The 55637-nt window shown below is 70.7% G+C and carries 55 protein-coding genes and 2 tRNA genes (2 of these 57 cut by a window edge); 33 read left to right on the top strand and 24 right to left on the bottom strand.

The annotated features are described in order from the left end of the window. The 4 genes from ACWEOE_RS13910 to ACWEOE_RS13895 form a co-directional block, all read left to right on the top strand. Positions 1-271 carry the 3' end of a hypothetical protein gene (locus ACWEOE_RS13910; protein ID WP_452008149.1) on the top strand. It extends 371 nt beyond the left edge of the window, so the window shows 271 of its 642 coding nt (coding positions 372-642); its start codon lies beyond the left edge, outside the window; the stop codon is at positions 269-271. A 134-nt stretch (positions 272-405) separates the two neighbouring features. Further along, positions 406-819: an acyl-CoA thioesterase gene (locus ACWEOE_RS13905; RefSeq protein WP_452008146.1), complete on the top strand. Its 414-nt coding sequence runs from the start codon at positions 406-408 to the stop codon at positions 817-819. A gap of 172 nt (positions 820-991) precedes the next feature. After that, complete coding sequence (locus tag ACWEOE_RS13900) at positions 992-1258, top strand: hypothetical protein (RefSeq protein WP_452008143.1); 267 nt, start codon at positions 992-994, stop codon at positions 1256-1258. A 234-nt stretch (positions 1259-1492) separates the two neighbouring features. Continuing rightward, complete coding sequence (locus ACWEOE_RS13895) at positions 1493-1897, top strand: DUF6292 family protein (RefSeq protein ID WP_452008140.1); 405 nt, start codon at positions 1493-1495, stop codon at positions 1895-1897. On the opposite strand, the gene ACWEOE_RS13890 is transcribed toward ACWEOE_RS13895, so the two are convergent. Together ACWEOE_RS13890 and ACWEOE_RS13885 are read right to left on the bottom strand one after the other, a co-directional pair. Beyond that, a complete protein-coding gene (locus ACWEOE_RS13890; protein ID WP_452008138.1) occupies positions 1884-2780 on the bottom strand; it encodes an acyl-CoA desaturase in 897 nt (298 codons plus the stop codon). The genes ACWEOE_RS13895 and ACWEOE_RS13890 overlap by 14 nt on opposite strands. 416 nt (positions 2781-3196) lie before the next feature. Beyond that, a complete protein-coding gene (locus ACWEOE_RS13885; RefSeq protein WP_452008135.1) occupies positions 3197-3400 on the bottom strand; it encodes a cold-shock protein in 204 nt (67 codons plus the stop codon). 375 nt (positions 3401-3775) lie between these two features. Here ACWEOE_RS13885 and ACWEOE_RS13880 point away from each other — a divergent pair, with 375 nt between their 5' ends. After that, the gene (locus ACWEOE_RS13880) at positions 3776-3961 is read left to right on the top strand and encodes a hypothetical protein (protein WP_452008132.1); all 186 of its coding nucleotides are present in this window, start codon (positions 3776-3778) and stop codon (positions 3959-3961) included. Positions 3962-3979: 18 nt separating this feature from the next. On the opposite strand, the gene ACWEOE_RS13875 is transcribed toward ACWEOE_RS13880, so the two are convergent. The 3 genes from ACWEOE_RS13875 to ACWEOE_RS13865 are packed head-to-tail and all read right to left on the bottom strand — an operon-like array spanning position 3980 to position 6978. After that, on the bottom strand, positions 3980-5575 hold the full coding sequence (locus ACWEOE_RS13875) for a glycoside hydrolase family 13 protein (RefSeq protein WP_452008129.1): 1596 nt from the start codon (positions 5573-5575) through the stop codon (positions 3980-3982). Next, complete coding sequence (locus ACWEOE_RS13870; RefSeq protein WP_360608026.1) at positions 5575-5964, bottom strand: globin; 390 nt, start codon at positions 5962-5964, stop codon at positions 5575-5577. Before ACWEOE_RS13870 ends, ACWEOE_RS13875 begins: the two co-directional genes overlap by 1 nt. Positions 5965-5997: 33 nt before the next feature. Continuing rightward, complete coding sequence (locus ACWEOE_RS13865; RefSeq protein WP_452008125.1) at positions 5998-6978, bottom strand: mechanosensitive ion channel family protein; 981 nt, start codon at positions 6976-6978, stop codon at positions 5998-6000. Between the two features lie 398 nt (positions 6979-7376). On the opposite strand from ACWEOE_RS13865, the gene ACWEOE_RS13860 reads away from it, so the two are divergent. From ACWEOE_RS13860 to ACWEOE_RS13850, 3 genes are all read left to right on the top strand, one after another. Next, positions 7377-7829, top strand: coding sequence for an HNH endonuclease (locus ACWEOE_RS13860; RefSeq protein ID WP_326838017.1), 453 nt, complete (start codon positions 7377-7379; stop codon positions 7827-7829). Between the two features lie 808 nt (positions 7830-8637). Beyond that, entirely contained in the window at positions 8638-8892 is a 255-nt protein-coding gene (ctaJ, locus tag ACWEOE_RS13855) for an aa3-type cytochrome oxidase subunit CtaJ (RefSeq protein WP_452008122.1), read from the top strand. Then, positions 8879-9388: a DUF5130 family protein gene (locus tag ACWEOE_RS13850; protein ID WP_452008119.1), complete on the top strand. Its 510-nt coding sequence runs from the start codon at positions 8879-8881 to the stop codon at positions 9386-9388. Before ctaJ ends, ACWEOE_RS13850 begins: the two co-directional genes overlap by 14 nt. A gap of 97 nt (positions 9389-9485) precedes the next feature. On the opposite strand, the gene pepN is transcribed toward ACWEOE_RS13850, so the two are convergent. Then, positions 9486-12050, bottom strand: coding sequence for an aminopeptidase N (pepN, locus tag ACWEOE_RS13845; RefSeq protein ID WP_452008116.1), 2565 nt, complete (start codon positions 12048-12050; stop codon positions 9486-9488). A gap of 182 nt (positions 12051-12232) precedes the next feature. Here pepN and ACWEOE_RS13840 point away from each other — a divergent pair, with 182 nt between their 5' ends. Next, positions 12233-12853: a mycothiol-dependent nitroreductase Rv2466c family protein gene (locus ACWEOE_RS13840; protein WP_452008113.1), complete on the top strand. Its 621-nt coding sequence runs from the start codon at positions 12233-12235 to the stop codon at positions 12851-12853. 3 nt (positions 12854-12856) lie between these two features. On the opposite strand, the gene ACWEOE_RS13835 is transcribed toward ACWEOE_RS13840, so the two are convergent. Next, entirely contained in the window at positions 12857-13660 is an 804-nt protein-coding gene (locus ACWEOE_RS13835; RefSeq protein WP_452008110.1) for an MBL fold metallo-hydrolase, read from the bottom strand. Next, positions 13657-14403: a 2-phosphosulfolactate phosphatase gene (locus tag ACWEOE_RS13830; RefSeq protein WP_452008107.1), complete on the bottom strand. Its 747-nt coding sequence runs from the start codon at positions 14401-14403 to the stop codon at positions 13657-13659. Before ACWEOE_RS13830 ends, ACWEOE_RS13835 begins: the two co-directional genes overlap by 4 nt. A gap of 45 nt (positions 14404-14448) precedes the next feature. On the opposite strand from ACWEOE_RS13830, the gene ACWEOE_RS13825 reads away from it, so the two are divergent. Beyond that, a complete protein-coding gene (locus ACWEOE_RS13825) occupies positions 14449-14922 on the top strand; it encodes a ribose-5-phosphate isomerase (RefSeq protein ID WP_452008104.1) in 474 nt (157 codons plus the stop codon). After that, on the top strand, positions 14922-15731 hold the full coding sequence (locus ACWEOE_RS13820; RefSeq protein ID WP_452008101.1) for an Fpg/Nei family DNA glycosylase: 810 nt from the start codon (positions 14922-14924) through the stop codon (positions 15729-15731). Before ACWEOE_RS13825 ends, ACWEOE_RS13820 begins: the two co-directional genes overlap by 1 nt. A gap of 111 nt (positions 15732-15842) precedes the next feature. Here the strand turns inward: ACWEOE_RS13820 and ACWEOE_RS13815 are convergent, their stop codons facing one another. Next, complete coding sequence (locus tag ACWEOE_RS13815; RefSeq protein WP_452008098.1) at positions 15843-16658, bottom strand: hypothetical protein; 816 nt, start codon at positions 16656-16658, stop codon at positions 15843-15845. A gap of 142 nt (positions 16659-16800) precedes the next feature. Between ACWEOE_RS13815 and ACWEOE_RS13810 the strand changes: the two genes are divergently transcribed. Next, positions 16801-17682: an LLM class F420-dependent oxidoreductase gene (locus ACWEOE_RS13810; protein WP_452008095.1), complete on the top strand. Its 882-nt coding sequence runs from the start codon at positions 16801-16803 to the stop codon at positions 17680-17682. A 1-nt stretch (position 17683) separates the two neighbouring features. Beyond that, positions 17684-18124 carry a nuclear transport factor 2 family protein gene (locus tag ACWEOE_RS13805; protein ID WP_452008092.1) on the top strand — a complete coding sequence of 147 codons (441 nt, stop codon included), beginning with the start codon at positions 17684-17686 and terminating at the stop codon, positions 18122-18124. 57 nt (positions 18125-18181) lie between these two features. Here ACWEOE_RS13805 and ACWEOE_RS13800 read toward each other — a convergent pair whose 3' ends face one another. Then, on the bottom strand, positions 18182-18904 hold the full coding sequence (locus tag ACWEOE_RS13800; RefSeq protein ID WP_452008089.1) for a maleylpyruvate isomerase family mycothiol-dependent enzyme: 723 nt from the start codon (positions 18902-18904) through the stop codon (positions 18182-18184). 41 nt (positions 18905-18945) lie between these two features. Here ACWEOE_RS13800 and ACWEOE_RS13795 point away from each other — a divergent pair, with 41 nt between their 5' ends. From ACWEOE_RS13795 to ACWEOE_RS13785, 3 genes are all read left to right on the top strand, one after another. Next, the gene (locus ACWEOE_RS13795; protein WP_452008086.1) at positions 18946-19851 is read left to right on the top strand and encodes a MerR family transcriptional regulator; all 906 of its coding nucleotides are present in this window, start codon (positions 18946-18948) and stop codon (positions 19849-19851) included. 141 nt (positions 19852-19992) lie between these two features. Further along, a complete protein-coding gene (locus tag ACWEOE_RS13790; protein WP_452008083.1) occupies positions 19993-21177 on the top strand; it encodes an LLM class flavin-dependent oxidoreductase in 1185 nt (394 codons plus the stop codon). Positions 21178-21258: 81 nt separating this feature from the next. Continuing rightward, positions 21259-22815, top strand: a complete 1557-nt coding sequence (locus tag ACWEOE_RS13785; protein WP_452008232.1) for a cytochrome c biogenesis protein CcdA — start codon at positions 21259-21261, stop codon at positions 22813-22815. A gap of 18 nt (positions 22816-22833) precedes the next feature. Here the strand turns inward: ACWEOE_RS13785 and ACWEOE_RS13780 are convergent, their stop codons facing one another. Next, on the bottom strand, positions 22834-23349 hold the full coding sequence (locus tag ACWEOE_RS13780) for a nitroreductase family protein (RefSeq protein WP_452008080.1): 516 nt from the start codon (positions 23347-23349) through the stop codon (positions 22834-22836). A gap of 218 nt (positions 23350-23567) precedes the next feature. Between ACWEOE_RS13780 and ACWEOE_RS13775 the strand changes: the two genes are divergently transcribed. Continuing rightward, positions 23568-25271: an APC family permease gene (locus ACWEOE_RS13775; protein WP_452008077.1), complete on the top strand. Its 1704-nt coding sequence runs from the start codon at positions 23568-23570 to the stop codon at positions 25269-25271. Positions 25272-25363: 92 nt separating this feature from the next. Further along, on the top strand, positions 25364-25849 hold the full coding sequence (locus ACWEOE_RS13770; RefSeq protein ID WP_452008075.1) for a MarR family winged helix-turn-helix transcriptional regulator: 486 nt from the start codon (positions 25364-25366) through the stop codon (positions 25847-25849). Positions 25850-25968: 119 nt separating this feature from the next. Here ACWEOE_RS13770 and ACWEOE_RS13765 read toward each other — a convergent pair whose 3' ends face one another. Further along, the gene (locus ACWEOE_RS13765; RefSeq protein WP_452008072.1) at positions 25969-26586 is read right to left on the bottom strand and encodes a TetR/AcrR family transcriptional regulator; all 618 of its coding nucleotides are present in this window, start codon (positions 26584-26586) and stop codon (positions 25969-25971) included. A gap of 123 nt (positions 26587-26709) precedes the next feature. On the opposite strand from ACWEOE_RS13765, the gene ACWEOE_RS13760 reads away from it, so the two are divergent. Then, positions 26710-27372 carry a peroxiredoxin-like family protein gene (locus ACWEOE_RS13760; protein ID WP_452008069.1) on the top strand — a complete coding sequence of 221 codons (663 nt, stop codon included), beginning with the start codon at positions 26710-26712 and terminating at the stop codon, positions 27370-27372. Between the two features lie 82 nt (positions 27373-27454). Here the strand turns inward: ACWEOE_RS13760 and ACWEOE_RS13755 are convergent, their stop codons facing one another. Then, a complete protein-coding gene (locus ACWEOE_RS13755; RefSeq protein ID WP_452008066.1) occupies positions 27455-28048 on the bottom strand; it encodes a hypothetical protein in 594 nt (197 codons plus the stop codon). Between the two features lie 41 nt (positions 28049-28089). Here ACWEOE_RS13755 and ACWEOE_RS13750 point away from each other — a divergent pair, with 41 nt between their 5' ends. Both ACWEOE_RS13750 and ACWEOE_RS13745 read left to right on the top strand, forming a co-directional pair. Then, positions 28090-28227: a hypothetical protein gene (locus ACWEOE_RS13750; RefSeq protein ID WP_452008063.1), complete on the top strand. Its 138-nt coding sequence runs from the start codon at positions 28090-28092 to the stop codon at positions 28225-28227. A gap of 147 nt (positions 28228-28374) precedes the next feature. Beyond that, positions 28375-31218 carry an AfsR/SARP family transcriptional regulator gene (locus tag ACWEOE_RS13745; protein WP_452008060.1) on the top strand — a complete coding sequence of 948 codons (2844 nt, stop codon included), beginning with the start codon at positions 28375-28377 and terminating at the stop codon, positions 31216-31218. Between the two features lie 193 nt (positions 31219-31411). Here the strand turns inward: ACWEOE_RS13745 and ACWEOE_RS13740 are convergent, their stop codons facing one another. Further along, the gene (locus ACWEOE_RS13740) at positions 31412-32092 is read right to left on the bottom strand and encodes a GntR family transcriptional regulator (RefSeq protein WP_452008057.1); all 681 of its coding nucleotides are present in this window, start codon (positions 32090-32092) and stop codon (positions 31412-31414) included. Between the two features lie 382 nt (positions 32093-32474). Between ACWEOE_RS13740 and ACWEOE_RS13735 the strand changes: the two genes are divergently transcribed. Together ACWEOE_RS13735 and katG are read left to right on the top strand one after the other, a co-directional pair. Next, positions 32475-32903, top strand: a complete 429-nt coding sequence (locus ACWEOE_RS13735) for a Fur family transcriptional regulator (protein WP_452008054.1) — start codon at positions 32475-32477, stop codon at positions 32901-32903. Positions 32904-32925: 22 nt separating this feature from the next. Next, on the top strand, positions 32926-35196 hold the full coding sequence (gene katG, locus ACWEOE_RS13730) for a catalase/peroxidase HPI (RefSeq protein ID WP_452008051.1): 2271 nt from the start codon (positions 32926-32928) through the stop codon (positions 35194-35196). A 47-nt stretch (positions 35197-35243) separates the two neighbouring features. Here the strand turns inward: katG and ACWEOE_RS13725 are convergent, their stop codons facing one another. Together ACWEOE_RS13725 and ACWEOE_RS13720 are read right to left on the bottom strand one after the other, a co-directional pair. Further along, positions 35244-35672, bottom strand: a complete 429-nt coding sequence (locus ACWEOE_RS13725; RefSeq protein ID WP_452008048.1) for a DUF1653 domain-containing protein — start codon at positions 35670-35672, stop codon at positions 35244-35246. Beyond that, a complete protein-coding gene (locus ACWEOE_RS13720; RefSeq protein WP_452008045.1) occupies positions 35669-36940 on the bottom strand; it encodes a thioester reductase domain-containing protein in 1272 nt (423 codons plus the stop codon). Before ACWEOE_RS13720 ends, ACWEOE_RS13725 begins: the two co-directional genes overlap by 4 nt. A gap of 58 nt (positions 36941-36998) precedes the next feature. Here ACWEOE_RS13720 and ACWEOE_RS13715 point away from each other — a divergent pair, with 58 nt between their 5' ends. Then, positions 36999-37352 carry a tRNA-dependent cyclodipeptide synthase gene (locus tag ACWEOE_RS13715; RefSeq protein ID WP_452008042.1) on the top strand — a complete coding sequence of 118 codons (354 nt, stop codon included), beginning with the start codon at positions 36999-37001 and terminating at the stop codon, positions 37350-37352. Positions 37353-37397: 45 nt separating this feature from the next. Here ACWEOE_RS13715 and ACWEOE_RS13710 read toward each other — a convergent pair whose 3' ends face one another. The 3 genes from ACWEOE_RS13710 to ACWEOE_RS13700 all read right to left on the bottom strand — a co-directional run bounded on the left by ACWEOE_RS13710 (position 37398) and on the right by ACWEOE_RS13700 (position 41481). After that, positions 37398-38963 carry a hypothetical protein gene (locus tag ACWEOE_RS13710; RefSeq protein WP_452008039.1) on the bottom strand — a complete coding sequence of 522 codons (1566 nt, stop codon included), beginning with the start codon at positions 38961-38963 and terminating at the stop codon, positions 37398-37400. A 507-nt stretch (positions 38964-39470) separates the two neighbouring features. Further along, entirely contained in the window at positions 39471-40877 is a 1407-nt protein-coding gene (locus ACWEOE_RS13705; protein ID WP_452008036.1) for an amidase family protein, read from the bottom strand. Positions 40878-40941: 64 nt separating this feature from the next. Beyond that, a complete protein-coding gene (locus tag ACWEOE_RS13700; protein WP_452008034.1) occupies positions 40942-41481 on the bottom strand; it encodes a hypothetical protein in 540 nt (179 codons plus the stop codon). A gap of 104 nt (positions 41482-41585) precedes the next feature. On the opposite strand from ACWEOE_RS13700, the gene ACWEOE_RS13695 reads away from it, so the two are divergent. Next, positions 41586-42194, top strand: a complete 609-nt coding sequence (locus ACWEOE_RS13695; protein WP_452008031.1) for a TetR/AcrR family transcriptional regulator — start codon at positions 41586-41588, stop codon at positions 42192-42194. An 845-nt stretch (positions 42195-43039) separates the two neighbouring features. Here ACWEOE_RS13695 and ACWEOE_RS13690 read toward each other — a convergent pair. Beyond that, a tRNA-Pro gene (locus ACWEOE_RS13690) sits at positions 43040-43116 on the bottom strand. Between the two features lie 79 nt (positions 43117-43195). Here ACWEOE_RS13690 and ACWEOE_RS13685 point away from each other — a divergent pair. Then, positions 43196-43269 (top strand) — tRNA-Gly (locus tag ACWEOE_RS13685). Here the strand turns inward: ACWEOE_RS13685 and ACWEOE_RS13680 are convergent. Continuing rightward, positions 43221-47942 (bottom strand): HAMP domain-containing protein, encoded by a 4722-nt coding sequence (locus ACWEOE_RS13680; protein ID WP_452008229.1) that lies wholly within the window; start codon positions 47940-47942, stop codon positions 43221-43223. The genes ACWEOE_RS13685 and ACWEOE_RS13680 overlap by 49 nt on opposite strands. A 57-nt stretch (positions 47943-47999) precedes the next feature. Here ACWEOE_RS13680 and ACWEOE_RS13675 point away from each other — a divergent pair, with 57 nt between their 5' ends. From ACWEOE_RS13675 to ACWEOE_RS13650, 6 genes are all read left to right on the top strand, one after another. Continuing rightward, on the top strand, positions 48000-49637 hold the full coding sequence (locus ACWEOE_RS13675) for a PP2C family protein-serine/threonine phosphatase (protein WP_452008226.1): 1638 nt from the start codon (positions 48000-48002) through the stop codon (positions 49635-49637). A 56-nt stretch (positions 49638-49693) separates the two neighbouring features. Continuing rightward, the gene (locus tag ACWEOE_RS13670; RefSeq protein ID WP_452008028.1) at positions 49694-50254 is read left to right on the top strand and encodes a type 1 glutamine amidotransferase domain-containing protein; all 561 of its coding nucleotides are present in this window, start codon (positions 49694-49696) and stop codon (positions 50252-50254) included. Positions 50255-50348: 94 nt separating this feature from the next. Continuing rightward, complete coding sequence (locus ACWEOE_RS13665; protein WP_452008025.1) at positions 50349-50561, top strand: hypothetical protein; 213 nt, start codon at positions 50349-50351, stop codon at positions 50559-50561. A 70-nt stretch (positions 50562-50631) separates the two neighbouring features. Next, positions 50632-51720: a hypothetical protein gene (locus tag ACWEOE_RS13660; RefSeq protein WP_452008022.1), complete on the top strand. Its 1089-nt coding sequence runs from the start codon at positions 50632-50634 to the stop codon at positions 51718-51720. Positions 51721-51916: 196 nt separating this feature from the next. Then, entirely contained in the window at positions 51917-52678 is a 762-nt protein-coding gene (locus ACWEOE_RS13655) for an SAM-dependent methyltransferase (RefSeq protein WP_452008224.1), read from the top strand. After that, positions 52675-53091 (top strand): hypothetical protein, encoded by a 417-nt coding sequence (locus ACWEOE_RS13650; RefSeq protein WP_452008019.1) that lies wholly within the window; start codon positions 52675-52677, stop codon positions 53089-53091. The genes ACWEOE_RS13655 and ACWEOE_RS13650 overlap by 4 nt, the downstream gene beginning before the upstream one ends. Here the strand turns inward: ACWEOE_RS13650 and ACWEOE_RS13645 are convergent. The 3 genes from ACWEOE_RS13645 to ACWEOE_RS13635 all read right to left on the bottom strand — a co-directional run bounded on the left by ACWEOE_RS13645 (position 53058) and on the right by ACWEOE_RS13635 (position 55265). Continuing rightward, complete coding sequence (locus tag ACWEOE_RS13645; protein WP_452008016.1) at positions 53058-53555, bottom strand: GNAT family N-acetyltransferase; 498 nt, start codon at positions 53553-53555, stop codon at positions 53058-53060. The genes ACWEOE_RS13650 and ACWEOE_RS13645 overlap by 34 nt on opposite strands. A 77-nt stretch (positions 53556-53632) precedes the next feature. Beyond that, entirely contained in the window at positions 53633-54466 is an 834-nt protein-coding gene (locus ACWEOE_RS13640) for an aldo/keto reductase (protein WP_452008013.1), read from the bottom strand. 28 nt (positions 54467-54494) lie between these two features. Next, positions 54495-55265, bottom strand: a complete 771-nt coding sequence (locus ACWEOE_RS13635) for an SDR family NAD(P)-dependent oxidoreductase (RefSeq protein ID WP_452008011.1) — start codon at positions 55263-55265, stop codon at positions 54495-54497. Positions 55266-55419: 154 nt separating this feature from the next. On the opposite strand from ACWEOE_RS13635, the gene ACWEOE_RS13630 reads away from it, so the two are divergent. Beyond that, a protein-coding gene (locus ACWEOE_RS13630) for a MarR family winged helix-turn-helix transcriptional regulator (RefSeq protein ID WP_452008008.1) crosses the window boundary here: on the top strand, positions 55420-55637 show its beginning. 232 nt of this gene lie beyond the right edge of the window; only the first 218 of its 450 coding nucleotides appear in the window; its start codon is at positions 55420-55422; its stop codon lies off the right edge, out of view.

Below are 55637 nucleotides of genomic sequence, written 5' to 3'. Positions count from 1 at the left end.
CGGCGTCACCCTGGCCCGGGACAACGTGGGCCCGCACGGCACGCCGCCCGCGTCGCTGATGGACCAGGCCGTGCTCACGGTGACCGGTGGGGAGCTCGAGGTGAAGGTGCAGCTGCGCTGTCTGTTCGCCTTGTCCGGAATGGGGTTGTTCGACTCGTCGATCGACGGTGACGTGGTGCGGGTGACCGCCACCGATTCGTGGCTCCGGTTGGATGCCCGATATGGCGCGGTTCTGAGGAGAAGGCACGCACTGTTGCCCCTTCTCTTCTGATCTCTGCCCGATTCCGGGGTGGGTGTGGTGCTCGGCGGTGCTGATGGTCAATGTGAAACCATGATCGTTAGCATCGCTAATTATTTTCCGGACTCAGCAGTCATCACGTTGGTTCTTTGCCGGAGGGCCGCCCGATGAGTCACGTCACGCTGATCCGGCCGCGCTGGTCCGACATGGACTCCTTCGGGCACGTCAACCACGCCAAGATCGTCACGATGCTCGAAGAGGCGCGGATCGAGGTGTTCCCCGAGGCGGTGGAGCTCGGTCTCGTCGAGATGACCAAGGGCATCGTCGTCGCGAAGCTCGAGGTGCACTACCGCCGCCCGGTCGTCGTCGAGGCGGGCGCGCCGGTCCGGGTCGAGGTCACCCTGACCCAGCTGCGGGCCGCGAGCCTCACGCTCGCCTACCGCCTGCACACGGGACCGGCGGAGACGGACCCGGTGGCCGTCACGGCGGAAACGCTGATCGCACCGTTCGACACCGTCACCCATCGGCCCCGGCGGATCACGCCGGCCGAGAGCCAGTTCTTCACGAAGGTGTTCGGGTGAAAACGGGGCGGGGCAACCTTTTTCAGTGCCTCGCCCCCGTTCATCCTGTCTGTGCACTGTGTCCGGCGGGCCGCTGAAAAGAAGGCACGCGGTGTTGCCCCTTTTCATCTGAAGTTCTTGTGGTTTCCTTGCGCGCGTGGTGTTTCCGCGGGCGCGGTGCGATGGTGGGGGCATGACCGACCCCGACGGTGACCCGACGGCGGATTTCCTCGCCGACGTGCGTGCCGAGCAGACGCCGTGGCGCACCGACCGCCCGGCGGACGCCGTGCCCGAAGGCGTGGGGTACCAGATCGCCCACGGCCGGTTTTCGAAGGCCGCCCGCATCGTGGGTGAGGTCGCGCCGTACGCGCAGGCCGCGTTGTTCGCGGCATGGATCGCCACGTCGTTGGGCAATTCCGGCGACGGCTCGGGCGGGATGGACGGAGGTCAGAGCGGTTAGCCGGTCCCCGTGGACCGAAAGTCCGGGTAGAGTCGGTGCCGGATCAGCCGCCGATGTCCGATTCGGCGCGACTTCGAACACCGCACCGCCGGTTGAGCCGGCCGTGGTGCGCGCACGCGCCTGCAGAAGGCCGTTTCCGCCCGCCAGAGCCGATTGCCGACGGTGGAGGGGAGACCCATGCTCCTGTCCGGTTCCGATCGTCCGACAACCGAAGCCGTTCACGAAGACCCACTGGTGCTCAGACGGGCGCTGGTCGGCTACGTCCGCGCGGTGGCCGAAGCAGTGGGCGTCTCCGTGGAGGGGACGTCGTGCGAGGTTGCCGACACAGTCACGGCGTACGTGGCGCTGAGCCGTCGCTCGCCGCGCTACCCCGGCCGTGACCTGATGCTGCTCTGGAACTCGCGAACCGGCTGGACACTCTCCGTCGAGACGGCGCCGGCCGAGCCGCCGCTGGTCGTCTCGCTCCTGGGCGGCGACGTCGTTCCGGAGCCCGCGCTCGTGGCGCGGTTCGTCGCCGAGGTCGTCTCGGCTCCCGACAACGGCGCGTGGACCACGCCGCCCAGCCGTGCCGCCACCGATCGTGGCGCGCTGGCGGCCCGGCTGGAACGACGCGTCCGGCCGGTTGTCAGGCGGTCCTGAGCTTTCGCGCGAGCCGCTCCGGTCGGGGCCAGCGGACCTGCGAGACCCAGTTCAGCTTCTCGAACAGCCAGATGAGCCGCGCCGACGTGTCGAGCTGGCCCCGGCCCACGCCGTGCCGAGCGCCGGTCGGGTCGGCGTGGTGGGAGTTGTGCCACGACTCGCCGAAAGACAGGATCGCCAGCGGCCAGAAGTTCGCCGAGCGGTCCCGCGACACGAACGGGCGCTCACCGATCATGTGGCACAACGAGTTCACCGACCACGTCACGTGGTGCAGCGCCGCCACCCGCACGAGCCCGGCCCAGAAGAACGCTGTGAGCGCGCCCCACCAGCTCATCGTCGCGAGGCCGCCGATCAGCGCCGGCGCCAGCAGCGTCACCGCCGTGAGCACGGGGAACAGGCTGTCGACGCGGCGGATGTCCGGATCGTCCAGCAGATCCGGGGCGAAGCGCCGGGAATTGGTCTTGTCGCGGTCGAACAGCCAGCCCATGTGGGCGTGCCAGAACCCCTTCGCCAGCGCCGCCGGCGTGGTGCCGAAGCGCCACGGGGAGTGCGGGTCGCCGTCGCGGTCGGAGTAGGCGTGGTGGCGGCGGTGGTCGGCGACCCACGCGATCACGGGTCCCTGCATCGCCATGCTGCCGGCCACGGCGAGCGCGATCCGCAGGCCGCGGCGGGCGCGGAACGAACCGTGTGTGAAGTAGCGGTGGAAACCGATGGTGATCCCGAGGCCGCTGAGGTAGTAGAAGCCGACCGCAAGGCCGATGTCGAGCCAGCTCAGGCCCCAGCCCCAGGCCAAGGGCACGGCGGCGATCACCGCCAGCAGGGGGAGCACGGCGAAGAGCTTCACCAGGAACGCTTCGGTTCCCGTCTTGCGGCCCGCGAGCATGGGCTCGGGTGCGGGCCGGTCACGCAGGGCGGTGCCGGTCGAGGCGGAGGCTTCCGGGATGGAAGGGGGAAGAGTGACGCGGAGGGTGTCGATGCTGGAACACTCCTGTCGAGCTGGTCCGGTTGTTGCACTCTGCAGCAACCGAGGCCGGTTCGAGGGTGTGCCGGGCGGTTCGCTCGATTCGCGGAACCGCGCCGAATTGGAGGGAGCACACCGTCGTGCGGTCCGGCCCGGGGGCCGTCCACGACCTTTTCCCTCAACGAGCCGGTTGTCGGCAAAGTTCCCGCGGAGTTCGTGAAGCGTGTTCCCGGCTGTTCCTCGACAGTGTCTTCAGGCGGTGTTCTCACGCGGTCGTCCGGAAAAAGGCCGAGGGGCCGGTGCACGCGGCGCCGGCCCCTCGGGAAACCCTTGTGAAATCAGATAACCGTGACGGAAGTGGCCTGCGGCCCCTTCTGGCCCTGGCCGATCTCGAACTCCACGCGAGCGTTCTCGTCCAGGCTGCGGAAGCCGTTGCCCTGGATCTCGGAGTAGTGCACGAACACGTCGCCACCGCCGTTGTCCGGCGTGATGAAGCCGAAGCCCTTCTCGGCGTTGAACCACTTCACGGTGCCTTGCGTCATAGAATTCTCCACCACTTAAAGATCGAGGTGCCACCCCGGCACCCGGGTCGACGACCGACGGTTTGATCTTCCGGTGACGGAGAACCACTACGCCCGCGCATCTTGCGAGCGTGGCCGCGGGGAGTACCCACCGCACGAACACAAAATATGACCTCGCGCAGCTAACCACACCGCGGGCGCGGACGCCAGCCTCCGGAGCGGATCACCGCGCAGGCTGGAACCGGTCCACACTGTCCGTCCCTTGTGGACTGAGCTGGGTGCTGACCAGTGCTTCGTTGTGCACGTGGGTGTCTGTCGTGTAGCGTCGGTCACATCGAGAGAGATTTTCCCCCGCGCGCCGGCAGCAGAGCCGGCGTGGCCTCGATGAGGAGCCTCATGCGCTCGGAACGACGCCCGCTGTCCCCCGAAACCAGTGAGTTCGCCCGCGCCCGCGTGTCCGCGGAGCAGGGCATGCGCCACCAACGCGACCTGGCCGCCCGCACGGTCGCCGCGAGGGCCCACGACGCCGAAGACCTGCGTGGCCTGCTGGACATGCTCGGCCTGGAGGTCGCCGCCCGCTGAGCGCCCGGCTCGGTCGGCTCAGACCAGCCACGCCGCCGAATCGGGTGGCAGCCGTCCGTCGACCAGCGGGCTGCTGGCGAGCAGCAGCTGACCCGGCGGCAGCGCGATCGAGCTCGCCGACGTGTTCAGCGCGCAGATCAGCCCGCCTTTGCCGCGCCGGAACGCGAAGCAGCCGGCGGGCGCGCCGTACCACTCGAGCTCGTCGCCGACGCGGAAAGCCGGGTGCGTTTTGCGCAGGTCCACGGCTCGCCGGTACAGCGACAGCGTGGACGACGCGTCCTCGAGCTGGCGTTCCGCGGTGAGCTCCGCCCACTCGGGCGGCATCGGCAACCACGTGCGCGGGTTGCGTGAGAAGCCGAACGGCGGCAGCGTGCCCTCCCACGGCATCGGCACCCGCTCGGGGTCCCGGCCGAACTGCGCGCCCTGCGTGCGTGCCCGCGGGTCTTCCATCGCGGCGAGTGGCAGGTCGACGTTGGGCAGGCCCAGCTCTTCGCCGTTGTACAGGTAGACCGCACCCGGCAGGGCCAGCTCGACCAGCGCCATGGCCCGCGCGCGCCGCAGCCCGGCCGCGCCGCCGCCGTAGCGGCTCACGGTGCGCCACACGTCGTGGTTGGACAGCGTCCAGGTCGCGGGCGCGCCCGCCGCGCGCGGCACGGCCAGCGACCGCTCGATCGACGTGCGCATCGCGTCGGCGTCGAAGTGGGTGAGCACCAGGCGGAAGTTGAACGCCAGGTGAAGCTCGTCGGGCCGCAGGTAGCGGGCCAGGCGCTCGTCGTCGTTGACCCAGATCTCGCCGACGGCCATCGTGTCCGGGTACTCGTCGAGCACCTTGCGGATCATCTGGTGCACCTCGTGCACCCCGTCGTCGTCGAACCGCGGGTCGAAATGCTCGCCGCCGCCGAACCCGGCCGCGCGCGGGTCCATGTCGGGCAGTCCCGGGGGCTTCGCCATGCCGTGGGCCACGTCGATGCGGAACCCGTCGACGCCGCGGTCGAGCCAGAAGCGCAGGGTGCGTTCCAGGTCGTAGCGCACGTCGGCGTTGGCGTGGTTGAGGTCCGGCTGCTGCGGTGCGAACAGGTGCAGGTACCACTGGCCGTCGGGCACGCGCGTCCACGCGGGCCCGCCGAAGACCGACACCCAGTTGTTGGGCGGTGACGAGCCGTCGGGGCCGCGGCCGTCGCGGAAGACGTAGCGGTCGCGTTCGGGGCTGCCGGGCGCGGCGGCCATCGCCGACTTGAACCACGCGTGCCGGTTGCTGGTGTGGTTCGGGACGATGTCCACGGTCACCTTGATGCCGCGCTTGTGCGCCTCGGTGAGCAGCACGTCGAAATCGCCGAGCGTGCCGAACATCGGGTCGACGTCGCGCGGGTCCGCCACGTCGTAGCCGTGGTCGGCCATGGGGGAGCGGTAGAACGGCGTGAGCCACAGCGCGTCCACACCCAGCAGCTCCAGGTAGCCCAGGCGGCTGCGGATGCCCTCGAGGTCGCCGACGCCGTCGCCGTCGGAGTCGGCGAACGAGCGCACGTAGACCTGGTAGAAGACGGCGTCGGACCACCACGAGGCGCGGGGCCGGCCCTCGGGGGCCCGGCGGTGGCCCGCCACCGGGCGTCTCATCAGACGAAGCTGTTCATCATGCTGTGCGCGGCCATCTCGAGGTAGGCCCACAGCTGCTCGCGGTACGGCTCGGGCAGGTTCTCCTCGTCGACCGCCACGCGGATCGCGCGCAGCCACGCATCGCGCTCGATCGGGCCGATCTTGAACGGCGCGTGGCGCATCCGCAGCCGCGGGTGGCCCCGGCGGTCGGAGTAGGTGTGCGGGCCGCCCCAGTACTGTATGAGGAACAGCCGGAAGCGCTCCTCGGCCGGGCCGAGGTCCTCTTCCGGGTAGAGCGGGCGCAGGATCTCGTCCGTCGCCACTTCCTGGTAGAAGCGCGCGACGATCCGCCGGAACGTCGGTTCACCGCCCACGGCCTCGTACAGGTTCGCGGGTTCGGAGCCACTCACAGTCGACACCCCTCCATCTTGCCCTGCGCGCGGCTACTTGTCGGCGCCCGGTGCGGACAGGAACCGGCCCAGCGGCGGCTCGAAGCCGGCCTCCTCCAGCGCGGCGAGCAGGTGCGCGCGCAGCGCCCGCTGCACGGCCCACTGCTTGCCGGGGCGCACCTTCACGGTCAGGCGCAGCTGGATGCCCTCGGGCGTGACCTTCTCCACGCCGAGCATCTCCGGCGGCTCCATCACGTTGACGGCCAGCGCCTCGCTTTCGGCGGCCTTCGTGGCCGCCGCCGTGAGCACGGTGGACGCGCGGTCCACGTCGGCGGAGTAGCCGAGCGGCACGTCGACCACGGCCACGGCGAAGCCCTGGCTGGAGTTGCCGACGCGCAGCACCTCACCGTTGCGCACGTACCAGACGGTGCCCTGCAGGTCGCGCAGCGTGGTGATGCGCAGGCCCACGGCCTCGACGGTGCCGACGGCCGGGCCGATGTCCACGACGTCGCCCACGCCGTACTGGTCCTCGATCATCATGAAGATGCCGGACAGGAAATCACGGACCAGGTTCTGCGCGCCGAACCCGAGCGCCACGCCGACGATGCCCGCCGACGCGATGATCGGCCCCAGGTCGAGGCCCAGTTCGCCCAGCACGAGCATGAACGCCAGGCCGTAGATGAGGAACGAGGCCATCGACTTCAGCACCGAGCCGATCGTGGTGGCCCGCTGCCGGCGCCGCTCCACCACGGCCGGGCCGAGCACGTCGGGGGCGCGTTCGCGCAACGGCCGCAGCAGGGCCGGGAGCTTGCCCTTGCCGCCGCGGGGGAGCGTGGTCACGCGATCGATGAGACGCCGTGTGAGATACCGCACCAGGAACGCGAGAACCAGGATCAGGATGATCCGCAGCGGCTTGGTCACGAGCCAGTCCGCCGAACCGGCGAGCCACTCGTTGTGCGTGATCGCGAAGACCTGCGAGCACCACGTGCCGGGGTCGGAGATGCACGCTGGCGGGGCGCTGAGCACGGGGTTCACGGGGTGGAACAGTCCTTCCGTCGCTTCGGTTCACCCAACGGCAAGTGGATGTTGGGTCGCGGGCACGTGACACGTCACGTAACACACGTGCACTTTGGGGCTGATGTGTGGTCGACTATGCCTGCACCGGTGGAGGTGGTCGAGTGCCAGACCGACAACCCATCCCCCTCGGCGGCAGCGGCCAAGCCATGGCCGACGAGCCGCCGCAGGCGGTCCTGCGTGCCTGCTCGGGAGGTTCCGCATCCGGCGGAGCGAACCCGGCCGGGCCGGGGACCCGACCAGGGGGAGTATCCCGTCCGCCCGGACAGCGTAGAGGCCGGGACCCGGCGACCCCGTCGTGGGGCCGCCGTCGCGTACTGCTCCTGAACGCGACTTTCGAACCCCTGACCGCCCTGCCCATGCGGCGCGCGGTGGTCCTGGTGATGTGCGGCAAGGCGGAGGTCGTGCACGGGGACCCGGCGGGCGTGGAGCTGCACGCCGCGACCGTGTCGCTGCCCGTGCCCTCGGTGATCCGGCTCAGCACGTACGTGCGGGTGCCGTACCGCGCGAAGGTGCCGCTGACCCGGGCCGGGCTCATGCACCGCGACCGGTACCGCTGCGCCTATTGCGGCGGCCGGGCCGAGACGATCGACCACGTGCTGCCGCGCAGCCGCGGCGGGCCCCACAGCTGGACCAACTGCGTGGCCTGCTGCGCCAAGTGCAACCACCGCAAGGCCGACAAGCTCCTCTCGGAGCTGGGCTGGCGGCTGCGGGTGGTGCCGCGGGCGCCCCACGGCCCGCACTGGCGGCTGCTGGCCCACTCCAAGGAGGCCGACCCGCTGTGGCAGCCGTACTTGGGGTCCGCGGCCTGACCGGCTGCTGACACGTCGGCGCCCCGGCTGCCTGTGCGGCGGCCGGGGCGAGCCGGTGGTTCGTGCGCGGTTCTCGCGCTGAGCTTGGATTCGACGCTCCCGGCGCCCCCAAGGGGGTGTGCGGGCGTTTTTCTTCGGTCCGGTGTCCCCGGTGCCCCGTGTGCCCGGGCGGCGGGTCAGGCGGCCAGAGCGAAGTCGGCCTGTGAGGTCACGCGGGTGCCCCGGGTGACGCGGGTGCCACAAGTGACGCGGGTGCCACGGGTCACGCGGGTGCCGCGCGTGACGCGGGTGCCGGCGGTCACGCGGGTGCCGTTGGTGGCGCGCGTGCCGCGGGTGACCCGGGTGCCGCGAGTGACACGCGTGCCGGCCGTGACGCGGGTACCGCGAGTGACCCGAGTACCGCGGGTAACCCTTGTGCCGGACGTCACGCGCGTTCCGGTCAGGAATTCGATTTCACTGGGTGACGAAATGGCCTCGTTGATCGCCTGAGCGGGGGGCTGGACACTCTGCATGACATGGCCTCCTGGGACCGGTGCGTGACCTGCTGGGGCTGGGGAGCGGACCGCAAGGCCCGTACAGGTGAAAAAGCTACGAGGATTTCAGTGCGCCGACAAGACGGGGGCGACCGGTACGGCCGCCTGTACGTTGAGTTGCAACCTTTCGGCCCGCCCGGCTTCGCCCCAACGTTCCAGCGCGCGCGAGCCAAGCGGCGGACGGGCGCTCCCGCACGACGAGCGGTCGAGTTCGCCGAACCGCCCGGCGCGGCGCCGCGCGGTGGCCACCAGGGCCATCCGATACGCTCACCGGCGTGAACGTTGTCGAGACGATCCTGGTCTACGCGGTCATCCCCCTGGCCATCTACTTGGTGGTCGGTGCGGCCACCCTGCGGAAGAAGTTCTCGGGGACGCCGCGGTACCGGCCGGGACAGCCGTGGGAGTACCCCGCGATGTGGTGGACCGCCAACCCGGAGGGTGTCGGTGCGGGCCACCACGCCGTCGATCCGGATGCTGTGGTGCCCTCGGGCGCCCCGAACGCCGCCGGAGGCGCACGTGGCAAGTGGTGAACTCACGCACTCGGCCACCGCGGTCGAGACGCTCGGAAAAGACGCTGCGGAGAAGGACCTCGCGTTCGGCGAGGTCGTCACGAACAGCGGCCGCATCTCCGCGGCCAAGATGTACGAGCCGGCCGAGCCGACCAGCCCCTTCTCGGTGCAGCAGCTCGCGCGGCTCGACGAGGCCCTGACCTTCGCGACGCGCGAGTCCGGCGTCGCCTTCAGCGTGTACCTCGGCGACCTCGGCGAGGACACCCGCGCCACCGCCGAGAAGCTGCTGGCCTCCACCGACGACCCGACCAACGCCGTTGTCGTCGCGGTCTCGCCCGCGCAGCGCGCGATCGAGATCGTGATCGGCGAGCGCTCCCACGTCCGCCTGCCCGACCGCGGCGCCAACCTGGCCGTGGCGAGCATGGTGGCCTCGTTCAAGGAGGGCGACCTGGTCGGTGGCCTGGTCAACGCCCTGCGCATGCTGAGCGACCAGGCCGGCCCGGAGCCGAAGCACTGATCCTCGCTTGACACCCGAAGGGGGCCTCCTCGATCGCCGAGGAGGCCCCCTTCGTCGTGGGCGGGCCGCTCTCGCGCACGAGCGGCCCGCCCACCGGTCAGGCCTGGCTGTCGAACTCCCGCGCCGCGAGCGCGCGGACGATGCCCGCCCGGCCCTCGGAGACGAGCCGGCGCAGCGCGGCCGGGTGGTCGCCCTCGAGCCACTTGTCCGACGCCGTCACCGTGGCGGGTTCGACGGCCCACGACGGGTACAGCCCGATCACGGTCGGCTGGGCGCGCTCGCTGGAGCGGCGCGTCCACACCTCGTCGACGATCTCGAAGTAGCGCTCGACGTAGCCGCCCAGCAGCTGCTTCTGGCCCGGGTGCGAGAAGCCCGAGATGAGGGCGTCGCTCACGGCGTTGGGGATCTCGTCGTCGTGGACCGCGCGCTGCCAGGCGTCGGCCTTGGCCTCGGCGGTCGGCTGCAGGGCGCGCGAGCGCTCGGCGTGACGCCGGCCCGCGGCCGTGTCGTCCTTGGCCAGTTCGGCGTCGATCTCGGCCGTGCCGGCCTTGCCGTGCGCCACGAGCGCCTGCAGCAGGCGCCAGCGCAGGTCCGTGTCCACGGTGAGGCCCGCCAGCGGCGCGGACCCGTCGAGCCAGCCCGCGACGACACCCAGCGTCGCCTCGTCGAGCACGCCACCGGCCAGGGAGTTCACGAACGCCAGCTGGTGGTCGGATCCGGCTTCGGCGCCCTGGGCGAGCGCCAGCAGCCGGCCGGTGAAGGCCGGCCAGCCCTGCTCCGCCGCCCACGTCTGGTTGGCGTACGAGTTGAGCGCCGTCTGCGCCTGCAGCAGCAGCCGCTGCACCACGCCGACCTCGCTCTCCGCGTGGATGCCGCGCGACACCAGCGTCACGAAGTCGCGCGCCTTGAGCTCGGCCTCGCGCGTCATCTCCCATGCGGCCGACCAGCACAGCGTGCGGGGCAGCGGCTCATCGATGTCGGCGATCCGGTCGATCAGCGTGGTGAGCGACGCCGGGTCGAGGCGCATGCGGCAGTAGGTGAGGTCGTCGTCGTTGACCAGCACGAGCTTGCCCGCCGGCGTGCCCACCAGCGCGGGCACCTCGGTGCGGTCGCCCGCCACGTCGAGCTCCACGCGCTCGGTGCGCACGATCTTGCCCTCGACGTCGTCGTACACGCCGACGGCCACGCGGTGCGTGCGCAGCTCACCCGCGCCCGGCTTCGCGCCCGTCTGCACCACGGCGAACGAGGAGAACGTGCCGTCGGCCGCCACCTCGTAGCGCGGGCTGAGCGAGTTGAGCCCGGTGGTCTCGAGCCACTCGGCGCTCCACCACGACAGGTCGCGCCCGGAGGCCTCCTCCAGTGCGGCCAGCAGGTCGGCGAGCGTCGCGTTGCCCCACGCGTGCTTGCCGAAGTAGACCTTCAGCCCGCTCAGGAAGTGCTCGATGCCGACGTAGGCCACGAGCTGCTTGAGCACGCTCGCGCCCTTGGCGTAGGTGATGCCGTCGAAGTTCACCTCGACCGCGTGCAGGTCGACGATGTCGGCCGCGATCGGGTGCGTCGAGGGCAGCTGGTCCTGCCGGTAGGCCCACGACTTCTCGATGTTCGCGAAGCTGGTCCACGCGTTCTTGTACTCGGTGGCCTCGGCCTGGGCGAACACGCTCGCGAACGTCGCGAACGACTCGTTGAGCCACAGATCGTCCCACCAGCGCATGGTCACCAGGTCGCCGAACCACATGTGCGCCATCTCGTGCAGCAGCGTCTCGGCGCGGCGCTCGTAGGAGTAGCGCGTGACGCGGCTGCGGAAGACGTAGTCCTCGAGGAAGGTCACGGCGCCGGCGTTCTCCATCGCGCCCGCGTTGAACTCGGGCACGAACAGCTGGTCGTACTTGGAGAACGGGTAGGGCGTGCCGAACTTCTCGTGGAAGAAGCCGAAGCCCTGCTTGGTCTCCGCGAACAGGCGGTCGGCGTCCATGTGCTCGGCGAGCGACGCGCGGCAGTAGATGCCGAGCGGGATCGTGCGGTGGCTGTCGGAGAACTCGTCGCGCCACTCGGCGTACGGGCCGGCGATGAGCGCGACCAGGTAGGTCGAGATCCGCATCGACACGGCGAAGTTCGTCAGCCGCGCGCCGTCGGAAGTGTCCTCTTCGGCCTCGACGAGGGCGTTGGACACGATCTTCCAGTCGCGCGGCGCGCGGACGGTGAGCCGGTACACCGACTTCAGGTCCGGCTGGTCGAAGCAGGCGAACATGCGCTTCGCGTCGGCGGTCTCGAACTGCGTGTACAGGTACACGCCGTTGTCGACCGGGTCGACGAAGCGGTGCAGGCCCTCGCCGGTGTTCATGTAGCGGCAGTCGGCGGTGACCACGAGCTCGTTGTCCGCGGCAAGCCCGGGCAGCGCGATGCCTTTGTCCTCGACGTAGGCACTCACGTCGAGTTCGTCGCCGTTGAGCACGGCGGAGCGGACGCCCTCGGCGACGAGGTCGATCCAGGACGACTCGCCCGGCCGGGTGGCCGAAAAGCGCACTGTGGTGGTGGACAGGAACGTCTTCTCACCGGGACCGCCGTGGCCGTCGGTCAGGTCCAGCACGATGTCGTAGGACGCGACATCCAGCAGGCCGGAGCGCTGCTTGGCTTCGTCACGAGTCAGGTTGGGGGCGGGCACGGGCACCTCTGGTCTTCGATTTCGGTTCCGGTTTTCGGGCTGTCGAGCATCCAATCATGCGAAGCGGTCCTCGGGCGACGGGGAACAACCGGGCCCGGCGCGCCGTTGCGTCCGGATGTGCGGGACACCGCCCGCACAGGCATGCTTGCCGACGTCGAAAATCTCACCGAGGAGCCTGAGAGATGACCGCTGCGTCCAAGCCCACCAAGGTGGACTTCTACTTCGACCCGATCTGCCCGTTCGCGTGGATCACCTCGCGGTGGATCCTCGAGGTCGAGAAGCAGCGCGAGCTGGACCTGAACTTCCGGATCATGAGCCTGTCCGTGCTCAACTCGGGCCGGGAGGAGCTCCCGGAGCGCTACCAGGAACTGATGGACAAGGGCTGGCGCCCGGTCCGCGTGGCGACCGCGCTGAACGCCGCGATGGGCCAGGAGGCGCTGCGCAACTTCTACACGGAGTTCGGCACGCGCTACCACAACCAGGACAACAAGGACTTCGACGTGGTCCTGAAGGAAGCCCTCGAATCGGTCGGCGCGCCGGCCGAGCTGATCGAGGCCGCCGACTCCACCGAGTACGACGACGCCCTGAAGAAGAGTCACCACGAAGGCATGGACCCGGTCGGCATGGACGTCGGCACGCCGACCATCCACATCGACGGCGTCGCGTTCTTCGGCCCGGTGCTCAACTCGATCCCGCGCGGCGACGACGCCGTCAAGGTGTTCGACGGCGCCGTCGCGATGGCGAGCTACCCGGACTTCTTCGAGCTGAAGCGCACTCGCACGGGTGAGCTGAACTTCAACTGACGCTCACGGGGTCGCGAACGCGGCCCTGGTGACGTCCTCGGGGTAGGGCGAGGCCGCCACGGCCTCGTCCGCCCCGGTGGTCCCGGCCGCGACGGCGGCCTTCAGCTCGATGAGCCGATGCAGCCCGTCGCGGTGCTCCCGGACGAACCCGGGGCCCACGGGTTCGCCGTGGCCGGGCACCACGATCCTCGGGTCGAGCGCGAGGATCGCCTGGAGCGCGCCCGGCCATTCACCGAGGTGCGTTTCGTCGCTGAACGACTCCGCGGTGAAGCCCTCGGGTCCGTGTTCCAGCACGTCGCCGGCGAACACGGCACTCGCGTCGGGCACGTGCACCACCAGGTCGTGGTCGGTGTGCGCGCGGCCGGGGTGCACGAGTGCGACGGTGCGGCCACCGAGTTCCAGCTCGGTTCGGTCCGTGACGAGCCGGTCGGGCGGCATCACGCCGGTGCGGTCGAGCGCGTCGGCGATCCCGGGTTTGCCTGCTTCGCGGTACTTCGCGCTCCACTTGGCCTTCGTGGCTTCGCCGTGGTGGACCAGCTCGGGCAGGCAGCGTTCGTGCGCCCAGACGTCGCAGGGCAGGAACGGCGTGGTGCCGAAGGCGTGGTCGAAGTGCGCGTGCGTGTAGACGACGCTCCACGGCAGGTCCGTCAGCTCGCGCACGGCCGCGGCGAGCTCGGCGCCCTGGTCGACGTCGCCGCACGTGTCGATCACGAGGCAGCGTTCGGCGCCGATCACGAGTCCCGTGGTCAGGTCGAGCTCTTCGTGGCGGCGCGCGTGTACGCCGTCGGCCAATTCGGTCCAGGTCATCCCACCTCCAGGAGTTCTCCGCGCAGCGTGGGCGCGCCTGCGCTGACGTCGATCTGCGCGGCGAGTGCCACGTCGTCCGGGTGGCCGGCCGCGGCCAGTTCGCGGCCTGAGGAGCAGGTGCGCAGGGCCTCGGGGACGTCAGTGCCCGCGTAGGCCGCCGCGGCCAGCGCTGCTTCGGCCGAGAGCGTGCGCGCGGCGCGCGCGAGGGCCGCGACGACGGCGCCCGCACCGAGCTGGTCTTCCACACAGGGCCGCAGCGGGCCGAATTCCTTTCTCCCGCCCAGCATGTCGATGCCCCAGCGTTCGCCCGCGGGGATGATCCCGACGGGCCGCCCGGCCGCGAGGTCGAGTGCCTTCGCCGCGACGGCGGAGGCGTTGCGCAGGCAGCCCACCAGCACGTGCGCGCCGGTGGCGGCGGCCGCCGCGGTGAGGGTGGCGCCGTTGGGCGAGGGCAGCGCGAGCAGCGTGCCGGACGGGATCTCCGTCACAGACGCCGGCCGCAGCGTCCACGGTCCGTCGCCCGCCACGACCGCTCCGGCGGCCCGCGCGGCGGCCACCCCGCGCTCGTCGCGCCAGCGCACCGGAAGCACGCGGCCGCGGCGCGCGGTGACGAGATCCGTGGTGGTGCTGAAGGAAAGCACGTCGACGACCACGAGCACGGCGCACGCTCCGCCGAGCGCGGTGACGCCTTCTCCACCCCATTCGAGCCGGATGTCGTGCCCCGGTTGCACCCACGTGTCCACCCCCAGATCATGCCCGCCACCGGCGGTGATGGCAGACTCGCCGCTGTGCGTGTCTACTTGGGATCCGACCATGCCGGTTTCGAGCTGAAGAACCACCTGGCCAGCCACCTCGCGGGCCAGGGACACGAAGTCGTCGATGTCGGTCCGCGCGTGTACGACGCCGCCGACGACTACCCCGCCTACTGCGTCGAGGCCGCGCGCCGCGTCGTCGAGGACGAGGGCAGCCTCGGCATCGTGATCGGCGGCTCGGGCAACGGCGAGCAGATCGCCGCCAACAAGGTGCCCGGCATCCGCGCGGGTCTCGGCTGGAGCGTCGAGACGGCGCAGCTGTGCCGCGAGCACAACCACGCGCAGGTGCTCGGCGTCGGCGCGCGCATGCACACCGTGGAGCAGGCCACCGCGATCGTCGAGGCGTTCCTGGCGACCGAGCCGTCGCCGGAAGAGCGCCACAACCGCCGCATCCGGCAGTTGCTGGACTACGAGCGCACCGGCACCCCGCCGGCCCTGCCGCAAGCCTGATGCCCGAAGGGCACACGCTGCACCGCCTCGCCCGTCTGCACCAACGCCGCTACGCCGGCGCGCCCGTCTCCGTCGCGAGCCCCCAAGGCCGCTTCACCGACGAGGCCGCCCGGCTCGACGGGCGCACGCTGGTGTCGGCCGAGGCGTACGGCAAGCACCTGTTCCACGACTACGGTCCACACGGGACAGTGCACGTCCACCTCGGCCTGTACGGCACGTTCGCCGAAACGCCGCTGCCCGAGACCGCGCCGGTGGGCCAGGTGCGCATGCGCCTGACCGGCGCCACGCACTGGACCGACCTGCGCGGCCCCACCCGCTGCGAACTGCTCGACGCCGCCCAGACCGACGCCATCAAGGCCCGCCTCGGTCCCGACCCGCTGCGCCGCGACGCGAAGCCCGACCGGGCGTGGGAGCGCATCTCCCGCTCGCGCACCTCGGTGGCGGCGCTGCTGATGGACCAGGCCGTGCTGGCCGGCGTCGGCAACGTCTACCGCGCGGAAGTGCTGTTCCGCCACGGCGTGGCGCCCTTGGTGCCCGGCCGTGCCCTCGACCGCGGCATGTGGGACGAGATGTGGGCCGACCTGGTGACGTTGATGCGCCACGGCGTGCGTGTCGGGCGCATCGACACGGTGGCGCCGGAGCACATGCCGGCCGCGCAGGGCCGCGCGCCGCGCGAAGACCGCCACGGTGGTGAGGTGTACGTGTACCGGCGGGCCGGGATGCCGTGCCTGGTGTGCGGTACGGAGGTGGCGTCGCAGGAGCTGGTGGGGCGGAACCTGTATTGGTGCCCGTCTTGTCAGCCTGCTTGATCCGGCAGATCCACTGTGGACGAACCGAGGCGCTGAAAAGGCCGTGAAGGCCTCTCGGGGGAATCGGGATCCCTCAAGAGGCCTTCACGGCATCAGCGCGTCAGCCCGGCGTCAGAAGTCGAAACCGCCGCCGCCGAAGCCTCCGCCATCGAAGCCTCCGCCGTCGAAGCCGCCGAAGTCCTGGCCGCCGTCGCCGCCGTCGAAGCCACCGCCGTCACCGCCGTCGCCGGCATCGCCGCCGTCGCCGCCCTGGTCGCCGGATTCGAGGGCGTCCTGCTGACCGGCGTCGTAGCCCGACTCCCAGGCCGAGGCGCTCGCGATGCCGCTCATGCCGGAGAACATGGCGCTGAACAGGAACATCGAACCCAGGCCCCACGCGCCGGCCACGAGCGCGGGCTTCCACCACGGCTCGCTGTACCAGCCCTGCGGCACCGGGCGTCCGGCCACGCGGCCGCCGGGGTAGTAGTACGGCGTGTCCTGGCCGGCGTCGGGGGAGGCGGCGTAGTGCTGGCCCTCCACGTCGACGTCGCGGCGTTCGGTCACCTTGCCGGCGCGCTCGCGCTCGGCCTCCTCCGGCAGCGTCGGGCCGGGGTCCATGCCCATCGCGACCCGCGCGGCGCGGACGTAGTACAGGCCCTCCACGGCCGTGTCCTTGACCAGGCGAGCCTGCTCGACGGTCTTGGCCTGCTCGAGCTGCGAGCCGGCGGCGGTGTAGCGCTCGCTGGCGTCGGCCATCGCCTGCTGGGAGGCCGTGTCGGTACCGGTGATGTTGAGGACCTGCCCGCCGAGGCGTTCGACGAGGCGGCGCGCGTCGGCCTTCGCGTCGTCGAGCTGCCGCTGCCGCGAGGCGGCCTGCGACCGGGCGAAGTACAGCCCGCCCCCGACGATCACGACGACGAGCACGATCAGCAGGATCGCGGTGCCCATGGGTCACTCCACGTGTTGAGCTGTCTCGGCGGCCCCGTGGCCGCCTTTTGAAACGGACAACGCGGACAGTACGCCGAGGGTTCCCGAGGGGTGACGTGGAGCACCCCTGGCCGGGTAAAGTAGAACACGTTACCGTCGGGGCATGAAGTTCTCCCTGTCGATCGCGATGAACCCCCTCGATCAGCTGGGCGAGCTCGCCCGCGCCGCCGAGGAGTCGGGTTTCTCCTCGATCGTCCTGCCGGATTCGCTGTTCTACTCCGAGAAGGTGTCCGCGGACTACCCGTACACGCCCGATGGCAGCCGGTTCTGGACCGAGGACACGCCGTGGGTCGACCCCCTGGTGGCGGCCGCCGCGATGGGCGCGGTCACCGAGCGGCTCGAGTTCTACACGTCCGTGGTGAAACTCGGCTCGCGCAACCCGGTGCTGCTCGCGCGCCAGGTCGGCTCCGTCGCGGCGCTGACCGGCGGCAGGTTCGGCCTCGGCCTGGGCATCGGCTGGTCGCCGGAGGAGTTCGAGTGGTGCGGCGCGCCGTACGAGCGCCGCGGCAAGCGCTTCGACGAGGCCATCGACGTGCTGCGCCTCATCCTCGACGGCGGCATGGTGGAGTTTCACGGCGAGTTCTTCGACTTCGACAAGCTCCGCATGAGCCCGACGCCCCCGAAACGCGTGCCGTTCTACATCGGCGGGCACACCGACGTCGCGTTGCGCCGCGCCGCCCGCGTGGGCGACGGCTGGTCGTCGGCGATGATGACCGTCGACCAGCTGCGCGACACGATCAAGCGGCTCAAGGAGCTGCTGGCCGAGCGTGGCCGTGAGAACGACCCGTTCGAGTTCCAGGCCGTGTGCGTCGACCGCTTCGGGCTCGACGGGTTCCGCGAGCAGGCCGAGGCGGGCGTGACCGACGCGATCACCATGCCGTGGGTGTTCGAGGGCATCGGCTTCGACGCCGAGGTGGGCCCGAAGGTCGACGCCATCCGCAAGTTCGGCGCCGAGGTCGTCGAGAAGCTCGGATCGGGGGAGTGACGTGGGGGTCGAGGTCAGCTGGGACGTCGACGCGGACCAGCCGCCGGCTCGCCTGGCGTCGTTCCGCTCGATGACGTCGGTCGCCGCCGGGGACAAAGCCGCGTGGCTCGCGTTGTTCGCGCCGGACGCCGTGGTGGAGGACCCGGTCGGCCCGTCGATGTTCGACGAGCACGGGAAGGGCCACCGGGGGCACGAGGGCATCGGCGCGTTCTGGGACCTGACGATCGCGCACGTCGAACGCTTCGAGTTCGTGATCCGCGATTCGTTCGCGGCCGGGGCGGAGTGCGCGAACGTCGGCACCATCACCACGTACCTGCCCGGCGGCTACCGCGTGGACACCGACGGTGTGTTCGTCTACCACGTGGGTGGCGACGGGTTGATCACGTCGATGCGGGCGTTCTGGGAAACCGAGCGGGCGATGGCGACGGCGCGCCAGGTCTGACTGTCACGCGGTGCGGTTTTGGTTCCGAGGTGTCGACGACGGTTTCTGCCCCGGTGCTCAGGCCGCGCTGTGGGCCAGCCAGTGCTCCACCAGCGAGCGATCCCCGGTGACCCGCGCCTGACCGAGCGGCTTGCGACGGGTGAGGACCAGCAGCAGCTCCGTGACCGGACCGGCGAGGGTGGCATCGGCGGGGGCGGTGCCGCGGGTCCACGTGATGCCCGAGGGGGTGCGGGTGAGGTGCCAGCCCGGGCCGTCGTCAGGCGCGAGGTGCAGGGTCTGGCCGGTGCCCCGCAGCTCCGCGACGTCCGGTTTCAGAGTGGCGGTGACCGGGTGCGCGAGCAGTTCCAGCCACTCGGTGATGGCGTCCTCGGCGAGGTCGGGGTCGGTTTTGAAATGCGGGTCGGCGTCGGCGTGGTGGACGAGGGTGTCGTTGAGCATGCGGCGCAGCCAGAACGTCGCGGGTCCCGGTCCGAAGAACGTCCACACGGGACGGTCGCTTGTGGACACCGCCGCGATCAGCTCGGCGGCGCCCGCGTGGAGCCAGGAGGCCCAGTCCGCCGGGTCGCCGGGGTCGGCGGTGAAGGGGTCGGGTACCGGGGACGGGCCGGTGCGGATGATGCTCGCCGACCAGCGGTGGGCCTGGCCGACGTGGCCGACGAGGACGCGCACGGGCCAGTCGGGGCACGTGGGGACGCGCGTGTCGGGGTCGGTGGCCGCCGCGGTGTGGGCGAGGGCGGTGGTGTGGTGGTGGAGCGCGGTGGCGAGGCGGGTGGTGTCCATGGCCGTACCGTAGGAACTCCATCCGGCTGGAGGTTCTACCGATGGTGACCGGGCTCACACTGGGGATCGGCGACCTGGCGCGGCGGACCGGCGTGCCCGTGCGCACGATCCGGTTCTACTGCGACGAAGGCCTGCTCGAACCCGCCCGCAGCGCCGGCGGGCACCGGCGGTTCGACGCGGGCGCGGTCGAGCGGCTCACGCTCGTGCGGCGGATGCGCGGCCTCGGCCTGGGGCTGCCGCTGATCACCGATGTGCTCGCCGGGCGCCGCTCGCTCGCCGACGCCGTGGCCGCCGAGCGGGCGAGCCTCGACCGCGAGTTCGCGACGCTCGCGTGGCGGCGGTCCGTGCTGCGCGCGGTCGAGGACGCGACGCCGATCGACCGGCCCGCGCGGCTCGAGCTGCTCTCCGCGGTCGAAGACGGCCACGCGTCCCACGAGGTCCTCGTGCGGCTCTGGCGGCCCATGACCACCGGTCCGATGCCCGCCCACTCGGCGCGCATGTTCCTCGCCCTCAGCGCACCGCCGCCGCCGGAAGTGCCGACGCCCGAGCAGGTCGTCGCGTACGCGACGCTCGTGCTGCTGGCGGCGGATCAGTCGTTCGTCACCGCGCTGCGCGACAGCACACTCGTGAACCACGACCGGATCGCCGACCTCGCGGCCCTGCACGCGGACGTGGCCGAAGCGTGCGCGCTCGCCTCCGCCGACGTGGCGTCCGGCACGCGCCCGGCACCCGGGCCGGCGCTCGACCGGTTCGTCGCGGCCCACGCCGCGGCCCTGGGCGCCGCCGACACCCCGGCCTTCCGCCGCACCCTCAACCACCGCACCGCGCCTGACCGCACCCCGCAGGTACGCCGCTACTGGACGTTGACGGGCGAGGTCACCGGCGAGGCGGCACCGATGGGCGTCACGCACACGTGGCTGCTCGACGCCCTCAACGCGACGAGCTGATCCCAACCGGTGCGGCCGGACGGGTGGGTGTCGGGCACACCGGTCGGGGTGCCGGACCCGCTCTTCCCAGATCTTGGGCACACTCGCCAGACGTCTGACGTCCAACCTATTCTCGCGGCGGATGAGGGCGAGGAGTGGTGCATGTCCGTACGTGATCGGGCCGGGCTGGTGGAGCCGGCGCAGCCGCAGGATTTCCCGGACAGCCCGTTGAGCCGGGTGCTGCGGCAACCGTTGCTGCTGGGGGTTTTCCTGCCGCTGCAGACGGGTGGGTGGTCGCAGTCGACGTTGCCGCGGGGGACGGACTGGACGTTCGACTACAACCGGACGCTGACGCAGCAAGCGGAGAAGTTCGGGTTCGACATCGCGTTCGGCCTGTCGCAGTGGCTCCCCAAGGGCGGGTTCGGCGGTGAGACGCACTACCGCGAGAACTTCCTTGACCCGTTCGTCTCGGCGATCGCGCTCGCGTCGGCGACGGAGTCGATCCTGTTGCTGGGCACGGTGCACGTGCTGTACGGACCGTGGCATCCCTTGCACCTGGCCAAGTTCCTCGCCACCGCCGACCACATCTCCGGCGGCCGCTTCGGGGCGAACATCGTGACCGGCTACGCCGACACCGAACCCGCGATGTTCGGCCAGCTCAAGCCCGAGCACGACAAGCGTTACGCGATGGCCGACGAGTTCGTTGCGGTGTGCAAGGACCTGTGGGCGGGCGAGGACAACCTGACCTTCCAGGGCGAGCACTACTCGCTGCAGGAGGCGTACGCGTCGCCGCTGCCGAAGTACGGCCGGCCGATCCTGGTGTCCGCCAGCGGTTCCCCGGCGGGCTTCGCCTTCGCCGGGCGCAACTCCGACCTCGTGTTCATCTCCAGCCCGGCGGGAGAGAACATCGACCGCGCGCTCGAAGCGCTGCCGGCGCACGTCGCGAAGGTCAAGCAGGCCGCGCGTGATCAGGGTCGAGAAGTGCGTGTGGTGATCAACCCCACGGTCGTTTCCGCGCCCACCGGCAAAGAGGCGCACGCGCGTTACCAGGCGATCATGGACCACGCCGACCTGGGCGCGATCGGCGCGTTCACCGATCGCCACACCGCGGGCGACAGCCAGTCGTGGCTCGAGCACTCGGCGCGGGGCCGCGCGGTGGGCGGGCACCTGCACATCGTGGGTTCGCCCGAGGAGGTCACGGACAAGCTGCGCCGCCTGCACGAAACGGGCATCGACGGCGTTCAGCTCACGTTCTACGACTACCAGCCCGAACTCGACTTCTTCGGCACGCGGATCGTGCCGCTGCTGGAAGAAGCCGGGCTGCGCAGGAGTGTTACGAATCCCTGACCGTCCACGCAGGACCCGTCTCGACGTGAAGTACCCGGCCTACTCTGTGCGGAGACAGAGGAGGTCACCCTGATCACGTTGGTGCTGATCGGCCTGGTGGGCGGGCTGATCACCGGCATTTCGCCCTGCGTTCTCCCGGTGCTGCCGGTGCTGTTCATGACGGGCGGGGCGAGCGCCGCGGCACCCACGCGGCGGCGGCCGTTCCTCATCGTCGCGGGGCTGGCGTTGAGCTTCAGCCTCGTGACGCTGCTGGGCACCCTCGTGCTGGCGGCGCTGCACCTGCCCGGCGACGTGCTGCGCTGGGCGGGGCTCGTGGTGCTGGTGGTACTCGGTGTCGCGATGATGTTCCCGCGGGTGCAGGACCTCCTCGAACGCCCGTTTGTCCGGCTGGGCCGCAAATCCGTGCCGGGCGACCGCGGCGCGTTCGTGCTCGGGCTCGCGCTCGGCACCGTCTACGTGCCGTGCGCGGGGCCGGTGCTCGCGGCCATCACGGTGGCGGGCGCGACCCACTCGATCGGCGTGTCGACGGTCGCGCTCACGATCGCGTTCGCCGTGGGCACCGCGATCCCGCTGTTGTTCTTCGCGCTGGCCGGAAACCGCGTCGCCGAGCGGGTGAAGGCCTTCCGCGACCGCCAGCGGCAGGTGCGGATCGCGGCGGGGGTCGTGGTGATCGGGCTGGCCGTCGCGCTCACGTTCAACGTCACCGACGCGTTGCAGCGCGCCATTCCCGACTACACGGCGGGGCTGAACCAGGCCCTCGGCACGAACCAGGCCGGGCTGCAGTCGTGTGAGCCGACCGACGAGCTGCAGGACTGCGGGACCGCGCCGCAGCTCGTCGGCATCAACCAGTGGCTGAACACGCCGGGCGGCAAACCCGCGGCGCTGCAAGGAAAAGTCGTGCTCTACGACTTCTGGGCGTACTCGTGCATCAATTGCCAGCGCGCCATCCCGCACGTCGAGGCGTGGTACCAGCGCTACCACGACGCAGGCCTGGAGATCGTCGGCATCCACACGCCGGAGTACGCCTTCGAGCAGGTGCCCGCCAACGTCGCGGCCGGGGCCGCCCGCCAGCACCTCACCTACCCCGTGGCCATCGACAACGACTACGCCACCTGGAAGGCGTTCGACAACCAGTCCTGGCCCGCCGAGTACCTCGCCGACGCCACCGGCCACGTCCGCCACGTCTCCATCGGCGAGGGCGACTACGACGGCACCGAGTCGCTCATCCGCGAGCTGCTCACCACCGCGAACCCCCGCCAGACCCTCCCGCCGCGCACCGACGTCGCCGACACCACCCCGACGAACCCGGCGCAAAGCCCGGAAACCTACCTCGGCTCCGCCCGCAGCGACGCCGGTGGCGCACCCCTGGACTTCCACGGCAAGTGGACGACGACCCCCGAGTACCTGACCGCGGGCGCCGACGCCTCCCTCGACCTCACCTACAACGCCTCCACGGTCTACCTGGACGTCGGCGGCGCCGGCACCATCACGGCGACGGTCGGCGGGGTGACGAAGCAGATCGCGGTGTCGGGGAGCCCGGACATCTACGCCGTGGCGCAGTCGGCGACGCCGCAACAAGGCACGGTGACGCTGAAGCTGAGTCCGGGACTGCAGGCGTACTCGTTCACCTTCGGGTGAGGGACCCGCTCGAAACGGTCACCAGCGACCGCGGTGCACGACCTCGTCGAACGGGCGGCGCGTCGGGTTCACGATGGGCCGCAGCGGTCGATCGGCGGGGTAGCCGATGCCGAGCATGAGCGACACGACGTGGCCGGCCGGCACCCCGAGGATCTCGCGCGCGCGGTCCTGGTCGCCGATCGCGGAGTGCCCGGTACCGATGCCGAGGTCGGCGGCGGCGAGCATCATGGCGTAGGTGGCCTGTCCGAGGTCGAACTGGTCGAGCGCACTCGTGCGATCGTCGGCCGGCTCGGGCACCACGAGCGCAAGGGCGGCCTGCGCCCCGGCGATGTGTCCCGCGCCCTGCCACACCGTCGCCAGCTCACGCAACTGCGAACGGTCGGTCACGACCACGAAGTCCCAATGCTGGCGGTTCGACGCCGACGGCGCCCGCCGGCCGGCCTCCGCGATCCGCGTCAGGTGCTCCTCGGGCACGGGTTCGTCGCTGTACCCGCGCACGTTGCGGCGGGCGCGGATGGCGTCCCAGGTTTCCACGGTCTTCTCCGATCCGGTGGTGGTCCGTTGCGGACCAAGGCTGCCACGGCGGGCGCGGCCACCTCCACCGCGCCGTCGTCCGGGTTTTGTGCTCCACTGTGGACTGACAGCTGCCCAGGCGAACTGTTGCACTAGGTAACGATCTCGCATCCGGGTGTTTTCCCCTTCACCCGTCTGGGTAGCTGGCGTTCGGACAAGTCACGGCCAGAGGAGGCCACATGGGAGTGGACGCCGGAACCGCGCCGCCGGAACAGGCGGGCACGGCTGGTGACGACAAGCGGCTCAAGAAGCACTTCGGACCGATCGGGCTGCTGTTCACCGCCGTCGGGTCGGTGATCGGGTCCGGGTGGCTGTTCGGTGCGCTCAACGCCGCGGAGCTGGCCGGACCGGCCGCGATCGTCTCGTGGGTGATCGGCGCGGTGATGTTCATCCTGATCGGGATGTGCTACGCCGAGCTCGGCACGATGTTCCCGCACTCGGGTGGGGTCGCGCGGTTCCCGCACTACTCGTTCGGTTCCTTCGCCAGCTTCTCGATGGGCTGGGTCACCTGGATCGCCGCGGCCGCGGTGTCGCCGATCGAGGTGCTCGCGGTCGCGCAGTACGCGACGAACTACGTGCCCTGGCTGGAAACACTCGACGCGGACAAGAACGCCGTGCTCACCCCGGCCGGCACCGGGGTCTGCGTCGCGCTGCTCGCGTTGTTCGTGCTCGTGAACTTCTTCGGCGTGCGCTGGTTCGCGCGGATCAACAACGTGCTCGTGTGGTGGAAGCTCGCGATCATCGCGCTGGTGATCGTGGTGTTCCTGGTGACCGCGTTCAACGGCAACCACTTCGGCGACTACGGCGGTTTCGCACCCTATGGGGCGCACGGCATCTTCTCGGCCGTGGCCAGCGCCGGCATCGCGTTCTCGTTCTTCGGGTTCCGCCAGGGCGTGGAGCTCGCGGGGGAGACGTCGAACCCGAAGCGCAACGTGCCGCTGACCCTCATCGGGTCGGTCGTGCTCACCGGGATCCTCTACGTGCTGCTGCAGATCGCGTTCATCGGCGCGGTCCCGTCCGACGCCGTGGCGAAGCAGGGCTGGGCGAACGTCGGCGCGAACTTCACCGCGGGCGGAGACGTGCTCGCCACCTTCGGTCCGCTCGCGGCGATCGCCGGCATCCTCGGCCTCGGCTGGCTCGCCGGGCTGCTCTACGCCGACGCGATCATCTCGCCGGGGGACACCGGCCTCATCTACACCGGCGTCACCGCGCGCATCTCGTATGCGATGGGCCGCAACCGCAACGCGCCGTCGGGCCTGTCGAAGGTCAACAAGACCGGGGTGCCGTGGGTGAGCCTCATCCTCGCGTTCGTGGTCGGCTGCTTCTTCTTCCTGCCGTTCCCGGGCTGGAGCCAGCTCGTCGAGTTCGTCACCAACAGCACGGTGCTCTCGTTCGGCTCCGGGCCGCTGGTGCTGCTCGCGATGCGCCGGCAGCTGCCGAACCAGGTGCGCCCGTTCCGCCTCGGCCGCTCGTGGGTGTGGGTGGTGGCGTTCCTGGCGTTGTTCTCCACCAACCTGATCATCTACTGGACGGGCTGGGACACGAACTGGAAGCTGTTCGTGGTCATCGCGCTCGGCTACGTGCTGCTGGCGCTGCACCAGGCGGTGGCCAAAGGGCGCACGTCCCGCATGGACTTCCGGCACGGCTGGTGGGTGCTGGTGTGGTTCGTCGGGCTGGCGCTCATCAGCTATCTCGGTGACTACCCGGAGCAGGACAAGCACGCCGGCAACCTGGGCGTGCTCGACTTCGACCTCGGCGCCGTGGCTTCGCTGGTGTTGACGGCCATCGTCATGTGGCTCGCCCTTCGCAGTGCGCTGCCGCGTGACCGCGTCGAGCAGATCCTCGCCGAACACCGCGACGACGAGGAAGAAGCCATCGCCTGAAATCCGCTGCGCGCCGCCCCGGCCCGCCTTCGCGGCGCCGGGGTGGTGCGGCTTTCGGGCCGTTCGTCCCTGTTTGCGGCAGACTGGACGCCATGAGCGCGAGCCCCACGACCGGCCTCTCCGACGTCGACGCCCTCACCGACGCCGTGCTCACCGCGTCGCGCGTCCTCGTGGCCGTCTCGGTCCGCTCGGTCGCCGCGGCCGGCGATCGGTTGACGCTGCCGCAGTTCCGGTTGCTCGTCGTGCTGCACACCCGCGGGCCCCTCAAGCACGCCACCCTCGCCGAACAGCTGGGCGTCACGCCGCCGACCGCCAGCCGCATGGTCGACCGCCTCGTGGCCGCGGGTCTCGTGCACCGCGGCCACAGCCCGGTGTCCCGCCGCGAGATCGTCCTGTCCCTGACCGACGACGGCACGCGCACCGTCCGGCAGGTCACCGCCCGGCGCCGCCGCGAGATCGCGAAGATCGTGGCGAAGATGCCCGAACAACGGCGGCGCGCTCTGGTGGAGGCGCTGACCGCGTTCGCCGAGGCGGGTGGTGAACCACCGGTGGGTGGTCTGGAAAGCGGCTGGGGTTGAGCGGCCGGCGAGCTGCAGCGGGCTGCCCGGCGGCTTCACCGGGATGGCGGATTTTCTTCGAGGGACACGGCTTCTCCGGCTCGCGGCACCGGCGGACCGTCCACTGTAGATGGTTGTGCCTAGTTCGCCGCGTGGCGTTCGATGATCGCGATCATCGAATCGAGGCCGGCTTCCAGTGCCTTCGTGGAGCGCTGCGCCTGGGCCAGCACGAGCCCGCCCTGCAGCGCGGCGAGCATGGCCAGCGAAAGGTGCTCCGCGTCGGTGTCTTCGCGCAGCACGCCGTGGTCGATCATGTGTTGGAGCCCCGCGCGGATCGCCTCGGCCCACAGGGTGAAGCTGTCGGCGAGGGCGGCGCGGGCGGCGTCGTCGTGTTCGGCGAGCTCGCCCGAGAGCGTCGCCAGCGGGCAGCCGCCCTGGCAGTGCAGCTCGTGCTGCAGCAGCACGATCGCGTCGCGCCAGGCGCGCAGGGCGGCGAAGCTGTCGAGGCGGCTCAGCAGCTCGTGCTGGCCGCCGACGATGCGGGTTGTCTGGAACTCGATGACCGCCCTGGTCAGGGCGCCCTTGTCGGCGAAGTAGTGGTAGATCTGCGACGAGCTGACCCCGGCGGCGTCGCGCACGTCGGGGGTGCTGGTGCCGGCCACGCCGCGTTCGGCCATCAGCCGGGCGGCGGCGGACACGATCCGCTCGCGCGTGGCCTGCCCGCGTGCGGTCAAGCGGGTCGGCGCCGTCTCCGTCATGTCCGTCAGTCTACGGAAAACTCCCCAAACTGGATTTGACTATCCAGTTTGCTGCCGGTACTACTGGATTGAGCTATCCAGTTCCGCCGTCGGCGGGCTGGCGAGGACGTCGAAAGGCTTGATGTGACCACCACTGACACCACCATCGCCGAGCGGGTCGAGGCACTGCAGGCAGATCTGGCCGGCAGGATGCCGGCCGATGCCGCAGCTGCGTTCCATGCCGAGCAGACCGAGCTCGCCGCGGCCGGGACGCCGGCCGGCGTGCTCGCGGCGGGCGCCGCGATGCCCGACGGTGAACTGCTCGACGTGCACGGCGTGGCCACCACACTGGCCGCGGTCCGCGCCGGCCGGCCCGCCGTCGTCGTGACCTACCGCGGCGCCTGGTGCCCGTATTGCAACGTCGCGCTGCGCACGTACCAGGAACAGCTCGTGCCGGCGCTGGCCGGGCGGGGCATCGAGCTCATCGCGCTCAGCCCGCAGAAGCCGGACGGTTCGCTGAGCATGGCGCAGAAGAACGAGCTCACCTTCACCGTGCTGTCCGACCCGGGCAACCGGATCGCGTCGGCCCTCGGTGTGCTCACCGCTCCGACCGAGCAGGTGGCCGGCGCGCAACGGGCGCTCGGACTCGACCTGACCGACGTCAACGCGGACGGGACCGGCGGCATCCCGATGCCCACGGTGGTCCTCGTCGACGCCGAGGGGACCATCCGCTGGATCGACGTGCACCCGGACTACGCGACGCGCACCGAGACCTCGGAGATCGTCGCGGCTCTCGAACTGCTCTGAACGACGGAAAGTGCGCCACCGCGCACTTTCGACAGCGCAAGTGCTCGTGAGTGCCTGTGCCGGTTCTGACCGGCACAGGCACTCACGAGCTCTGGTGCGGCTGTTCGTTCAACCCCCTGTGAAGGGTTGGAGCATGCGTGCGCTGCCCGTTGTTCCGCTGGCGTATACCGAAGTGGGTGAGCCTGAGCACGTCGGTCGGGGACCGCTGGAATAAACGAACACGATGGCCGAGCCTCGGTTCGAGACGGTGTCCATCAAGGCTGCTGGTCTGAATGGACGAGCGCATTCCGATTCGGGATGGGCGGTGATGTGGCGATTTCTCTCGGCCAACAACCGGAGTATCGCGCAGTCGGTTGATTCCTTTCCCGACGGTGATTCGTGTGCCCTTGCGGTGCAGCGGCTCAAAGAGGGGCTGCTGCGTCTGGCCGGGGAGTCGGTGGGCGTCTCGAGCCGCAAGTACCGCCGCCGGTTGCACGCGATCAATTCGGGTAGTCCTTTTCACCATCTCGCCGAATCGAGCGGTGAGATCAACCGAACCCGCCGGCGCGCCGGAAGACCGGGTGGCGCCGACCGCTTCTTCCGGCTGGCACTGCTGGGCGCCGGGCTGCTGGTGCTCACGATCATGGTGGTGGTCGGCGGTTTCCTGCTGAAGAACGGCAGCCAGGCCCTCGGCCACGCCGGACTGTCCTTTCTCACCACCCAGGCCAGGCCCAGCGCGTGTCTGCGCGGTGCGCTTTCTTCCTGGCGGAGGAGGGCGCGCCGGGCGGGATCGTGGAGGAGGGACCGACGGAGACGATCTTGGGCGCACTGCGCGACGAGCGGACCACCGACTACATCCACGGCCGCTTCGGTTGAGCGGATGCTTACTTCCCGCACCTCGAAAACGCTTGTGCCGCCGAGTCGTCCGCTCGAAGATCAATCCAGCTCAGGGTATGTTGTACAGCGTTACAGTTCACGGCTCGGCGCGGTGGGCGGTCGGGCCGCGGTCGAAGCGGAGGGCCGGTGGGAGATCCCGGTTCGCCTCGGGTGCGGTTCGAGATCCTCGGCCCGGTGCGGGCCTGGCGGGGTGAGCGCGAACTCGCTCTGGGCCCTCCCGCGCAACGGCTGCTGCTGACCGTCCTGCTCGCGCGCGACGGCAGTCCCACGGGTCTCGACGAGCTGGTCGACCTGCTCTGGGAGGACGAGCCGCCGGCGAGTGCGGCCAACGTGATCCAGCGCTACGTCGGGGCGTTGCGCCGCGTCGTCGAGCCTGATCTCGCCTCGCGGGCTCAAGGCCGGTGGCTCGTGCGCCGGCCTGGCGGGTACGCGTTGCAGGTGGACGCCGACAGCTGCGACCTCGCCGACTTCCGCGCCCGGGCCGCGGGGGCGCGCCAGGCGGAGGACGCGGGTGAGGCGCTGACCCGGTACCTCCACGCGCTGGAGCTGTGCCGCGGTGCGGCCGGCGCGGGCAAGACGCCGTCGACGAGCGTCGCCACGCTGCTCGCCGGCATCGACCGGGAGGTCGCCGCGGTGCTGCTGGAAGCCGCCGACCTCGCCGCGAAGACCGGCCAGTCGCCGCAGCCGCTGCTGCCGCACCTGGAGCGGCTGGCCGCGCAGGACCCGTTCGACGAAGGCGTGCACGCGCGCCTGATGCGTGCGCTGGCCGCGGTGGGGCGCCGCGCCCTGGCGCTCGAGCTGTATCGCGACATCCGCGGGCGCCTGGTGGCCGAGCTGGGCGTGGAGCCGGGCCCGGAGCTGGTGAAGGCGCAGCAGGCGCTGCTCGGCGAACCGGAGCCCGAGCCGGAACCGGACCCCGCGCCCGCCGCTCCCGCTCCGGGGCCTGTGCGCCCCGCACAGCTGCCGCCGGGCCTGGCGGCGTTCACCGGGCGCAACGCCGAGGTGACGACGCTGTCGCGGACGCTGGAGTCCGCCGTCGACACGGGCACGATGCCGCTGGTGGTGATCGACGGGCTCGCCGGCGCGGGCAAGACTTCGCTCGCCGTGCACGTGGGCCACCGCGTGGCCGCGCGGTTCCCCGACGGCCAGCTGTACGTGAACATGCAGGGCTTCGACCCGACGGGCGCGGTGGTCGACCCGGCCGAAGCGCTGCGCGGGTTCATCGAGGTGCTCACGCTGGGCTCGGTGCCCGTGCCCAGCGGGCTGGACGCGCGCAGTGGTCTGTACCGCAGCCTGCTGGTCGGGCGCCGGATGCTCGTCGTGGTCGACAACGTGCGCGACGCCGACCAAGTGCTCCCGCTGCTGCCCGGGGCCCCGGGCAGCGGGGTGATCGTGACCAGCCGCAACCGCCTCGGCTCGCTCGTCGCCTCCCACGGCGCCGAGGTGCTGACCCTCGACACCCTGTCGCCCGAAGACGCCCGAGACACGCTGGCCCGGCGCCTCGGCGAGGACCGGGTCACGGCCGAGCCCGAGGCGGTCGCCGAGATCGCCCAGCTGTGCGGCCGGCTGCCGCTGGCGCTGGCGATCGTCGCGGCCCGCGTGCGCACCCGCCCGCAGCTCACGCTCGCGGCGCTGGCCACGACGCTGCGCGAGACCCGCGGCACGCTGGAGGCGTTCGGCACCGACGGCACGGGTGACGTGCGCACCGTGTTCTCCTGGTCGTACCGGATCCTCAGCCCGGCGACCGCGCGGCTGTTCCGGCTCCTGCCCCTGCACCGCGGCGCCGACGTCTCCGTCGACGTGGCGGCGAGCCTCGCGGGCATCCCCGCGGCGGAGGCGCGCACGCTGCTGGAGGAGCTGACGCGCATCCGGTACGTCACCGAGTCCCGGCCCGACCGGTTCTCGGCACACGACCTGATCCGCTCCTACTCCCTGGAGCTGCTGAAGACCACCGACCCGCCGTCCGAGCAGGACGCCGCACTGCGGCGCCTCGTCAGCCACTACCGCTGCGTCGCCCATCAAGCCGCGCTGCTGCTGCGGCCGTTGCGGCCGGACCACGACCACGTGCCGGTGCCTGAGCCGGGCGTCACGGTGACCGGGCTCGGCGGGTACGACGAGGCCGCGGAGTGGTTCGAGACCGAGCTGCCCACGTTGACACTCCTGGCCTGGCAGCTGGCCGCGACGCCGGCGCTGCGGGCCGAGACCGGGCCGTTGGCGCTGTCGCTGCTCACGGCCTACCAGCGTGTCGGCAGGGCCGAGGAGTGGGCGGCGGTCACCGAGCTGGCGCTGGGGACGGTGGAGGACGACCCCGCGCTGGAGGCGCAGCTGCACCGCAGCCTCGCCGGTGCCTACAGCCTCCTGCAACGCGGCGAAGACAGCCTCCGCGAGCTCGACCGGGTGATGGAGCTGCTCACCGACGACGCCGAGCGCGCCTTCGTGCACACCAATTACGGCAACGTGCTCTTCTCGCTGGACCGCGTCGAGGAGGCCGCCGAGCACCTGCGCCGCGCGGTGGACCTGCACCGCGCCGCCGGCAACGCCGCGGGTGAGGTCGCGGCGACGACCGGCCTGGCGTTCGGCTCCGCCGTGCTCGGCCGGCGCGAGGAGGCGGTGGCGCTCGCCGAGCGCGCGGCCGCGGCCTACGAAGCCATGGGCAACCGCAACGGCGTGCTCAGTGCTTGGCAGGTCATCGCTTCGGCGCACGAGGCCGTCGGCGACCTGGCCGCGGCCGAACCGTGGTGGCTCGATGCGATCCGCGGTCAGCGCGAAGTGCACAACTGGCACTTCGCCGTGGAGCTGCTCGCCTACGTCGGCGGTGTGTTCGCCGAATCCGGTGATGCCGAGCGCGCGACGCGGTACTGGGCCGAAGCCCGAGACATCATCGACGAGCACGGCGTGCCGGACGCCTTCGACGTCCGCGAACGGTTGAGCGCGCACCTCTGCGCGAAGGCCGCGGGCCCGGCGGACTGAGACCCGGCTCGCACTCGGCTCGGCCACGTCAACTACCTGAGCGCCGATGTCGCGCGCAACGCCGAGTTCGTGGCTGGTGTCATCGGCGCGTGCCCCACCGAGCAAATCGTGCGCGAGGACGCCTCCTGGTGCCCCCGGCCAGCGCGGTGTGGTGAACCCGCCGGGCCGACCACGTACGGGCCGAAAACCGTTGTCAGCGCTGGTGTTCCGGCTCTGAACGCAGCGCGTCGAGCACGCTCTGCAGGTGCTGGCGCATCGCCAGGGCCGCGGCGTCGGCGTCGCCCTCGACGATCGCGGCGATGATCAGCCGGTGCTGGGGCAGTGACACGCTGGGGCGTCCTCGCCGCCGGGACAACCGGAACTGGTAGCGCACGATCTGCGCGCCCAGCCGCTCGATCACGCTCGCCGAGGTGGGGTGGTCGGCCATTTCGCGGATCTTCGCGTGCAGCGTGGCGTTGAGCTCGGAGTAGCCGTCGACGTCGTTGGCTTCGACGGCCGACACCATGTCCTGGCCGATGCGGCGCAGGGTCGCCGCGTGCTCGGGCGTGACGCGTTCCGCGGCCTTCGCGGCCGAGAGCGCTTCGAGCGCCATGCGGACCTCGGTGATCTCGATGGCGGTCCGCAGCGACACCACCTTGACCCGGGCGCCCTTGTTGTGGAGCACCTCCACGAGGTCGTCGACCATGAGCTCCCGCAACGCATTGCGCACCGCGCCGCGGCTGGCGCCGTACCGCTCGATGAGGTCGACCTCCACCAGCCGCTGACCAGGCACGAGCTCACCGCTGGTGATCGCGGCCCGCAACTCGACGGCCAGCGACGCCGACACGGGTTCGTCCCGGGCCGGCGTCGCACGCGTCTTGTTCTGCCCGGCCACCGCTTCCCCCTCGCCACCGCGAACCGGTGCTCGGCCCGGGCCATGGAATGTGCCGATATCGTAAACCAAATCGTCGGCCGAACCGGTCGGCCCGCAGCGGTGCCGCGTGCTGACCGGTTCGCCCGTCTTGGTGTCGTGCGTGCGGTAGCGGCCGGTTTGTCGCGGTCGATCATCGGCGGCCCCGCCCGCGGGCTCCCAGGTTGGCTTCGACGTGAACTTCATGGTCCCCGGAGCGCGCGCCCGCCGAGACGATCTCGACGGAAAACGATCCGATGGCGATCTTCGTTTAAACTGGAATGGATCGGGAAACTGCTAGCTTGGACCAGGTCCGATTCCGGCCGAGCCCCTCGGCCGGACTTCCCGACGGCAGATCAGGGTGCGCATGATGTCCGGGTTCGAGGCCCAGCTGCGGGCGGCCTCGTTGCGCGTCACACGGCCGCGCCTCGCCGTGCTCGCGGCGCTGGACGAGCATCCGCACGTCGACACCGAAACCGTGATCACGCTCGTGCGCGAGGAGCTGCCCACGGTTTCGCACCAGGCGGTCTACGACGTGCTGCGAGCCCTCGTCGACGCCGGTCTGGCGCGGCGCATCCAGCCCGCCGGTGCGAACGCCCGCTACGAGTCGCGGGTGGGGGACAACCACCACCACGTCGTGTGCCGTTCGTGCGGTGCGATCGAGGACGTCGAGTGTGCCGTCGGAGCGGCTCCCTGTCTCACCGCAGCGGACGATCACGGGTATGTGATCGACGAGGCGGAGGTCGTGTTCTGGGGCCTGTGCCCCGGCTGCGCGGCCGAACACCACCACCAGTGATCCGACCCCGGAAGGCGAGCAGATGAGCGAGACCCCGGAAACCACCCCGTCGAGCGCGCAGGGGGTGGACAAGAAGGCGGCGGCGGGTTGCCCGGTCGCACACGACTCCGTCACCTCGCACGGCAGTGAGAGCGAGAATCCGGCGATCGACTCGCCGCAGCCCAAGACCGGTGGTCGTCCGCACACCAACCGCGACTGGTGGCCGAACCAGCTCGACCTTTCGGTGCTGCACGCGCACTCGTCGAAGAGCAACCCGCTGGCGCAGGACTTCAGCTACGCCGAGGAGTTCAAGAAGCTCGACGTCGACGCCCTCAAACGCGACATCACCGAGGTGCTCACGACCTCGCAGGACTGGTGGCCGGCCGACTTCGGGCACTACGGCGGCCTGATGATCCGCATGAGCTGGCACGCCGCGGGCACCTACCGCATCCACGACGGCCGCGGCGGCGCCGGCGACGGTGCGCAGCGCTTCGCTCCGCTCAACAGCTGGCCCGACAACGCCAACCTCGACAAGGCGCGCCGCCTGCTGTGGCCGGTGAAGCAGAAGTACGGCCAGAAGATCTCGTGGGCCGACCTGCTCGTGCTCGCCGGCAACGTGGCGCTGGAGTCGATGGGCTTCACCACGTTCGGCTTCGGCTTCGGCCGCGTGGACACCTGGGAGCCCGAGGAGATCTTCTGGGGCCCGGAGGACGCGTGGCTGGGCGACGAGCGCTACGCCACCGACACGGAGATGGTGCCGCAGCTCGGCGCGACCGAGATGGGCCTGATCTACGTCAACCCCGAAGGCCCCCGCGGCAGCGCGGACTTCATGGCGGCGGCCCACTTCATCCGCGAGACCTTCGCCCGCATGGCGATGAACGACGAGGAGACCGTCGCGCTCATCGCCGGCGGCCACACGTTCGGCAAGACCCACGGCGCGGGTGTGGCCGACGACCACGTCGGCCCGGAGCCCGAGGGCGCGCGGCTGGAGGCGCAGGGCCTGGGCTGGCTGAGCACCTACGCCAGCGGCAAGGCGGGCGACACGATCACCAGCGGGCTCGAGGTCACGTGGACCGACAAGCCGACCGAGTGGTCCAACCGCTTCTTCGAGATCCTGTTCGGCTTCGAGTGGGAGCTGCAGACGAGCCCCGGCGGCGCGAAGCAGTACGTGGCCAAAGACGCCCCGGAGATCGTGCCGGACGCCTTCGACCCGGCCAAGAAGCACAAGCCGACCATGCTCACCACCGACCTGGCGCTGCGCTTCGACCCGATCTACGGCCCGATCTCGCGCCGCTTCCTGGAGCACCCGGACGAGTTCGCGCTGGCGTTCGCCAAGGCCTGGTTCAAGCTGCTGCACCGCGACATGGGTCCCGTCAGCCGCTTCCTGGGCCCGTGGGTTCCCGAACCGCAGCTGTGGCAGGACCCGGTGCCGGCCGTCGAGGGCGAGCTCGTGAGCGACGCCGACGTGGCGGCGCTCAAGGCGAAGGTCCTCGACTCGGGTCTCACCGTCGCGCAGCTGGTGAGCACCGCGTGGGCGTCGGCCGCGAGCTTCCGCTCCACCGACAAGCGCGGTGGCGCCAACGGTGCGCGGCTGCGCCTGGAGCCGCAGCGCAGCTGGGAGGTCAACCAGGGGCACGCGCCGGTCCTCGAGAAGCTGGAAGAGATCCAGCGCGGCTTCACCGGTGCCGACGGCGCGAAGATCTCGCTCGCGGACCTCATCGTGCTGGCGGGTTCGGCCGCGGTGGAGAAGGCCGCGCGCGACGCGGGCGTCGAGGTCACCGTGCCCTTCCACGCGGGCCGCACCGACGCCACGCAGGAGCAGACCGACGTCGAGTCCTTCGCGGTCCTCGAACCGCGTGCCGACGGTTTCCGCAACTACCTGCGAGCCGGCGAGAAGCTGCAGCCCGAGGTGCTGCTCGTCGACCGCGCGTACATGCTGAACCTCACGGCGCCGGAGATGACCGTGCTGGTCGGCGGCCTGCGGGCCCTGGGCGCCAACACCGGGGACTCGAAGCACGGTGTGCTGACCGACCGCCCGGGCACGCTGACCGGCGACTTCTTTACCAACCTCCTCGCCCCGGGCGCCCGCTGGCAGGCCGCGAAGGACGAGGAGAACGCCTACGAAATCCGCGACGCCGCAACGGACGAGCTGAAGTGGACCGCCACCGCGGTCGACCTCGTGTTCGGCTCCAACTCACAGCTGCGGGCACTCGCCGAGGTCTACGCCGGTGAGGGCGCGCACGAGAAGTTCGTCGCCGACTTCGTCGCGGCGTGGACGAAGGTCATGGAGCTGGACCGCTTCGACCTCGCTTGATCTACCGGAACCGTGGTGCGGACGCGTTCGGCGTCCGCACCACGGTTTCAGAGGGCGTCGACGAAGGTGAACCGCGGCAGTTCGCCTTCGCCCGCAGGGTTTTTCACGCGCTGCCGGAACTCGGCGAGCGGCCGGACCCAGGAGCTGAACGTGCCGTAGAGGGTGCGGTACACCACCACTTCGTCGGCGTTGTCGCTGTGGCGCGCGTTGCCGGTGACGAGGTACAGCCCGCCCTTGAAGTGGCGGTAGACGCCGGTGTGCAGATCGGGCGGCAGCTCCTGATCCGGCGCCGGCTGCCAGTTGTGGATCCCGGTGAGCGCGAAGTTCGACACCGCCCGCCGTTCGGTGTCGAAAGCCTTCAGCAGCCAGCGTTTTTCCCCGTTGCGCCACACCTCGTGCGGGCGCACCTGCCGCATGCCTCGCGAGCCGCCTCGATCGGTGTAGTCCAGGTGGATCACCGGGATTTCGTCCGTCACAACAAGCCCAGCCCTCTGAGATCCGCCACGTACTTTTCGATCAGGGCGCGCGACACGTGCGGAATATCCGGCCCGATTCCCGCATCCCGCACGGCTTCGCGGAACCGTGTGCCCGGCACGGCCGAACCGGCGACCGGTGTGATCGGCGAGCGGTAGTCGTGCACCAGCGGCAGCAATGAATCCTGCCGCTGCTTCTCCGGCAGGGCCCGCAGCGCGACGGTGAAGCGTTCGTGCCACTGCCGGTGGTCCTCGATCCGCTCGATCGCGGCGCCGGTGGCGATCAGCCAGTCGACGAAGGTGTCGAGGGAGACGTTGTCGTCGTGCGGGTTGACGACGTTGAAGGTGCGGTACCCCGGCTCACTCGCGCTCAGGGTGGCCACGGCCTCGGCGATGAAGTCGACCGGCAGCCCGTCGTAGTGCGGGCGCGCCGGATCGTCCCCGCGGTAGAACGACCGCGGAGCGAGGCCGGTGGCGAGCACGCTCAGCACCAGCCGGGTGAAGGCGTCGGGCACGTTGAGCTGCCCGGCGTAGCGGCTGTGCGCAAGGATCATGTCGGAGCGGAACACCGTCACCGGCAGGCCGTACCGGTCGTGGGCTTCGCGCAGCAGCACCTCGCCGGCCCATTTGCCGGTGACGTAACCGTTCGCGTGACTTTCGTCGATGGCCCGTTCGGGGACGGCCGTGCGGATGTCGGCGGTTTCGTCCACCACCACCGTGCCGCGGGTCGAAACGGCCACAGTGGACAGATACGTCACCGGCTTCAGGCGTTCGGTCAGCGCCAGCCGGATGACCTCGGCGGTGCCGGCGACGTTGGGGCCGAACAGCTGGTGGTAGGGCAGCACGTGGTTCACGAGCGCGACCGGGTGCACAACGAGGTCCACCGTCTCGGCCAGCCGCCGCCAGGTCGGCTCGGCCAGGCCCAGGCGCGCGGACCCGAGGTCCCCGGCGACGACCTGCAGTCCGCCGCTGAGTTCCGCGTACTCCGCCTTGAGCTCGGCGTCACCGCTGTCGAACGCTTCGTCGAGCCGCCGTCGCGCGTCCGCGTCGTCGGTGCCGCGCACCAGGCAGACGAGGGTGCCGCCGGTCGGTGCGAGCCGCTTGAGCCAGTCGAGGCAGAGGAACCGGCCGAGGAAACCGTTGGCGCCGGTCAAGAGCACGGTCGTGGGTGGGCGGGGTGGCCCCGCGGCCTGGTCGAGTGTCGCGGGGTCGAGGAACTTGTCCAGGGTGAGGTCGGCGGCCCGGGCGGTTGTCGCGTGTTCGCCGTGCACCGAGGCCACCGTGGGACGGGCTTCGGCCGTGGACCGCAACAGGGCGACCTGAGCCGCGATGTCCCGCAGCGTGCCGCTCGGCCACCTGCGCGACGACGTCCACCGTGCCTTCGACGAGTCACCGGCGTTCCGCGACTCGGTGCTCGCCACGTCGCGCCAGTACCTGGCCACGAAAGAACTCACCGGCGACATGCCCATCGAGGACCGCGTCCGCCTGTCAGCACGGTACTTCCTCGCGGAGCTCCCGCTGTGGCTGGACACCGCGGGCATCGTCGGCGCGCCGTCGTCGCTCTTCTGTTACCAGGCCACGAACACCATCGTGAACGAACTGTGGGACCGCCGCCACATCCTGGCCCCGCGGGATGACCAGGGCTACCTGATCACGACGGAACTCGACTCCGACGAGGCCTGAACCCGCACTCGCTGCCCCGGCCCTCCGCCGGGGCAGCGAGTGCGCTCATTCGGGCGTGAGCGGTTCGCCTTCGCCGGTCCACCCGGCCAGCAGCCGGCGCATCCGGTCGCGGATTTCGGGATCGGGCTCGATCTCGCCCGCCTTTCTCAGCGCGTCGACGAGGTGGCCCGGGATGGCGTCGGACGGCCACGCGGTGAGGGCTCGGACGGCCATGTTCCGGTTGCGGACGGTCGGATTGGCCAGCGCGACTTCGATCAGCGGCCAGCCCTTGCCCGGGTGTTCGTCGAGGCGGCTGACGATCAGGTCGAGGGTCCGATGTGGAGGGTCGGCATCGATCCCGATGCCACGGGTCGGTCCGGTGGCGAGGGTTTCCAATGGCAGGAGTTCGCGCGCGAGCGCCACGGCGTCGTCGATGTCGTCGTCGGTGAGCGCCTGCCAGAGGTACGAGTCGTCGGGGTGGGCGCGGACGCGGGCCCGGATGCGCTCGCGGGTGGGGATGTCCAGTTCCTGCGCCGGCCAGATCGCCTGCCGGAACACGGGCAGGTCGGGGCTGTCCAAGGCGTGCTCCACGGTGAGCCGCCAGTCGGGTCGGTGGACCAGCCGTTCGCAGGAGTCCTGCAAGCGCCGGCGAGCGTCGAGATCCACGGCCCAGCCGGAGGTGAGGAACCGGGCCAGCCGGAGCACGACCGCGACGCGCGCGAGGCTGGGCGGCCGGGCCGCGACGAGCGTGAGGTAGCGGTCGATGGTCACGGGCGCGTCGGCGTAGTCGGTCATGTCCTCGGCGGGGCCACCGAAGTAGAGGGCGGTGAGGATGTCCCCGGCGGAGTCGAGCAACTCGTCGTCCACGGGCGGTGTGGCCAATGCGCCGGCCAGGTCGCCGGTGGTGGCGGCGAGGTGGGCGAGGTACTCGTCCATGATGTCGTTGCGGAAGCCTCCCCGCAGCAGCCACGTTTTGATGGCCGGGGACGAGGTTCCGGCCAGCCGCTCGACCGCGTGGATGCGTCCCCAGCCGGAGACCCGTTGCGCCAGCTCGAACAGCGCCTCCTCGCGGTCGGGTTGCGAGCGCGCGAGGGCGACGGCGGCGAAGAGGCTCAGGGTTTCCAGGCGCCCCAATAGAAGCAGCAGCTCGCGATCCCGGCGGTCACCCGTCGGCCCGAGCAGCAACAGCCCCAACGCGACCGCGGTGCGGCGCGTGCCGTTCTCGGCGAGCCACCGCCCGACCTGGCGCAGCCGCTCGGCGGGCAGGCCACGTGCGGCCAGCTCCCTGCTGACGGCGTCGGCGATCGGCAACATGTCCTGGGCCGCCGCGAAATCGTGAACGTGCTCGACCGCTTCGGGCGCGGGCGGACCGGCCACGAGGTCGGCGATCAGGTCGACGAGCGCCACCGCGGCCGGCACGTCGGGCGTGACACGGGAATGGTGCGTGCGCACCCCGTCGAGGACCGCCTCGGACATCTGCGGCCGCCGTGCGGCGGGCCGGCTGTCGGGGAGCGGGTTGCCGCCTCGGGGCAACGGGCCGGGCCCGTGCATCTCCGTCAAGGCGATCACATGGGCGAAGTACGTCGGACGTTGTTCATCGCCGACGGGCAGCCGCCACGCTTCGGTACTCATGCGGCAGGGCGGAAGCCGCCCTTCAGGTCGATCATCATGCGGTCAGGATGGCCGACGAACGTGGGTGCCCGCAACCGATTTTCGGTCCCTCGACGCGGTGCCGACCGGACATGGGACACGCGCGAAACGGTATTGGACGGTACGGCGGGGAATGAGGGGTGTCAGTTGTCGAGAGACGTCGAGGCTGCCGTCACTTGAACGTGGCGGCAGCCTGCGCTCCGTCAGGGACGAGGAACATCGTGGCTGATTCCGAGCCGACCCCCGACGGAGCCCTGCTGGGCCGCGGCCGGCTTCGAGAGGTGGCGCCGGGCAGAGGTGCCGCATTTCCAGGTGGCTGTCGAACAATCCTCGCCTGTTCGTGAAGAAGCCCTGTGACCACCGAGGATCAGCGAAACATCACTGACGCCGAACCCGCACCGGTGACTTCTCGGCTCGATGACGCTCGACATACGCGTGCAGCCTCGCGCCGACCTCGGCCCACACCCCGGCCCCGGCCGGCGCAGTGCTTCACACCGGTGGGGGCAGCTTCTCGAGAACGCCCTCGACTCGGCGTGCCAGGTCGAGGAGGCGGCGGTCCTGGCCGGGTGCGCCGTCGATCTCGAGCCCGGTCGGCAGGCCGTTTTCCGCCTGCCCCATGGGAATGCTGATGCCCGGCAGCCCGGCCCCGCTGGTGGGCACGGTGTTTTTCGCGAGGACCAGCTCATCGACCTGCTCACCCGCGATCGTGACCGGACCGTGGTCGATCAACGGTGCGGGGCAAGGTGTCGTCGGAAAGAGCAGAGCGTCGAAGCCGCGGTGGGTGAAGACCTCGCCGAGGCGGCGCTGGAGTTCCGGGCGGTCGATCGACATCGTCGCCTCGTAAGCCTCCTGGGTCAAATAGCCGGGCCCGCTCGGCAGGACGAGAGCGCGCCACGTTTCCTTGAGCTGAGGCTTGAGCTCGTCGAAGATTTCATCGAACGACACCGGGACGTTGTTCCGGTGGAGGAACTCCGAGACCGCCTGTCTCGTCTCCCGGAAGAACAGGTTCCACGTCAACCGATCCGCCAGCGTCGAAAAGTCCGCACCGAGGTCGATTTCGGCGACCTCCGCGCCGGCGTCGCGCAGGCGCTGGAGTGCCTGGGTGAAATGCACTTCGACCTCGGGGTCGATCAAACTCAGGTACTGCCGGGGAGCGTAGGCGAACTTCACCCCTTTCAGGTCGGTGCGATCGGCCGGGGGAGTGGCCGCGTCCCGGGTGACGACCCGGTCGATCAGCGCGCAGTCCTCGACGCTGCGCGCGAGGACACCCGCCGTGTCGAGCGTGGGTGAAATCGGTGCGATACCACCACCCGGCCAGCGGCCCGTGGTCGGCTTGAAGCCCACGACGCCGGACAGCGCGGCGGGCACCCTGATGGAGCCCACCGTGTCGCCCCCCAACGCGGCGGGCACGATCCGAGCCGCGACGGACGCGCCTGCGCCGCTCGAAGATCCGCCCGGCACGTGGTCGCGGCCGTAGGGATTTCTCACCTGTCCGAAGGGCTTGTTGTTCCCGGTCAGGCCGAACGACATCTCGACGAGATTGTTCTTGCCGAACACGGTGGCCCCGGCGTTTTTGAGCGTGGAGACCACTTCCGCGTCTTCGGCCGGCGTGTACCTGGCCAGCGTGTCCACGCCGAGTGTGGTGCGAAGCCCGCGGGTCAGGTAGCTGTCCTTCACCCCCAGCGGCACGCCGAGGAGGGGATCGGTCGCACCCGCCGCGCGCGCCTTGTCCGCGTCGGCAGCCGCGGACAGCACCGTGGATTCGTCGATCGTGATGAAAGATTTGAGCTCGGCGTGCGTTCGGGCGTTGCGCAGAAGTGCGGTCGCGTACGCCTCGGCGGTGAGGTCGCCTTCGCGAATGGCCGCGGCCGCTGCCGCCACGCCGAGTTCGGCCACCTCGGTGGCCGCTGGGTTTCCGGTTCGCATGACTGTCCCTTTCGGACTGGGGATCGACGGTCGGTTACTGGGCTGCCGCTTCGGCGATGGCGGGAGGCACGGGAACATCCAGAACCCGGAGGAGGTCGGCGACCTTGCGGTCCAGTTCCCGCCCGACGGAGGTGATGGCGGGAACGCCGAAGCCGGCGAAGTGGGTGCTCGGCTGGTCGAGGGAGAACCGGGTGACACCTTGCCCGTCCAGGTGAATCGTCGTCCGCAACGGTGCGTAGAGCATCACCGCCGGGTCGTGCCGGTACATCCGTTCGGCGATCGTGTGGTTTCCCATCAGGTACGCGACGCACGACCCCTGGTCGCCCGCGAGCTGCATGAGCTCACCGACGTCGGTGCCCCAGAACCGCAGGAATCCGTACGGCGCGTTCTCGGCGGCAGCGGCGAGCACCGTGTCCCAGCTTGCCCGCTCGGCGCGCAGCTGTGCCATCCGATCCACGTCGAGCGGCGGCACCGCGGCTTCGTACCGGTCCCGGAAGTCCGCAAAGGACGTTCCGGTGTCGACCGACCAGCGGACCACCTCGCGGCGAACCGAGGTGAAGTGGTGAGTGGGCATGGGCTTTCGTTCCTCTCCGGGTGACGAATGCGAAGTAAAGCGATCGTTGTACCTGAGGCTAACAGGCTTGCGGCGAGATGTAAAACGATCGCTATACTTGGGGTATGGGAACGAGTGAGGTGACGGTCGCCGCTCCGCAGGGCGGGCGCGGGGCGCGCCAGCGCATCCTGCGTGCCGCGGCCGAGTTGTTCGCGAGAGACGGCATCCACGCCACCGGCATCGCGAAGCTGACCGACGTGGCGCACGTGTCGACGCGGACGTTCTACCAGCACTTTCCGAGCAAGGAGGCGGTGGTCGGGGCGTACGTGCAGTGGCTCGAGTCCGACGCGGAGGCTCTCGCCGAGACCGCGTTGCAGCGCAGCGACCTCGGCGCACGCGAGCGTCTCGTGGAGCTGTTCGCCGAGCGCCCGGCCGGTCCGCCCGCGGCAACAGTCGTACGCGGTTGCCCACTGCACAACACCGCCGTCGAAGCGGCCGGGACGATGCCCGAAGCCGCCGCCTTGGTCGAGCGGCACAAGAGGGAACTCGCCGCGCGGCTGATCGACACCGCCGCCGAGGCGGGCGCGCGCGAGCCCGAAACCCTGGGCCGGCAGCTCGCCGTGCTCTTCGAGGGGGCCCGCGCGCTCTCGACCTCGCTCAACGACAGCCGCCCGTTCGAAGACGCCCAGGCCCTCGCGGAAACCCTGATCGACGCGGCGATCGACCCCGCCTGACATCCCGCCGCTGACGACCTCCGACATTCACCGCCTCGCGCGGTCGGCGGCGACTGCGCGCGCAGCCGGCGAACCACTGCCCTGGGTCCCGGAACTGCAGGTCGGGATCTGGCACTCGCCCGGAGAAATCGTCGACCATCGCGATCCGACGCCCAAGGCTTCGAGTCGACATCGGCCACGACATGTACCTGATAAGCCACTAAGGCCAGCCGTCAGTCGAGCCTGGGCCGAAGGCGCGGGCTACACCGTGCCCATGGAGTCGCTCAGCTTCCGTGGCTGCCCCTGACAGCGATTCTCGAGCCGGCAAGAATCACGCTCGCGGATCGCGCGCTCGTGGTCGCGCGTGACACAGGGAATCGCTCTCGCTGCCGTCTGGGGCGAAGTGGTGTGACCGGAAGGCGCGGCCGAGGTGGGCGTGGACGTGGCGGCCGAGTTCTCCTTCGGCGCCGGAGGCGGTGCCGCGGCGACGGAGCATGATTCTGCTGCCGTTGGCTTCGAGCGGTGCGCGTCGGCGGATGTCGGCGAGCCAGAGTGTGGTCGTGAGTTCCGCGGCCGGATGGCGGCTGCGGACTCGGATGTTTGCAAGGCGCGGTAGTTGTTGTTGGCGTTGTCCGGGCTCGTGGTGGCCGGCCGATAGCACCGGATGGTGCGTGGGCTGAGGTTTCTGCGTCTCGAGTGACACACACCGCTCGTCGATCAGCGCCTGCCAAGCGCCGGGGGCGGGGGTTGGTCGGCAGCTCATGACCACCTCCTCGAAGCGAAGTGTCACAGAGCGCTGTGCCGGCTCCCCAGCCGTGTCCGACGGCACGACAATGGGGCTGAACCTCAGGAGGTCCAGCCCCATCTGGTCGGGATGACAGGATTTGAACCTGCGACCCTCCGCTCCCAAAGCGGATGCGCTACCAAGCTGCGCCACATCCCGACACCCCGCGGAGGGGGTGTGCGACACCACCCTAGCCCTCACGCTAAGCTGACTGCGCTCCTGGGTCACCGGGGGCGCTGCGGGTGTAGCTCAATGGTAGAGCCCTAGTCTTCCAAACTAGCTACGCGGGTTCGATTCCCGTCACCCGCTCCATATCCGTTCACCTGCGAGGACGAGGCGGCGTCGGCCTCCAGGCGGGTGGCGATCACGTCCAGCAGCAGATCCGTGTCCACCGGCTTGGTGATGTAGTCGTCGGCGCCCGAAGCCAGGGTGCGTTCGCGGTCTTCGGCCGTGGCCTTGGCCGTGACGGCGATCACGGGCAGATCTTCGTGGGCCGCTTCGGCGCGGATGGCGGCGATGGTGGCGTTGCCGTCCAGTTCGGGCATCATCACGTCCATCAGCACCAGTGCCGTGTCCTCGTGGCGTTCCAGGGCGCGGATGCCCGCGACGCCGGTGTCGGCGTAGATCACTTCCAGGCCGGCCTGTTCGAGCACCGCCGCGAGGGCGAAGACGTTGCGCAGGTCGTCGTCGACGATCAACACCTTTTCGCCGTTGAAGCGCTTCGGGGCGCTGTCCGGTTCGGTCACGGTGATGGTGCTCGGCAGCACCGGCAGCTTCGGCGCGGGCCGCACCGGGACAGCCGGGGCGATGAGGTTCGCGGCGCCCACGGGCAGGTACAGCGTGAACGTGCTGCCCACCCCCGGTTCGCTGCGCACGCGCAGTTCGCCGCCGATGAGCTCCGTGAGCTGCTGGCTGATCGACAGGCCCAGACCGGTGCCGCCGTACTTGCGGCTGGTGGTGCCGTCGGCCTGGCGGAAGGCGTCGAAGATGATCGCCAGCTTCTCCTCGGGGATGCCGATGCCGGTGTCCTCCACGCCGAACGCGATGATCCCCGCCGCCGACTGCAACGCTTCCTGCTCCACCTCTTCGGCCGACGCCATGCGGATGTGCAGCCGCACGCTGCCCTCGTCGGTGAACTTGGCGGCGTTGGACAGCAAGTTGCGCAGCACTTGCTGCAACCGGTGTTCGTCGGTGTGCACGCTGCCGGGCACGGGCGGGTCGATGAGCACCGCGAACTCCAGCCCCTTGTCCGCGGTGAGCGGGCGGCACAGGGACTCGACGTAGTTCACCAGCTCGGGCAGGGTCACGTCGGACATCTGCAGGTCCATGCGCCCGGCCTCGACCTTCGCGAGGTCGAGGATGTCGTTGATCAGCTGCTGCAGGTCGCTGCCCGCCGCGTAGATGGTGCGGGCGAACTGGATCTGCTTCTCCGTGAGGTTGCCCTCCGGGTTCTCCGACAGCAGCTTCGCGAGGATCAGCGCGCTGTTGAGCGGAGTTCGCAGCTCGTGCGACATGTTCGCCATGAACTCGGTCTTGTACTGCGACGCCACCGTGAGCTGCCCGGCCCGCTCCTCCAGCTCCTGGCGCGCCTGCTCGATCTCGATGTTCTTGACCTCGATGTCGCGGTTCTGCTGAGCCAGCAGCGCCGCCTTCTCGGCCAGCTCGGTGTTGGACCGCCGCAGCTCGCCCTGCTGCGCCTGCAGCTGCTCCGAACGCGCCCGCAGCTCCTGGGCCAGCCGCTGCGACTCCGTGAGCAGCGCCTCGGTGCGCGAGTTGGACAGGATCGTGTTCACGTTGACGCCGATGGTGTGGCGCAGCTGCTCCAGCAGGTCCAGGTGCACCGCGGAGAACTCGTTGACCGAAGCCAGTTCCAGCACGCCGAGCACCTCGCCCTGGAACAGCACGGGCAGCACGATCACGTTCACCGGCGGCGCCGAGCCGAGGCCCGAGGACACCAGCGCGTACTCCGGCGGCGCCTCGCGCACGAGGATCGTCTGCCGGTCGACCGCGGCCTGCCCGATCAGCGACTCGCCGAGTGTGAACCGCAGCCCGGCGCGCGACTGCGCGAGCCCGTACGCGGCGATGCAGTCGAGCACCTTGCGGCCGGGGTCGCTGCCGTCGTCGTGGGCGAGGAAGAACGCGCCCTGCTGGGCGCTCACCAGCGGCGCCAGCTCCGAGAGGATCAGCGTGGCCACGGACGCGAGGTCGCGGTGGCCCTGCATGCGCCCGCCGAGGCGCGCGAGGTTGGTCTTGAGCCAGTCCTGCTCGCGGTTGGCCGAAGTCGTCGACTTCAGGTTCGCGATCATCTGGTTGATGTTGTCCTTGAGGTCCGCCAGCTCACCGGAGGCGTCCACGGTGATGTGGCGGGTCAGGTCGCCCGCCGTCACGGCCGTGGCTACCTGGCCGATCGCGCGCACCTGCGTGGTGAGGTTGCCCGCGAGCTGGTTCACGCTTTCGGTGAGCCGCTTCCACGTGCCCGACACGCCCTCGACCTCGGCCTGACCGCCGAGCTTGCCCTCGGTGCCCACCTCGCGCGCCACGCGCGTGACCTCCGAGGCGAACGCGGAGAGCTGGTCGACCATCGTGTTCATCGTGGTCTTGAGCTCGAGGATCTCGCCGCGCGCGTCGACGTCGATCTTGCGCGAGAGGTCCCCTCGCGCGACCGCGGTGGTCACCTGCGAGATGTTGCGCACCTGGCTGGTCAGGTTGTGCGCCATGAAGTTGACGTTCTCCGTCAGGTCCTTCCACGTGCCCGCCACACCCGGCACGCGCGCCTGACCGCCCAGGATGCCTTCGGTGCCGACCTCGCGCGCCACACGGGTGACCTCGTCGGCGAACGCGCGCAGCGTCTCGACCATGCTGTTCAGCGTCGCCGCGAGGGCCGCGACCTCGCCGGCGGCGTCGATGGAGATCTTCTTCGACAGGTCGCCGTTGGCCACCGCGCTCGCCATCGTGGCGATGCTGCGGACCTGCTCGGTGAGGTTGTCGGCCATGCCGTTGACGTTGTCGGTGAGGTCCTTCCACGTGCCGGCCACGCCGGGCACACGCGCCTGGCCGCCGAGCTTGCCCTCCGTACCGACCTCGCGCGACACCCGCGTGACCTCGTCGGCGAAGGCCGAGAGCTGGTCGACCATCGTGTTGAGCGTGTTCTTGAGCTCCAGGATCTCGCCGCGCGCGTCGACGCTGATCTTCTGCGTCAGGTCGCCCTTCGCCACCGCCGAGGTGACCTGGGAGATGTTGCGCACCTGGTCGGTGAGGTTGTTGGCCATGAAGTTGACGTTGTCGGTCAGGTCCTTCCACGTGCCCGCGACGCCCGGCACGGCCGCCTGACCACCCAGCTTCCCCTCGGTACCGACCTCGCGCGCCACGCGCGTGACCTCGTCGGCGAACGCGGAGAGCTGGTCGACCATCGTGTTGAGCGTGGTCTTCAGCTCCAGGATCTCGCCGCGCGCGTCCACCGCGATCTTCTTGGTCAGGTCACCGCGCGCGACGGCCGTGGCGACCTGCGCGATGTTGCGGACCTGCGCGGTGAGGTTGTTGGCCATGAAGTTCACGGACCCGGTCAGGTCGCGCCAGATCCCCGCGACGCCGGGCACCTGCGCCTGCCCGCCCAGCATGCCTTCGGTGCCGACCTCGCGCGCCACGCGCGTGACCTCGTCGGCGAAGGCCGAGAGCTGGTCGACCATCGTGTTCATCGTGGTCTTGAGCTCAAGGATCTCGCCGCGGGCGTCGACGGTGATCTTCTGCGTCAGGTCGCCCTTCGCCACGGCCGTGGTCACGTGGGAGATGTTGCGCACCTGGTCGGTGAGGTTGTCGGCCATCTGGTTCACCGAGTCGGTGAGCCCGCGCCACGTGCCGGCCGCGCCGGGGACCTCGGCCTGGCCGCCGAGCCGGCCGTCGCTGCCCACCTCCCGGGCCACGCGGGTCACCTCGTCGGCGAACGCGGAGAGCTGGTCGACCATGGTGTTCAGCGTGGTCTTGAGCTGCAGGATCTCGCCGCGCGCGTCGACGTCGATCTTCTTCGTCAGGTCACCCGCCGCCACGGCCGTGGCGACCTGGGCGATGTTGCGGACCTGGTCGGTGAGGTTGTCGGCCATGAGGTTCACCGAGTCGGTGAGGTCGCGCCAGGTGCCGGCGACGCCCGGCACGCGTGCCTGACCGCCCAGGCGGCCCTCGCTGCCGACCTCGCGCGAGACGCGCGTGACCTCGTCGGCGAACGCCGAGAGCTGGTCGACCATGGTGTTGATGGTGTTCTTGAGCTCCAGGATCTCGCCCCGGGCGTCCACGTTGATCTTCTGCGTGAGGTCACCGCGCGCCACGGCCGTGGTGACCTGGGCGATGTTGCGGACCTGCTCGGTGAGGTTGTCGGCGAGGAAGTTCACGGAGTCGGTGAGGTCGCGCCAGGTGCCCGCGACGCCGGGGACCTCGGCCTGACCGCCCAGGCGGCCCTCGCCGGCGATCTCGCGCGACAGGCGGATCACTTCGGCGGCGAAGCGCGAAAGCTGCGCGAGCAGGCCGTTCACGGTCTTCGCGAGGTCGGCGTACTGGCCCTGCAGCGGCTTGCCGTCCAGCTGCAGGGCCATCGGCTGCGAAAGGTCGCCGGCGGCGACGGCGCCGAGCACCCGGTCGAGCTCCACCACGGGCTTGGACACGTCCTCGATCAGCCCGTTGACCGTCTCGACGGCGGTGGTCCAACCACCGGGGCCGATCTCGGCGCGCACGCGTTCGGTGAGGCGTCCTTCCTGCCCGACGGCCCCCCGCACTCGCATGAGTTCGGTCACGAGCCGCTGGTTGCGCTCGGCGATGTCGTTGAACGCGCCCGCGAGCTGAGCGGCGATCCCGTCGCCGCTCGCCACGATCCGCCGGCGGAAGTTGCCTTCGCCGAGGTCGCGGACGGCGGCCAGGAGCCGCTCGAGCGCAGCCGCCTCACCGGCGGCGATGCCGCCCGCCCCGGTGAACTCGTCCCGCTCCGAACCGGTTGTCATCTCTGCCGACCCTCTCCACCACGCGTGTGCCAGCCATGGTCGTCGACCCAGCGTGCCATGGTTCGCCCTACACTTCGAGCCAGTCCGCCCGCTCACGCTGTGCCAACCTGTACTGACGACAAGTCGGTCGACCCGGAGGCAGGAGGTTCGTGCATGGTGTCACGGCCCGCTCCGGCGTCGGCCCTGCCACCCGGCGCCGACCTGCCCGAGTACGGGGGGTTCTGGCGCTCGGTGCTCGAGGACGTGCGCGACCCGGTGTTCGTGCAGGACCCCGCCGGCGCCGTGCGCTGGGCCAACGCGGCCGCGCGCACCCTCGCCGCCGAGGGCACGCCCGTGCTCGTCACCGTGACGGAGACCACCGGCCGCATCGACCTCGGCGAGGTGCGCCGCGCCGCGCATCTGCGCGCGCTGCCCGAGGGCTGGCGCGTGTGGACCGTCGTCGACGAAAGCCCGCGCCGGCCGGAGGAGTTCCTCGCCCACGCGGGTCCGAAACTCGCCGCGGCCCGCGGCCGCCACGGCACGGCGCGCGTGATCGCCGAGCTGGCCGCCTCGGCGCTGGGCGACTGCGTGTTCGTGCTGATGCCCACCACCCGCGGCCGGTGGGAGTGGTGGAGCTGCGAGGACCACGGCGCCACCGGTCACGGCCGCATCCGCCGGGTGCCGGCGCAGCACGCACCCACCGTGGCCGAGACGTTCGCGGCCGTCGGCCCACCCGACATGCGGGTGGTGCCCGCCGCCGAGGTGGCCACGATGCCGGCGGTGGTGGCCGACCGCTTCACCGGCCACGCCGAGGTTTCGGTGGTGTCGCTGGGTGTCGCCGACGGTGGCGTCACCGGCGCGGTGCTCATCGGGCGGCGCTCGGAGCCGGCGTTCGGCGCCGGGCAACCGCGCGCGATCGAGGCCTTCGCGACGGCCGCGGGCACGGCGCTGGCCAACGCGCAACGCTACGCGCGCCAGGAAGAAGCCACGCGCGGCCTGGAAACCACGCTCAAGCCCACCCCACCCGCCGAGGTCGACGGCGCCGGGTTCGAGCTCTGGTACGAGCCGGCGGGCGGCGTGCTCGGCGTGGGCGGCGACTTCTACGACGTGCTCGCGCGCGACGACGGCAGTGCCTTCGTGGTCGTCGGCGACATCTGCGGCAAGGGTGCCGAGGCCGCTGCCCTGACGGGCCGGGTGCGGCATTCGCTCGCCGCGCTGCAGCTCGTCGAACGCGACGGGCGCACCTTGCTGCGCCTGCTCAACGAATTGCTCATCGCCGGCGGGTCCAACCGCTTCGCCACGCTCGTGCTCGGATCCGTGACGCCGACGGAGTCCGGACTCGACCTCACGCTCGCGTCGGGCGGTCACCCCGCCCCGCTCGTGCTGCGCCGCGACGGCGGGGTCGAGGAGGTGAGCGTGCCGGGCACGCTCGTCGGGATCTCGCCGCAGGCCCGGTTCGCCGAGGCGACGGTGCACCTCGCCCAGGGCGACGTCTGCCTGCTCTACACCGACGGCGTCACGGAAGCCCGCAACCGCACGGAATCGGCCGAGCTGTTCGGCGACGAGCGCTTCCACAGCGTGCTCGCCGACTGCGTCGGCCTCTCCGCGCGCCAGGTCGTGACGCGGCTGCGCGAGGCCGTGCGTGCGTGGCTGGGCAATTCCGGCCACGACGACATCGCCGTGCTGGCGATCGAAGCGCAGCCGCGCGCGGATTGAGCGCGCTGCCGCGGGGGTAACCGGGCGTCACACGACGATCCGGATGGAGGAACCCCATGGCGAACGCACTCGAGGGCCGCAGGGTCGCGATCCTGGCGGCCGACGGCGTCGAGCAGGTGGAGCTGGAGGAGCCGCGCAAGGCGGTTTCCGCCGAAGGCGCGACCGTGGACCTGGTCTCGCTTTCGGAAGGCGAGATCCAGGCGATGAACGGCGACATCGACAAGGGCACCACCTTCCCGGTCGACCGGCTCGTCGCCGACGTCTCGGCCGAGGACTACGACGCCCTGCTGCTACCCGGCGGCACGATGAACCCCGACAACCTGCGCCGCGACCCTGCGGCGGTGCGCTTCGCGGGCGACTTCGTGCGCGCGGGCAAACCCGTCGGCGTGATCTGCCACGGGCCGTGGACGCTCGTGGAGGCCGACGTGGTGCGCGGGCGCACGCTGACGTCGTTTCCCAGTGTGCGCACGGACATCCGCAACGCCGGCGGCACCGTCGTCGACGAGGAAGTGGTGGTGGACCGCGGTCTCGTGTCGAGCCGGAACCCCGACGACCTGCCGGCGTTCTGCGCCAAGGTGATCGAGGAGTTCGCCGAAGGGCGCCACCCGGTCGGCTGAGTCCGGCCGCCGAGCCGGGCAAAGCAGTGGCGTACTTCCGGTCCGCGAGGGACCCTGGTGGGGTCCGAATCGTGGTCCGGAAGGAGGTGACGCGATGACAGTGCATTCGAGGCGGTACGGCCGGTGGTGCCGGGAGCACTTCGAAACGCCCGCCTCCACCGGGGACAAGGTCGTGCCGGACGCCGCTGTGCCGGATGCGGCTGTGCCGGACGCGGCAGTGTCGGACGCCGCTGTGTCGGACGCGGTGGTGGCCGAGGCGAAGCCACCGGCAGCCGCGCCGCCGGCACCGAGGAAGCCGAAGGGCTGAAGTCGTGTTGTCCGGCTGGTTTTCCGGCTGTGGCGGGCAACCTCGGCCGGTACCGCACGTCCTGCGGATCATGAAACCCACCCGGTGCGCCGCCGTCGTCGCGGCCGCACTCGCCGTGCTGGCCCTCGTCCCCGCCTCCGCCACCGCTGCTCCTGCGGCCCCTGCCGGCTTCGCGCCCGCATCCACGAGCTGGACCGGGCCGGAGCTCGGCTTCGTGCTCGGCTACACCGACTGCGGCGAGCCGGGCTGGTGCCCGGTCCTGCTCACCACGACCGACGGCGGCGTGCACTGGCGGAAGCTGGGCGCGCCGCCGATGTCGTTGCCGGACAACCACAACCACGTCCGGCTCGTCGCCGCGAGCACCGAACACCTCTACGTCACCGACGGCTCCCGCATCCTCGCGACCCGCGACGGCGGCCGGCACTGGTTCTCGGTGCTCGTCGCCGGCAGCGGGCAGCGGTACGTGTCCGCGCTGGCCGAGACGGACGGGCGGATCTTCGCCGTGGTCACGAACAGCTCGTACGGCACCACGTCCGTGTACTCGGGCCTGGCGGGCGCGCCGGTGCTGGTGCCGCTGCCGGGGTTCGAGGTCACCGGTGGCATCACCTACGGCGACCTGGCCACCGGGGGAGGACTGCAGATCGCGCTCGGCGCCGACTACCGCACCGAGGAGTACTGGACTTCGCGCGACGGCGTGGTGTTCACGCCCGCGTCGCCGCCGTGTCCGTCGGGGACCACCGCTTCGCTGGGCGGGGTGCGGGCGGGGCAGGTGATCGCGTTGTGCAGCAGCAGTCCCGGTTCGCCGCAGCCCGGCTCGTCGCAGCGGCGGATGTGGCGCGCGCCGAAGCTGGGTGGCACCTTCAGCGGCACGGCCGAGGCGCCGGCCATCGGCATCACACAGGGGTTCAGCGCGGCCTCGGCCGACACCGCGACCGTCGCGGCCGAGGGCGGCGGCGCCGGGTTCCTGCACCACACCACCGACGGCGGGCGCACGTGGACCACCACCGAGCTGTCCGACCGCGGTGTCGGGCTGTCGGATCTGGCGTTCACGGGCTCGGTCGGCGTGGTCGTCGACGGCCTGCCGGACGCCGAGAGCGGCTCCGCTGTGTACCGGAGCACCGACGGCGGAGCGACGTGGGAAGAACTCTCGTTCTCCTGAGCGTTGCCGCAGGTGGGGCGGGTCGTCGGCCTTGGGTTCACTTGGTGGACGCGGTGTCGTACGCTGTGCACTGTCCGTGGCGTCGAAGGGGGCGAGCGTGGGTTCGGGGACCTCGACGCGCTTCGACCACGACCGGCCCAGTTCTGATCGGCCCGGTTTTGTTCAGCCCTGTTTTGATCAACCCAGCCTCGCCCGCCTGTCCGACGCCCTCCTCGGCGGCTGCGACCACTACGAAGCCGACCGCGCGATGCTCCAGCGGCTGCTCGCCGTCGCCCCCGGCGCGCAGGCCATGGCCCGCGAACACCGCGACTGGCTCATGCGCGCGATCCGCCACCTCGCCGCCGCCCGCGGCGTCGACCAGTTCCTCGACCTGGGCTCCGGCATGCCCACCGCCGAGAACACGCACGAGGTCGCGCAGCGCTACAACCCGGACGCCCGCGTGGTCTACGTCGACAACGACCCCGTCGTCCAGGTCCACGGCCGGGCCGTGCTGGAAACCAACGACCGCACCCACGTCAGCGGCGCCGACCTCACCGACCCGGGGGCCACCCTCGGCGACCCGATCGTCTACCGCCACCTCGATTTCGACCGCCCGATGGCCGTGGTGCTCTGCTCGATCGTGCACCACATCGACAGCCTGGACCGCGCGCGGTTCATCGTGCGCAGCTACGTCGACGAACTGGCTCCCGGCTCGTTCCTCCTGCTCACCCACCACCACGCACCCGCCGCCGACCCGCCCCGCCAGGCCCTGGCGCAGCTCATCGACGCCACCTTCCAGGGCACCGGTCTCGGCACGGTGCACCGCTCGCGCGAGGAGATCGCATCGTTCTTCACCGGCCTGGAGATGCTGGAGCCGGGCTTGACGATGCTGCACGAGTGGTGGCCGGACGGTCCGCGCATGAAACCGTTGGGGGACTTGAACCATCTGACGCTGGGCGGCGTGGCGAAGAAGCCGTGACCCTTCCCGACCCGTTCATCGCGACGCTGCCCAAGGCCGAGCTGCCCGTGCACCTGGAGGGCACGCTGGAGCCGGAACTGCCGTTCACGCTGGCCGCGCGTAACCACGTGGAGCTGCCGTGGGCGGACGTCGAGCAGGCCCGCGCCGCGTACACGTTCACCGGGCTCGAACACTTCCTGCCGCTGCTGTTCCGCGCCGCCACGGTGCTGCGGCGCGGCCAGGACTTCTACGCCCTCGCCCACGGCCACCGCACCACGATCCACGCCGGCGAGGACGGTCCGGCCGCCTATGTCCGCGAAGCCCTCGACGTGTGCCGCCTCGACCGGATCGACCACGGCGTCGCCGCCGCCGGCGACCCGGCCCTGGCGTTCGAAGAGGTTCAGGCCTCGCCGTCACGTCGCGGAGCGCGATAGCGGACCACTGGCCAGACTTCGCCGCGGATCTCCAGGGTGGCTGTGCTGTCGACCCGGCTGAAACCGGCGCGCTCGGCAACGCGCTGCGAAGCCACGTTGCCGGCGTGCGTCCAAAGCCGGATTTCGGTGATCGGCCACGCGGCGCTCACCCGGCCGCACAGCTCGGCCAACGCGCGGCTGGCCACCCCGCGACCGCGCACGGCGGCCGCCACCCAGTAGCTGACTTCGGCGACGGCACCCTCGCGGACCGCGGCGACGTTCGCCACCCGTTCGCCGGACCCGGCGGCCACCGCGACGAAACCGAGCGCGTTGTCGTTGCGGCGCATCGCCTCCAGCGCGCGCCGGAACTCCGCGACGGTCAGCGTCGCCCGCTCGGTGGTGAAGCGGAGGGTGTCCGGGTCTTGCACCTGCGCGACGTACCACGCCGCGTCGTCCGGCGACCACTCCCGCAGCTCGATCTCCATGCCGCACACCGTAGGCGCGAAACGGACGGCTCCCCACCTGGGAAACCGCCCGTTGTCGGAAGTGTGTCAGGGAAGTGTCACGCCACGTCGAACGTGTCCGGGTCCGGCCCGGTGCGCAGCCCGCGGTCCAGCGAGGACACCGCGGCCAGCTCGTCGTCGGTGAGCGTGAAGCCGAAGACGTCGAAGTTCTCGGCCACCCGCGAAGGCGTCACGGACTTCGGGATCACCACGTTGCCCAGCTGCAGGTGCCAGCGCAACACCACCTGAGCCGGTGTACGGCCGTGCGCGGCGGCCACGTCGACGACGGCCTGCTCGGCGAGCAGGTCGCCACCCTTGGCCAGCGGGCTCCAGGCTTCCGTGGCGATGCCGTGCTCGGCGTGGAAGGTGCGCAGCTCCTGCTGCACGAGGTACGGCGAAAGCTCGATCTGGTTCACGGCCGGCACCACGGTGCCCTCGTCGAGCACGCGGCGCAGGTGCGCCGGCTGGAAGTTGGAGACGCCGATGGCGCGCACGCGGCCGTCGGAGTACAGCTTCTCCAGTGCCTTCCACGTGTCGAGGTACTTGTCGCGCTGGGGCAGGGGCCAGTGGATCAGGTAGAGGTCGAGCCGTTCGAGGCCGAGGGCCTTGATCGAGGAGTCGAAGGCGCGCAGGGTCTCGTCGTAGCCCTGGTCGCTGTTCCACAGCTTGGTGGTGATGAACAGCTCCTCGGCCGCGATGCCGGATTCGGCGAGGGCCTCGCCGACGGCGGCTTCGTTGCCGTAGGCGGTGGCGGTGTCGATGCTGCGGTAGCCGGCGTCGAGCGCGGTCTTCACCGCGGCCTTCGTCTCGGCGGGCGGCACCTGGAACACGCCGAAGCCGAGCTGCGGCATCTCGACGCCGTTGTTCAACTTGGTCAAAGGAACGCTGGTCAAGTCAGGAAACCCTTCTGTACGAACACTTCTAGGGAATGATCGCCGACGCGACCCCACCGTCGACGCGCAGCGCGCCACCGGTGGTCGCGGCGGCCTGGTCGGAGGCGACGTAGGTGATGAGGTTCGCCACCTCCTCCGGCCGGATCAGGCGGCCCAGCAGGGAGGTCGGCCGGTCCTGGGCCATGAACCGCCGCTCGGCTTCGGCGAAGTCGAGGTCCGGGTACAGGGCGCGCACGAACTCGCGCACGCCTTCGGTCAGCGTCGGTCCGGGCAGCACGCTGTTCACGGTGACACCCGTGCCGGCCACCTCCTGCGCCATCCCGCGGGACAACGCCAGCTGGGCCGTCTTCGTCATACCGTAGTGGACCATCTCGGTCGGCGGTTGCACCGCCGATTCGCTGCTGACGAAGATCACCCGGCCCCACCCGCGATTCACCATCCCGGGTGCGTAGTGGCGGGTCAGGCGTACGCCCGAAAGCACGTTCACCTGGTACAGCCGCAGCCACTCCTCGTCGGGGATCTCGAACACGAGGATCGGCGAGAACACACCGGCGTTGTTCACCAGCACGTCCACGTCCGGCAGTTGCTCGACGACCGCGGCGACGCCCTCGGCCGTGCCGACGTCGGCCGCGATCCCGCGCACGCCCAGGCGTTTCGCGACCTCGTCGACGCGGTCGGCGTTGCGGCCGTTCACCACCACGTCGGCGCCCGCGGCGCCCAGCGCGGCGGCCGTGGCCTCGCCGATGCCGGCGGTGGACCCCGTGACCAGGGCGGTGCGCCCGCTCAGGTCGAGCTTCATCGGGTGGATACCCCTTCCTGCGTTCGCGGGTACAGTGGCAGCAGACGATTACGAGCGTCGGCAATACTTGCACACGCGGTTATTTGCACACGCTCGATAGTGCCTGAGGGAAGATCGCCCCGCAACCGCGTGGGCCGGCGAGAAGGGGTGAACCGTGTCACTGGCTGACGACGCCGTGGAGGCCCGGGCGCAGGGCTGGCGCACGCTGGCCGCGTTGCACGCGCGCATCGAGGACCGGCTGCAGCGCGCGTTGGAGCGCGATCACGAGCTTTCAGTGAGCGAGTACACGGTGCTCGACGTCCTCGCCCGTCAGGACGGCTTCCACCTCCGGATGAACCAGCTCGCCAACGCCGTGGTGCTCAGCCAGTCGGC

The sequence above is a fragment of the Amycolatopsis sp. NPDC004368 genome (genome assembly GCF_053602515.1).
Note: the sequence above shows the minus strand (reverse complement) of the source record. Positions and strands in the feature narration are given on the sequence as shown.

Coding starts and splice junctions, on each gene's coding strand:
- ACWEOE_RS13905 (WP_452008146.1), top strand. CDS start 406: ATGAGTCACGTCACGCTGATCCGGCCGCGCTGGTCCGACATGGACTCC.
- ACWEOE_RS13900 (WP_452008143.1), top strand. CDS start 992: ATGACCGACCCCGACGGTGACCCGACGGCGGATTTCCTCGCCGACGTG.
- ACWEOE_RS13890 (WP_452008138.1), bottom strand. CDS start 2,780: ATGCTCGCGGGCCGCAAGACGGGAACCGAAGCGTTCCTGGTGAAGCTC.
- ACWEOE_RS13885 (WP_452008135.1), bottom strand. CDS start 3,400: ATGACGCAAGGCACCGTGAAGTGGTTCAACGCCGAGAAGGGCTTCGGC.
- ACWEOE_RS13880 (WP_452008132.1), top strand. CDS start 3,776: ATGCGCTCGGAACGACGCCCGCTGTCCCCCGAAACCAGTGAGTTCGCC.
- ACWEOE_RS13875 (WP_452008129.1), bottom strand. CDS start 5,575: ATGAGACGCCCGGTGGCGGGCCACCGCCGGGCCCCCGAGGGCCGGCCC.
- ACWEOE_RS13860 (WP_326838017.1), top strand. CDS start 7,377: ATGCGGCGCGCGGTGGTCCTGGTGATGTGCGGCAAGGCGGAGGTCGTG.
- ACWEOE_RS13840 (WP_452008113.1), top strand. CDS start 12,233: ATGACCGCTGCGTCCAAGCCCACCAAGGTGGACTTCTACTTCGACCCG.
- ACWEOE_RS13835 (WP_452008110.1), bottom strand. CDS start 13,660: ATGACCTGGACCGAATTGGCCGACGGCGTACACGCGCGCCGCCACGAA.
- ACWEOE_RS13820 (WP_452008101.1), top strand. CDS start 14,922: ATGCCCGAAGGGCACACGCTGCACCGCCTCGCCCGTCTGCACCAACGC.
- ACWEOE_RS13815 (WP_452008098.1), bottom strand. CDS start 16,658: ATGGGCACCGCGATCCTGCTGATCGTGCTCGTCGTCGTGATCGTCGGG.
- ACWEOE_RS13810 (WP_452008095.1), top strand. CDS start 16,801: ATGAAGTTCTCCCTGTCGATCGCGATGAACCCCCTCGATCAGCTGGGC.
- ACWEOE_RS13800 (WP_452008089.1), bottom strand. CDS start 18,904: ATGGACACCACCCGCCTCGCCACCGCGCTCCACCACCACACCACCGCC.
- ACWEOE_RS13795 (WP_452008086.1), top strand. CDS start 18,946: ATGGTGACCGGGCTCACACTGGGGATCGGCGACCTGGCGCGGCGGACC.
- ACWEOE_RS13790 (WP_452008083.1), top strand. CDS start 19,993: ATGTCCGTACGTGATCGGGCCGGGCTGGTGGAGCCGGCGCAGCCGCAG.
- ACWEOE_RS13775 (WP_452008077.1), top strand. CDS start 23,568: ATGGGAGTGGACGCCGGAACCGCGCCGCCGGAACAGGCGGGCACGGCT.
- ACWEOE_RS13770 (WP_452008075.1), top strand. CDS start 25,364: ATGAGCGCGAGCCCCACGACCGGCCTCTCCGACGTCGACGCCCTCACC.
- ACWEOE_RS13765 (WP_452008072.1), bottom strand. CDS start 26,586: ATGACGGAGACGGCGCCGACCCGCTTGACCGCACGCGGGCAGGCCACG.
- ACWEOE_RS13735 (WP_452008054.1), top strand. CDS start 32,475: ATGATGTCCGGGTTCGAGGCCCAGCTGCGGGCGGCCTCGTTGCGCGTC.
- katG (WP_452008051.1), top strand. CDS start 32,926: ATGAGCGAGACCCCGGAAACCACCCCGTCGAGCGCGCAGGGGGTGGAC.
- ACWEOE_RS13715 (WP_452008042.1), top strand. CDS start 36,999: ATGTCCCGCAGCGTGCCGCTCGGCCACCTGCGCGACGACGTCCACCGT.
- ACWEOE_RS13710 (WP_452008039.1), bottom strand. CDS start 38,963: ATGAGTACCGAAGCGTGGCGGCTGCCCGTCGGCGATGAACAACGTCCG.
- ACWEOE_RS13700 (WP_452008034.1), bottom strand. CDS start 41,481: ATGCCCACTCACCACTTCACCTCGGTTCGCCGCGAGGTGGTCCGCTGG.
- ACWEOE_RS13695 (WP_452008031.1), top strand. CDS start 41,586: ATGGGAACGAGTGAGGTGACGGTCGCCGCTCCGCAGGGCGGGCGCGGG.
- ACWEOE_RS13680 (WP_452008229.1), bottom strand. CDS start 47,942: ATGACAACCGGTTCGGAGCGGGACGAGTTCACCGGGGCGGGCGGCATC.
- ACWEOE_RS13675 (WP_452008226.1), top strand. CDS start 48,000: ATGGTTCGCCCTACACTTCGAGCCAGTCCGCCCGCTCACGCTGTGCCA.
- ACWEOE_RS13670 (WP_452008028.1), top strand. CDS start 49,694: ATGGCGAACGCACTCGAGGGCCGCAGGGTCGCGATCCTGGCGGCCGAC.
- ACWEOE_RS13665 (WP_452008025.1), top strand. CDS start 50,349: ATGACAGTGCATTCGAGGCGGTACGGCCGGTGGTGCCGGGAGCACTTC.
- ACWEOE_RS13660 (WP_452008022.1), top strand. CDS start 50,632: ATGAAACCCACCCGGTGCGCCGCCGTCGTCGCGGCCGCACTCGCCGTG.
- ACWEOE_RS13645 (WP_452008016.1), bottom strand. CDS start 53,555: ATGGAGATCGAGCTGCGGGAGTGGTCGCCGGACGACGCGGCGTGGTAC.
- ACWEOE_RS13635 (WP_452008011.1), bottom strand. CDS start 55,265: ATGAAGCTCGACCTGAGCGGGCGCACCGCCCTGGTCACGGGGTCCACC.